This is a genomic window from Actinomycetota bacterium, from assembly GCA_019347575.1.
GTDB lineage: Bacteria > Actinomycetota > Nitriliruptoria > Nitriliruptorales > Nitriliruptoraceae > JAHWKY01.
The window spans coordinates 1-57,671 of sequence record JAHWKY010000029.1; the positions used below are offsets into that span (position 1 = coordinate 1).

Below are 57,671 nucleotides of genomic sequence, written 5' to 3' on the forward strand. Positions count from 1 at the left end.
GATCGGCTTCATCGCCCCGCCCACGCTCGGGTTCACCACCGCCGACGTCGGCACGAACGAGGCGATCGACTCCGATGCCGACCCCGCCACCGGCCTGACGGGCGTCGTCGCGCTCTCGGCAGGCGAGACCGACGACACGGTCGATGCCGGTGTGCTCGGCGACGGCTCGCTGGGTGACCTCGTGTGGAACGATCTCGACGCCGATGGGGTCCAGGGCGCGGGGGAGCCCGGCGCCGAGGCGATCACCGTCGAGCTGCGCGACACGGGCGGCGCGGTGCTCGCGACGACGGTGACGGACGCGCTCGGCAGCTACACGTTCGCCAACCTCCTCCCGGACACCTACGTCATCGCCGTCCTCGCGCCACCGGACGCCACCTTCAGCCCTCAGGACGCCGCCACCGCCACCGAGGCGACCGACAGCGACGTCGACGCCGCAGGCACGGTCACGGTGGCGCTCGCAGCCGGAGAGGTCAACCCCGACGTCGACGCCGGTCTCGTGTCTGGTGGAACCGTGGGCGACCACGTTTGGAACGACCTCGATGCGGACGGCGTCCAGGATCCGGCTGAGCCGGGGGTCGCCGGGATGACGGTGAGGCTGTTCAACTTCGCGGGCAACCAGCTCCTGGCCACCACGACCACCGACGCGGACGGGCGGTACGTGTTCAGCGGCCTGCTGCAACTTCGCTACCAGATCGAGTTCGTCCTCACCTCCGTCCCCGGAGCGACCTTCACCGTCATGGACGCCGGCAGCGACGACACGCTCGACAGCGACGCCCACACGACTACCGGTCGAGCGACGGCCGACCTGCGCACGGATGCCATCGACCTGAGCGTGGACGCCGGACTGATCGGCAGCTCGGCCCTCGGCGACCGGATCTGGAACGACCTCGACGGTGACGGTCTGCAGGACGCCAGCGAGCCAGGCGTGGGTGGGGTCATCGTCGAGCTGCGTGCCGCCGACGCCACCACGATCCTCGCCTCCACGACCACCGACACGGCCGGAAGCTACGGGTTCGACAACCTCGTCGCCGGTGATTACGCCGTCGCGGTCCAGATCCCGTCGGGCACCTCCGCGTCCCCAGCGGACGCCGCGCCGGACGACATCGACAGCGACATCGACCCCACGGGGGTGGCCACGCTCACCCTCGCCGTCGACGAGGCCGACGACACGATCGACGCCGGACTGGTCGGAGGTGCATCAGTCGGGGACCGTGTGTGGAACGACGTCGATGGCGATGGTGTGCAGTCGCCGGGCGAGACCGACGTAGCCGGCATGACCGTCAACCTCCGTGACGCCACCGACGACTCCGTGCTCGTGACCACGGCCACGACGGCCGACGGCACGTACACGTTCAGCGGGCTCGTCCCGCGCACGTACGTCGTGGAGTTCGTCGGCGCCAGCGTTCCCGGCTTCGCGGCGTTCACGACACCCGACGTCGGCAGCGACGACCTCGACTCGGACGTCGACGCTGCCGGGCGGGTCACGGTCGATCTCGGGGCGGTCGGCAACACCGTCGACGTCGACGCCGGGGTCCTCGGGGACTCGTCCATCGGCGACCTGGTCTGGAACGACCGCGACAGCGACGGCATCCAGGACCCGGGCGAACCTGGTCTCGATGGCGTCCTCGTGGAGCTGCGCTCCAGCGCCGGCAACACCGTGGCCTCTACCGTCACGGACCTCGATGGCGCTTACGAGTTCACGAACCTGCTGCCAGGTACCTACCGCATCGCGGTCACCGACCCCGACGGTCCTGGTGGCTTGCGGTTCACGCTCCAGGATCAGGGCAGTGATGACGCCGTCGACTCGGACGTCGACGCGAACGGCGTCAGTCTGCTCTTCGCTCTCCCCGCGAGCACGGCGCTCGACACGCTGGATGCGGGCATGTTCGTGCCACCCCTGGTCCAGGTGACGAAGACGTCGTCCGAGGGCGGGACGACCCGCCCCGGGACCCGCATCACGTACACGATCAGCGTGGCGAACAACGGCGACGCTTTGTCCGACGCCGCGGTGACAGGTGTGCTTGTCAACGATGACCCGCCGGTCGGCACGACCGACGACACCTCCTTCACCATCGACGGCGTGCTCCAGCCCGCAGGGACCACCTTCCCCATCGCACTCGGCGATATCCCGCCGGGTACGACCGTCACGATCACGTTCGCCCACACGCTCCCGACGCCCCTGCCCAACGGCACGACCGTGACCAACGAGACGTCGATCACGACGACCAGCCCCGAGCTCGACCCAGGCTCGGTGACCTCCGCTTCGGTGACCGACACGATCCGCTCGGCGCCGGCTGGTGCTCTGACCAAGACCGCGGACCCGCCGGGCGGGACCCTCGTGACGCCTGGGCAGGTCATCACGTACACGCTCACGCTCACCAACACGGCGGCGGGCGATGACATCTGGCGCGACGTGCTCGTGGTGGACGACGGCCCCGGCGACAGCGCCCCGTACGTCCCTGGCTCTGCCCGTCTCGCATCGGCGCCTCTCCCCGACGGGCCCGGTGCGACCAACCCGTTCACCAGCGACAACGGCGGAGTGATCGTCGGCGACCTGGCTCCGGCTGACAGCGTGGTGGCCAGCTTCCAGGTCCGCCTGCTCGACCCCCTGCCTCCGGGGACCATCCTGTCCAATCTCGCCATGGCCAGCGGGACCAACCAGGGGCCGCTCTTCAGCAGCGTCACGCACACCGTGAGCGTGCAACCCGGCGTCTCGCTCACCCCGGACGGTTCATCCTCGACCGAGCCCCCCGCGACCGTCGTCTACGTGCACACGCTGCGCAACAGCGGCAACGTGACCGATACCTACGACCTCTCGGCGGCCAGCGATCAGGGCTACGCGGTAACGCTCGTACACGACCTCGACGCCGACGGCGTACGGGATGCGCCAGAACCGACCATCGCGGTCTCCCCCGCGCTGGCTCCGACCGAGAGCATCCAGCTCCTGACGATCATCGAGGTGCCGCCGGGGGTGGTGTCGGGGACCATCGACACGACCACCGTGGTCGCGACCTCTCGCACCGACCCGAGCCGGACGGATGAGGCGTTCGACATCACGACCGTGCTCGCCGGCCAACTCGAGGTCACCAAGTCGGTCACGCCCGCGAGCAGCGCGGTCAACCCCGGACAGGAGCTCGAGTACACCATCGTCGTCCACAACCCCGGCGGCGCCCCCGCTCGGAACGTCGTCCTCGTGGACGAGACCCCCGGCGGGACGACGTACCGCCAGGGCACGACCCGAGTGGACGGCGTCCCCGAGCCAGATGGCTCCTCGGGTGACCGCAACCCGCTGTCCTCGGCTAACGGTGGCGTCGCGCTCGGCGACCTGGCGCCGGGGGCCAGCCGGACCGTCGGGTTCCGGGTCCTCGTCGGCTCCGAACTCCCCGACGGCACCTTCATCGTGAACACGGCGACGGCGACCGCCAACGGAGGGCTCAGCGCCTCGGGATCGGTCTCCCAGATCGTGTCGCTGAGTCCCGTGCTGGACATCCAGAAGACCGCGACGCCACCCGGAGGGTTGATCGAGGCGGGCGACGTCATCACGTACTCCATCCAGGTTCGCAACATCGGCAACGCGGACGCCACGCAGGTGCGCGTCACCGACGATCCGCCCGCGGCCACGACCACCTACGTCCCCAACTCGACCCGTCTCGACGGCACACCCATCGCCGACGCGGTCGGAGGCGACCCCAACCCGCTCGCCGCGGCGAACGGCGGCGTGTCCCTCGGCGTGCTTGCGCCCGGGTCGGCGGGGCACGTGGTCACCTTCCAGGTCCGCGTCGCCGACCCGCTGCCCGACGGCACGCTGATCACGAACACCGCAGGCGTCGCCAGCGCCGAGGGTGTCACCGCGACGAGTCTTCCCGTCACACACGAGGTCGACGTCGCCGTGGCGGTCACGCTCGAGCCGGACCGTTCGAGCGACGTCGAACTGCCGGGTCAGGCCGTCTACCCGCACACGTTGACCAACGACGGCACCGCTGCGGAGACGTTCGAACTCGCCACGGCCTCGTCTCTGGGCTGGACCGTCACCCTCTACCGGGACACCGATGCGGACGGCGTGTGGGATCCCGCGACGGAGACCACGGTCATCTCCTCCAGCGGGCCGGTCCCCGCGGGTGGGCGGTTCCACTTCATCGCCGTCATCGACGTGCCCGTCACCGCCATCCCTGGTGACCGTGACGCCACCACGATCACGGCGACATCGACCTCGGACCCGGCCGTCTCTGCGAGCGTCCGCGACCTGACCCGCGCGATCGCACCCCGCCTCTCCGTGGTCAAGGCGGCGACCCCGAGCGGCGACCAGGTCAACGCGGGCCAGACCATCAACTACGCCATCACGATCCGCAACCGCGGTGCCGCGACGGCTCGCGATGTCACGATCGTCGACGACACGCCGACCTCCACGACCTACGTCGCCGGCAGCGCCGCGGTCGATGCCACCAGCGTGCCCGACGGCAGCGGCGGTGACGGCAACCCGTTCTCGACCACCAACGGCGGTCACGTCATCGGCGATATCGCTCCCGGAGATTCGGTGGTCGTCACGCTCGACGTCCGGGTGTCACCGACGGCTCCGAGCGGCACCCTCATCTCGAACGAGGCGACGGTCAGCGCCACCGCAACCCCGCCGACCACCGTCTCCAAGCAGCACACCGTCGCTCCCGGTCCGGTCCTCGACGTCGTGAAGACGGCGGATCCGGACGAGGCGTCCTCGCTCACCGCGCGCGACCGCGTCCGGTACCGCGTCTCCGTGCGTAACCTCGGGGATGCGACGGCGAACGGGGTCCGCCTCGTCGACGACACCCCCATCAACACCCAGTACGTGTCGGGCAGCGCGACCCTCGACGGAGTGGCCGTACCGGACGCGTCGCCCGACCCCAACCCGTTCTCGTCGCTCTACGGTGGCATCCCCCTCGGCAACCTCGCCCCCGGCGCCCCCCCCGTGATCGTCGAGTTCCAGGTCGAGGTGCTCGACCCGGTCCGTGACGGGGACGAGGTCACCAACGTGGCGGTCACGACCTCGGTCGACGGGGCGAGCGGATCGTCGGCGCCGGTCGTTCACGACATCGACGTGACGCCCGCCGTGACGGTCGCCCCGAGCGCCTCCGCCATCGCGGTCTCGCCCTCGTCCCTGACCTACGCCGCCACCGTCTCGAACACCGGCGATGTCACCGATGTCTACGACCTCGATGCGGCGAGTTCGCGCGGCTGGACGGTGCGTGTGCACGCGGACCTCGATGGTGATGGCGTGCTCGACACGACCGACCCCGAGATCACCAACACTCCCGGTCTCGGTCCCGGCGACACTTACGACGTCGTCGTCGAGGTGGTCGTTCCCGACCAGGTGTCCGTGGGACTGACCGACGTCACCACGCTCACCGCGACGTCGACACTCGACGACACGGTCCTGGCGACCGCACGGTTCACCACCCAGGTCGTGGCGGCGCAGCTCGAACTGACCAAGACCGCTGCACCGTTGTCGCTCAGCCCCGGAGTCGTCTCCACGTACACGCTCACGGTGTCGAGTATCGGTGCCGCCACGGTCAACGGCGTGCGCTTGTTCGATCCCACCCCGGCCGGGACGACCTACGTAGCTGGATCGACACGGCTCGACGGGGTTCCGGTGCCCGATGGGGCCGGTGGGAGCAACCCGCTCACGAGCGGCGTCAACCTCGGTTCGCTGGCGCCGGGCCGTTCGCGCGTCGTGACCTTCGCGGTCGTGACCGGATCCGATCCGAGCCGGACCGTGGTGGTTAACAGCGCCGACGTCACCGCGACGGACGCTCCAACGGCGCGGGCGGGCACGGTACAGCCGGTGAGCTTCACCGCGGGGGTGGACGTGACGCCGACGGTCACGGCCACGGTCCCCGCCGGCAGTTCGGGAGCCCTCCCACACACGGTGACCAACACCGGCGACGTCCCCGACGAGATCGCCATCGACGCCACCAGTGGACTGGGGTTCGCGGTCGATCTCATCGAGGATCTGGATGGTGACGGGGTGGCCGACCCGGGCGAACCGCCGCTCAGTGGCCCCGTCGCGCTGGACGCCGGTGCGAGCATCGCGATCGTCGTGGTGGTCACGGTCCCGCTGGGCGCCTCCCCCGGCATCGTGGACGAGGTCACCGTCCGGGCGACGTCCATCAGCGATCCCGCGATCTCCGTCACCGTCGTCGACACGATAAGCGTCGTCGCCCCGGCGTTGACCGTCACCAAGACGTCCTTCCCGGAGGCCGTGGTCAGCGCCGGTGAAACCGTCCACTTCGAGGTCACCGTCACGAACGCGGGCTCCGCGGTCGCGGAGGACGTCGGCGTCCACGATCCGGTTCCCGCGGGCACCACGTTCGCCGGCAACCTCACGGTCGACGGCGCCCCGGTCGACACCACCTCCGGCAACCCCCTCGGGGAACTGCCGGGGCTGGCCGTGGGTGATCTCGCATCCGAGCAGACCGTGGTCGTCGGGTTCGATGTGCTCGTCGACCCCGCGCTCACCTCCGGAGCCATCGTGACCAACATCGCGGAAGCGATCTCGGCCGATGCCGGCTCGGCCACCTCGGCTCCGGTGTCACTGACCGTCACCGACCGCAGCCAGCTGACCATCACCAAGACGTCGGATCGAGCGCAAGAGGTCGCGGCCGGCGACGTGATCACGTGGTCCCTCACGATCGTCAACATCGGGACGGCCGAGGTCAGCCAGGCCATCGTCCGCGATCCCCTGCCCGCGGGCACCGCCTTCGTCACGGGCTCGTCGCGCCTCGACGGCGCTCCCGTCCCTGACGATGCGGTGATCGGCACCGGGCTCGACGTGGGCCCCCTCGCCGGCGGCCAGGCACGGCAGCTGACGTTCCAGACGACCGTGCTCGATCTCGCTCCGGGCACGGTCGTGCAGAACAACGCCATGGTCTCCGACGCCGCGACCGGGACGGAGTCGATCTCGAACATCATCGGTGTCCTGGTCGTGGCACAGCTGCCGGCAACGGGTCTGGATGCGTCCCGTACCCTCGCAGGGGCCACCGTGGTGGTAGCGCTGGGGTGGTTGCTGTTGTTCATCGCCCGCCCCGCTCGGAGGCCGGACCCCGTACCCGTCGACGGGCGGGAGCGAGAGGAGCCCCGCCGTGACCGCCGAAGGCGCCGCTGATCGAACGTCGACGCCGTTCATCGCCCCAGCTCCGTGGCGCGTGTACGTCGTCGAGGGAGCCGACCGGCTCGACTACCTCGATGACGTCCTGAGTCAGCAGCTCCGCGACGTCCCGAGCGGGCAGGCGCGGTCGGCCCTCTACCTCGACGCCCACGGCGCCCCGCAGGGGATGTTCGACGTCGTGGCGCTCGAGGACCGTGTCCTGCTCCTCGTACCGGATGCTGAGGACGCCCTCTCGGCAGTCGAACTGCTGGCGAACCGCACGTTCCTGGCCGACGCCACGTTCACGGCCACGGAGTTGCAGGTCCGGGCGCTCCGTGAGCTCGCGGTACCCGACCTCCCCCTGCCCCCGCAGGGCCGCGTGGAGCCGGTCCTGGACACGATCGCCGTGGGGCGTCACGACGGTGCCGATCTCATCGGCTCGATCGACGAGCTCGACGCAGCCGAGCGGCGGCTCGCCGCTCTCGGGGTGGAACGGTCCGACCGGGACCGCCTCGACTCCTGGCGCGTCTCGGCGGGAGAACCCGCGTGGGGGCGTGAGGTCGCCGCACCACACCTGCCCGAGGAGCTCGGTCTGCTGCCGACCCACGTCCACCTGGCGAAGGGCTGCTACCCCGGTCAGGAGGCGGTGGCGCGGATGTGGATGCTCGGGCAACCACGCAGACGCCTGGCGCGGGTCGCGGTCGAAGGACAGGTGCGACCAGGTTGGGAGACGGGTGAGGGCCGTGCGCGGGTCACCGTCACGAGCACCACGGCGGACGGCCGCCAGGCGCTCGCGTTCGTGCCCTCGGGAGCCGGCACCGGCGACACGTTCGCCGGTGACGACGCGACCGTGCGGGTGACCGGGTTCGTCGGCGAGGGCAGGGCCGTGCCCGGGCACGACCCAGCGGTGACCCGTCGCCGCGACCGACGCGTGGGATCGCGGCAGTAGCCTCGCCCGATGACCGCACACGGAACTGACGATCGCGCACGCGCTGCGGGGCGTACGTTCCTCGCCGCCTTCCTCCGAGGGGACGTCCTCGAGCGCGCGACGCGACAGTTGGACGAGCGCTTCGTGGGCCGCCCCGACGAGGTCGTCGAGGCGTTGCGGATCTCGCGCTCCTTGGTGCACGAGCACGCGAAGGTCACCGTGGGGGCGGAGCTCAGCGCGCTGCTCGTCGACCTGCGCCTCAGCACCGACGACATCGCCGATGTTCTCGATCTCGATCCGATGGGAGTTCGGCGCATCGCTCTCCGTGAGGGACTCGACGACCTCGACGCGGCACCATCGCAGGAGGTGGACCTCGAATCCAGGGCTCGCCGTCTGTCAGGCGCGACCTGGCGTCGGTGGGCGGTTCCGGTGGGGCTGGCGCTCGGGGCGCTCGCGCTGATCGTCGTGCTCGGGGGGAGCGGCGGTGGGTCGCTCCGGGTCGAGGAGGCGCGGATGACCGAGACCGTGGACCGGACCGGCGCTCCTGGTGAACCTCGGACGCGCTTCACGGTCGGCGACGACGTGCTGCTGTGGTTCTCCTACGAGGCCGAGGGTGACGCCGACCGGGTGTCAATCACCTGGTGGCGTCAGCGGCGAGACGGCCAGGCCACCCTCTACACCGACAGAAATATCCCTCTCGAGCCCGGCGAGGGCCGCACCGCCAACGTCGCCCTGTCCTCGCTCTACAGCGACGAGCCGGGGTCGTACCGGGTGCAGCTGACCCGTGGCGACGAGGTCCTGACGGACCTCGAGTTCACGATCGAACCCGGGTAGTCAGCCGGTGAGGTCCTCCAGCGCGGCCAGGACCTCCTCAGCGTGCTGCTTGGGCCGTGCCTTCGGCCACACCTTCCCGATCCGACCGTCCGGACGCACGAGGAAGGTCGAGCGGAGTACGCCCTCGTAGGTCCTGCCGTACATCTTCTTCTCGCCCCACGCGCCGTACCGGTCGATCACCTCGCGGTCGGGATCCGCGAGCAGGGTGTGCGGGAGATCGAACTTGTCGCGGAAGCGTGCGTGGGAGGCGACGTCATCAGGACTGATCCCGACGACGGTGGCCCCCGCGGCCTCGAACTCCGACCAGGCATCGCGGATCCCGCACGCCTGGGTGGTGCACCCGGGCGTGTCGTCCTTGGGGTAGAAGTAGATGACCACGGGACCGCCGAGCAGATCCCGCAGCGCGACCCGTTCGCCATCGGCGTCGGGGAGCGTGAACAGGGGCGCCTCGTCACCGGCTTCGAGCAAGGTCACTCCTCGCGTGGCACGTGAGTACCGTACCGTCGCCGAGAGCCGTGCTCGCACCGCGGGCGGAGAGGAGCAGCCGTCGTGACCGCCACGGTCGAGGTCTTCGTCGAGGTCCCCATGGGGTCGCGCAACAAGTACGAGTACGACAGCGCGTCGGGGCGCTTCCACCTCGATCGGATGCTGTTCACGGCGGTCCGCTACCCCGGTGACTACGGCTTCCTGCCTGGCACGCTGGCGCGCGACGGGGATGCGCTCGATGCCCTGGTCGTCCTCGGCGAGCCGACCTTCCCAGGCTGCACGATCACCGCACGGGTGCTCGGGGTCCTGGACATGGAGGACGAGAAGGGACCGGACGAGAAGCTGCTGTGCGTGCCCCAGGACGATCCGCGGTGGCAGCACCTCCAGGTGCTCGACGACGTGCCTGACCACCTGCGGCTCGAGATCGCGCACTTCTTCTCCATCTACAAGGACCTCGAACGCAAGCACGTCAAGGTGCACGGGTGGCGCGGCCGCGACGAAGCGCTCGAGGTGGTCGCCGACTCGCGACGACGCGCGACCGGCGTCGGTCGTTGACTTAGCTGCCCCACCCGAACAGGCGCCGCTTCTTACCCTGATCCTCGCTGGGTTCGGGCGGGGTCTTCGACACCCGCCGGCGCGGCGGTTCAGCCTCGTCGTCATCGTTCTCTTCGTCCTCGAGCGTCAGCCGGGACAGCTCACGGAGCAGCTCGGAGACCTGCGCCGCGCTACGCGGTGCAGACGGCTCGCTCGGTTCGGTCGGCGCCTCAGCCTCCGGCGCTTCCTCGGCTGGCTCCTCGGCGGGGGCTGGCTCCTCGGAGGCTGGCTCGTCGGCGGGTTCGGACGTCGCCGCTGCGCTCTCGGCGACGGTCGGCTCCGGCTCGGCGGCGGCGACGTCCTCGAGGTCGTCGAGCTGGTCGAAGTCGTCCTCGCCCACCTCGGCGAACAGATCCTCGAAGCCCTCGCTCAGCTCGACGTCGCTGGCCATGGCGGGCTGGGGCCCGGGTTCCTCGACTCGCTCGGGTGCGCCGACCTCTGGCGGTGCGGGCTCGGGCTCGACGGCCTGCTCGGGTTGGGCGATCTCGGGCAGATCGGTCGGCACCCACGGTTCCGGTTCCTCGGGCTCCGCAGCCGACGCCGCGGGCCGGTCGGGCTCGGGGCGGTATGGAGGCGGGGCGAGAGCTTCCTCGAGCGCGGCCCCGATGTCGAAGTCCTCCGGTGGCTCGACGTCCTCCGCGGACTCGAGCTCGACCTCGAGGTCGCCGGCGGAGGCCTCGACTGCCGCGCGCTGGAGCTCCTCCTGGGTGTCCACGTCGTCGTCGGGGAGGATCTCGACGGCGCCGAGGAGGGTGAGCCCGTAGACGATCCGTGCGGCCTCGAACTCGCTGTAGCCGAGGTCCGCCGCCAGCTCGCGGACGGAGCGGGTGCCGTCGATGCTCGCGAGCACGGCGAACTCGTCAGGTTCCAGACTGGTCGACATCCCGCCCCTCCCCGTCACGTGGTCGGGGACCGCGTCGAGGTCGGGGATGACGTGCTGGACCTGGTCCCACTCGCTCTGACGTCGCGCGACCGCGACCAGGAGCTGCGCCACGGGGATGTCGACAGGCAGGCTCTCGGCCACGGCGTCGCCAGCGTGGAACGAGTAGACCCCGCGCTCCCACCTGAGGATGTCGAGGAGGGCGTCGAGGATCTGCTCCTGGACGAACACCCGTATCACGTCCTGCGTGACCAGTCCCTCGTCGACCAGGAGCGCCCCGAGCTTGGTGCGCCGGTCGGTGCGGCGCTGACGCTCGAGCGTCTGTTCGAGCTGTTCAGCCGTGACGAAGTCCGCGTTGACCAGTCGGGATCCCAACTGTGCACGGGGCGCCGGCGACATCGCCCAGTAGACGAACCCGCTCCGGAAGAAGATGCGTGCGGTGCCGAGCTCGGACTCGATCTCGAGCGCTCCGGTGGCGTGTGCGTCCGATAGCCCCCGGCACAGGTCGGGGACGGAGCTGTCGGACAAGTGGCCACGCATGCCAGCCATCGTACTGGGAGGGGTCACCGGCTGTGGCTGGCCGGACAACCGCCAGGACGCACGGCGCTACCGTGATAGGTCCGCCGCCGGAGGAGAGACGTGGAGGCTCCAACGACCGTCGCAGGGAGGCCGCTGATCATCACGGTCGCCCCGACCGGTGCCGAGCTGGCGCCCGATGCCCACCCCGCTCTGCCGACGACACCGGAGGCGATCGTCGAGACCGCGGTGGAGTGCGAGGAGGCCGGTGCCCGCGTCGTGCACGTACACGCGCGCGATGGCGAGGGGCGGTCGACGATGGACGTCGGGGTGTTCCGTGAGGTGCTTGCGGGACTGCGGGACCGCACCGAACTGGTCGTGCAGTTCACCACGGGCGGAGCCGTCGGGGACCCCGACGACGCCCGGCTGTCCCCTCTCGATCTGCGTCCGGACATGGCGTCGCTGACGTGTGGGTCGGTCAACTTCGGCGACGAGGTCTTCCTGAACCCGTTCCCGCTGATGCGCCGGCTCTACGAGCGCATGGCTGAGCTCGGGGTCCTGCCCGAGCTCGAGCTGTTCGATGCCGGTCACCTCGTCAACGGCCGACGGCTCGTCGGTGACGAGCCGACCCACCACGTCCACTGCGACCTCGTTCTCGGTGTGCCCGGTGGGTTGACGGGTACCGTGACGGACGTCGTGGACCTCGTGGAACGGATCCCCTCAGGGTGGACGTTCAGTGCCACGGGGATCGGGCGCGCCCACCTCACGGTGACCGCGGCCGCTCTCGCCCTCGGCGGTCACGTCAGGACCGGTTTCGAGGACGTGGTCCACTACGGCCCGGGGCGGCACGCGCGCGACAACGCCGAACTGGTGCAGCGGGTCGTGCGTCTGGGCGACGAGCTCGGTCGTCCCCTGGCCACCGCCGCGGAGACGCGCTCGATCCTCGGGCTATCGTCGGTCGCGAACGCAGCGTGACCGGCTGACCGTTCCACGAAGTGGGGCTTGAGGAGACACCTTCCACTGCCGAAGAACCGAGAGGGGGAACGATGGACGAGGAGGACACCGACATGACCGCGGAGAACGTGAGCAGGCGTCGGCTCGACCGCGTGATGGATGAGGACTACCTCGTGGGGTTGTCCGAGCGTCGCACGGACGAGATCCGCCGGATGCGGGATGAGTGCGAGGAGGAGGAGAGCGGGATCTCCTACGCGCGCCGTCTCCTGCAGGGCAAGCTCGACATCCTGCGTGCGGAGCTCCTGCGGCGCCGCGATGCCGGGAGTGAACGGGCCGCGTCGGTGCTCGAGTCCCTCCCGAGCCTGCTCAGCGATGACGGACCCACCACCTCCCCCGTCCGGGCGCGGGTGCCCCGTTTCCTCGTCCCTCCCTCGGTCCAGCACCACCGGAGGGAGGTCGAGCGGGTCGCCGACGACGACGTGCTGGCGACCATGGGGAAGCGCGAGGATGACGAACTTGCCGAGATCGTCGAGTCCCTGTCGGCGAAGGAGCGCGAGCTGTCCGATCTACGGCGGGGGTTGCTGGACCGCATCGACCGTCTCCAGGACGAACTGGCCGGTCGCTACAAGCTCGGGACGGCGGACGTCGCCGAGCTGCTGGGAGGCTGATCCACCGACCGGAGGTGCTCAAGCAGGCCGGAGGCCGGTAGCACGACCCGGAGGTGCTCAAGCAGGCCGGAGGCCGGTAGCACGACCCGGAGGTGCTCAAGCAGGCCGGAGGCCGGTAGCACGACGGGCCAGTCGTACACTCACGAGCCGAAGGAGGGAGCGTTGTCGCACCGGGTCCTCGTCGCCGATGACGACAACGTGACCCTCGACGTGCTCAGGGCCATCCTCGACCTCGACGAGTTCGAGGTCGAGACCGCCGCCGACGGCACCGAGGCGCTGGAACGTGCGCGGACCGTTCGCTTCGATGTCGTCGTCCTCGACGTCATGATGCCCGGGCTCAACGGCTTCGAGGTCTGCCGCGCTCTCAAGGACGACCCCGCGACCGCCTCGGTACCGGTCGTGCTCCTCACCGCGCGAGACCGTGAGGAGGACCGCGCTGAGGGGATCGCGGCGGGCTGTGACGCCTACCTGACCAAGCCCTTCTCGCCCCTGCACCTCATCGAGGTCCTCTCCGAGCTCGGCCTGGACCGGAGCGGTACCTGATGGACCCGAGCCAGGTCGAGGACCTCGACCGGATGCAGCGCCAGCTCGTCGTGTTCGCCCAGGAGCTGAACGAGGTCTACTCACGCGAGCGGGCTCGGCGTGAGGAGGCCGAGGCGGCCCTAACCGAGCTGCGGCACTCGTACCTCTCGATGGTCAAGACACTCGCGCTGGTGTGTGAGATGAAGGACAACTACACCCGCCACCACCTCGATCGGACGTTCCAGTACGCGGTCGCGTTGACGCGGCGGACGGCCCCGGACTTCAGCAGCGAGGCCGCCGTGCAGTACGGGTTCCTGCTGCACGACATCGGCAAGGTCGGGATCCCGGACGCCATCCTCAACAAGCCCGGTCCACTCGACGACGACGAGTGGAAGGTCATGCGGACGCATCCGCTCATCGGCCTGCAACTCGTCGCCCCCATCAAGTTCCTCGGCGAGGCGGTGCAGATCATCAAGTCCCACCACGAGCGTTGGGACGGCAAGGGCTACCCCGAGGGACGCGCCGGCGAGGACATCTACCTCCCGGCGAGGGTGTTCTCGATAGTGGACACCTTCGATGCCATGACCTCCGATCGCCCGTACCGCAAGGGACTGCCCGTTCACGTCGCGATGGAGGAGATCGAGCGCAACGGTGGCACCCAGTTCGATCCCGACCTGGCGCGTGAGTTCCTCGTGCTGTGCGATGAGCTGCGGCTGACCGAGGGCGGACCGTCCGGGCTGACCCTCGTCAAGTGACCGCATCGGTCCTCGTCGAGACCACCCGCACCGACATCCACACGGCAGTCGAGTCCGTGGAGTCCCGGTTCCACGGGCACGTCGTCGTGACGGGCGGGGACGGGGGCACCATCGCGGCGCTCGGGGAAGCCGAGCGGCCCACGTTCATCCGCTCGGCTGCCAAGCCGTTCCAGGCGGCGGCGTGCCTGGACCTGCTTCGCGGTGTGGTCGCCGACCTCAGCTCCGAGCTCGTCGCCGTGGGATGGTCCTCTCACCGGGCGGAACCGGCGCACGTCGAGGCCGTGGCTCGACTGTGCGACCTCGCTCAGCTCGATCCTCGGGACCTCACCTGCCCTCCAGCCCGCCCCGCCGACGATCCCGCGGCTCCGCTCGCTCCGATCCACCACAACTGCTCCGGCAAGCACGCGTTGTTCGCGGTCACGGGTCGCCGCCTCGGGATCGGGCGCGACGAGCTCCTCGACCCAGCAGGGGCGCTGCAGACGCACGTGCTCGATCGGCTCCAACGTGACATCGGCCACGCGACCGCCGTCGCGGTCGACGGGTGTGGCGCACCGGCGGTGGAGGTCCCGCTGCGCGCCCTCGCGGCCGCGTACGGTCGGGTGAGCATGGCGTCGGGAACCCTGGGGGAGGTCGTCGCGGCGGGGCGCGCGCACCCCCATCTCGTCGGAGGTCGAGGACGCATCGAGACGGCCCTGTTGGCGCACGACGTCGTGGCGAAGGTCGGCGCCGAAGGGGTCTACGGCATCGGTCACGGGGGCGTCGGGATAGCGGTCAAGGTCGAGTCCGGCGTCGTGGAGGCCGCCGCAGTCACGGCGCACCACCTCGTCAGCAGCCTGGGCTGGTATCCCGCTGATGCGTGGTCACCGGACCCGATCATCGGCGGCGGACGTCCGACCGGTCGCTGGCGTGCTGCCCCAGACCTGATCGCGTTCGCCGAGACCCTCGCGTCCCGGGTGGGTTCGGTCCGCAAGGGCGGGTAGGTCAGCACCACGTTGGGTAGCCTCGCACGGCCGAGTCCGAGCGAGGAGCGACCGTGGCCGACGCCGCCGGGGACGACCGGACCTCCGAGTCCGGCGGTCCCTCGCGCCTGCGCGACCTCGGGTCGTACATCCGTGACCAGCGCAACCGCGCCCAACTGTCGCTGCGCAACCTCGCGAAGCTGGCCGGCGTGTCCAACCCCTACCTGTCGCAGATCGAACGCGGGCTGCGCAAGCCCTCGGCCGAGATCCTGCAGGCCATCGCCAAGGCCCTACGCATCTCGGCGGAGACGCTGTACGTCAAGGCAGGCATCCTCGAGGAGCGGGGCGACGAACTCGATGTCGAGGCGGCGCTGGCGCTCGACGGCCACCTCACCGACGCACAGAAGCAGGCGCTCATCGAGATGTACCGCTCGTTCCGCCAGCTCGTCGAGCTCCGCGGTGACGACGAGGAGGCGGGTGGGCTCCGAGGGCTCGTCGAGCGTCTCACGACGACCGGTGACGATCGCGAGGACGACGAGCCCGACACCGCTCCAGACGAGGCCTCCGAGGGCACCGCCTGAGGGAGCGTCAGCTGTCACGAGCAGGAGCCACAGTTGCTCGACATCCGCTCGGTCGACGGCGTTCCCGACGCACGTGAGCTGACCACGTGGAGCGAGCTCGTCGCTGTGGATCCGGACGCCACGATCTTCCACACCCCCCGCTTCCTGAGGGCGTGGTCGGCGGTCCTCGGTGATCGCGTGGAACCACGGCTCAAGTGGCTCTCGCGGGATGGCGCTGTCGTCGGAGTCGTGCCGGAGGAGCTGGAGGACGTCGGCTCATCCGATCGACCCGTCCGTGAGCTGCGGTTCCTCGGCGGTACCGAGGTCACCGACTACGTCGGCCCAGTGGCCGTGCCCGCCGACCGTGGGGCGGTCGCGCAGGCCTGGACCGCATCGCTGCTCGACGACCCCGCCTGGGACCGCGTCGTCGCAGCCGGCCTACCGGAGGACACGGGCTGGGCTTCCCTGATCGAGCAGCATGCCCGGTCGGTCGGCCTGTCGGTGCAGACCGAGACGGAGGACGTCTGTCCCCGCGTTGACATCGCGGACGGGCCCGACGCCTGGCTCGATTCCCTCGGCTCCAAGGAGCGGCACGAGCTGCAGCGCAAGGCGCGCAAGCTCGCCCGTGAGCTGGGTGGACTCGAGGTCGTGACCGCCCCGCCCGACGATGCGCTCGGGGCGCTCGGGTCGTTCCTCGATCTGGCCTCCCAGGCGAGCGGAGCCAAGGGTCGGTTCTTCGTGGACGACCGGATGCGCCGCTTCTTCGGGGCGCTCGTCGAGGAGTTCGCCCCGGACGGCACGCTGCGCATCGACCGGCTCGTCGTCGCCGGCCAGACCGCCGCTGCCACCGTGTCGCTGCTCCACCGTGGCGTGTTCAGCCTCTACAACTCGTCTTTCGACCAGGGATTGGGAACGTACGCCCCTGGCATGGTGTTGGTCACGGAGCTCGTCCAGGACGCTGCCCGCAGTGGCTGCGCCACGTTCGACCTCTTGCGCGGCGACGAGCCCTACAAGTACCGGTTCGGTGCGACCGAGCGTCGGCTCGTCCGCCTGACCCTGACGAGGAGTTGACGGCTTGGTGCGCCACGTCGGACTGATCACGGTCCACACGAGTCCGCTGGCCCAACCAGGGACGGGCGACGGTGGCGGCCTGAACGTCTACGTCCTCGAGGTCGCGCGTGATCTGGCGCAGCGCGGTATCGAGGTCGACGTGTTCACGCGCGCGGTCACCCCGTCGGCGCCACCGCGCGTCGAGGTCGAGACCGGGGTCCGCGTCCACCACGTCGTGGCGGGCCCGACGCGGCCCCTCCTCAAGGAGGAGTTGCACGCGTTCGTGCCCGAGTTCGCACGCGCGGTACTCCGACGTCCCGAGTCCGCCGAACTCGACATCATCCACAGCCACTACTGGCTGTCGGGCTGGGTGGGTCGCCACGTCGGGACGCACCTAGGCATCCCCCTCGTTCACACCTTCCACACGCTCGGGGTCGTGAAGAACGCGGCGCTCGCCGACTTCGACGTGCCCGAACCTCCGGCGCGTCTCGACTACGAACGTCGCCTCGCCGCCGAGGCCGACCACCTCGTGGCGTTGACGTGCGGCGAGGCGCGGCTGCTCCACCGCACCTTCGGGACGTCAGGCGCGCGCATCAGCGTCGTCCCTGCCGGCGTCGATCTCGACCTTTTCCAGCCCCAGGCCGAAGAGCGTGGCGATGACCCCGAGCCACGGCTGCTGTTCGTCGGACGACTCCAGCCGATCAAGGCTCCGGACGTGGCCGTGCGTACGCTCGCGGAGCTCCACCGGACCCACCCGCGCACACGCCTGCGCATCATCGGGGGGGTCTCGGGGACCGGAGCGGGACGCAGCGGACCGGACCAGCTGCTCGCCCTCGCGAAGCGCCTGGGCGTGAGCGAGCACGTCGAGGTGCACCCGGCGCGGCCACAGGCGCAACTCGCCGCGGTGTACCGCGAGGCGGACGTCGTCGTCGTCCCCAGTCGCAGCGAGAGCTTCAGTCTGGTGGCGCTCGAAGCCCAGGCATCGGGCACGCCCGTGGTCGCCGCTCACGTCGGCGGACTCGCGGATGTCGTTCGGGGCGGATCGCTCGTGAGCGGGCACGACCCGGTCGCTCACGCCGATGCCGTCCGCCGGTTCCTCGACGACGCGGAGCTGACGCGAGCTACCGGGCTCCGCGGCCGGGCCCACGCTCAGCGGTTCTCGTGGCAGGGCGTCGTCGACGGACTCCTCGAGGTCTACGCTCGTGCACGTCAGCCTGCTCTTCGCGCCGCCGGTTGAGGAACGCCACGGTGGACCCTGAACGCGCCCGCGAGGTCCTGCTCGGCGCACTCGACGATGCCGGACTCGAGACGGAGGATGTGGGCGACGACCGTTGGATGACGATGCTGTCGGGGCAGTGGAAGCGGACGATCCCGGTGATGCTGCACCTCGGCGAGCGCACGTTGCGTGTGACATCGCTGTTCTGCGCCGACCCTGATCAGGGGCACGAGGAGGTCTACCGCATCCTCCTGCGGCGCAACCAGCGCACGCACGGTGTGCACTTCGCGCTGGATGACGAGGGCGACGTGATCCTCACCGGGGGGATCGCGCTGGATGCCCTCGACGAGGAGGCCGTGGACCACCTGCTGGGAGCCGTCCTCGCGACCGCTGACGAGACCTACAACCAGGTTCTACGTGCCGGTTTCGCGGACTACATCGACCGCGAACAGAGGTGGCGCGCCGCCAACGAGCTCCCGGCCAACCCCGTGTCCGAGGCCCCTTGAGGGACTAGTCCGTTCGAGTCCCCGTTTCCCGCCCAACCGGGTGATGGCCGATGTGTCGGCCCGGCGGTTGCATAGAGCCACATCGTCGTCCCGTAGGTCGGACGACACCCTCCTAGTGGGAGATCAGGGGAATGCTCGCACGCAAGCTCACCGGCCTGGCGGCCGCTGCCCTCGCTCTCGGGCTCGTCGGGGTCACCACGACCGGCGACCGGGCGGTCGGTACGGCCCTGACCGACATGACCGCGGTGGAGTTCGAGGTACACGGCCTCGACGTCCCATCGGTCACCATCGCTGACATCGCCACCTACGCGTCGACCGATACGAACGCGGCCGAGAACGTGATCGGGAACGGCGCGCCGTTCGCGCTCGCGGACATCCTGCCGGTGGTGGTCGGCGACCAAGCGATCGGAGCCATCCAGGCCCGCTCGAACGGCGCCAACTCCAACTCTGGTTCCGCCCTCGCCCAGACGTTGGGCCTCCTCGACGTCGAGATCAACCCCGCGAAGGTCACGGCGGCCGCCACGGCCCAGGAAGCCACGGCGGTCGCCGAGCTCGCGACCGCGCAGATCGAGTCGGTGGCCGACGTCCTCGGCCTGGACTTCGAAGTCAACACCGCGGGTATCGCCAGCCGTGTGACGCAGGGCTCGGCGTCAGCGAGCCAAGGCCTCGAAGTCACCGGTGTCAACGTCACCCTCGGAGACCTGCTGCCCGCCGACCTCCTCGGCCAGCTCCCACTCGGCACCCTGATGGCCCTCCTCGAGGCGCTCCCGGTCGACGTGAGCGTCGACGTCGAAGCCATGGTCGACGCGATCACCGGTGCCGTGGACGCGGTGGCGACGGCCGTCGCCGGCCTCACTGAGGCGAGCGCTGCCCTCGCGGACGCCGTCGCTGCGGCCCTGGACACCCAGGCGCTCGTCGCGGAGCTCACCGCGGACGCAGCTCTCACGACGCCTGGAGACCTACTCGACCTGGTGACCAAGTACGCCACCGAGTGCCCTGACGCTGACGTCACCGACATCCTCGACTGCGTGGGGGGTCTGCTGGCCGACGCGGAGGCACGGCTCCTGCTCGACCTCGACGCGGTCACGCAGGCGGTGGGCGTCGTCGTCACGTTGATCGGCGACCTCGGGGACGCGCTGAACGACCTCGTCGACGCGCTGACCTCGGTCGACGGGACCGACCTCGACGCGGTGCTCGACGCACTCGCCGGGGGTGAGCTGCTCGACATCGGCGCGATCCAGGTCGGCGTCATCGCCACCGCCACGGATGCCGCCGAAACCACGAACGCGACGGTCGGCTGCAACGAGGTTCCGGTCCGTGCGCTCGGCATCGACATCGTCACGCCGAGCTGCCGTGAGCCGCTCGAGACGACCTCCGCAGTCGCGGCTCAGGTCACCGGAGCCGTCGAGGGCGTCATCGGGATCCTCCCGCTCGTCGCGGACATCGTCCCGGACGTCCGCTTCGGGATGTTCACCGACCTCGTCGAGTCGACGAGCACCGACGGCACGTACAACCGTGCGAACGCCGGTGTGACCGCGTTGGAGCTCGGGATCGACCCCGTGACCCTGTGCGCCGACTGCATCGTCGACGGACTGCTCGAGGACGTGCTCGGCCTCGCCGGGGACGTGGTCGGCAACGTCGCGTTGCCGGAGGGCACCGTGCTGGACGGGCTCGGACTGACCGATCTCGTGGACGACATCGACGGTGCGGCCGCGGCGCTGCCGGACCTCGACACGCTGACAGCAACCCTGCAGGGCCTGCTCGACGCGCTACCGCTGGATGGGCTCGTCGAGGACGTGACCGTGCCTGGGTTCGACCTCGTGGTCGATCCCGTGAGCACGGCCAGTTTCGCGGTCGTCCCTGCGGCGGCGCCCCCGGCCGCGCCGAACCCGCCCGCCAGCCCGACGACGCCTGGCGCCCCGTCGCTGCCCACGACGGGCGGCGGGTTCGCGCTCCTCGGCGGACTGCTCGCCGCAGGTGCGCTCGCGTTCCGTCGACGCGGCTGATCCCTTCAGGCACCGACGTACCTGAGTTGTGCTACCGCCCTCCGGGCTACTTGAGCACCTGAGTTGTGCTACCGCCCTCCGGGCTACTTGAGCACGTCGATGGCCCCGCTCCGGCGGGGCCATCCGCGTGCGTGGCACCGTTACGCTGCCCGCGGTTCGGACCACCGCCGATCGGGAGAACGGATGCTGCTGCGCCGGCTCCTCATCGCCGCGTCAGAGAGCCAGGGGCTGCGACGGCTCGCCACCGATGTGCCCGTCACCCGAAACGTCGCGTTGCGGTTCGTCGCGGGAGAGACGCTCGCTGAAGCTCTCGAGGTCACGGGGGACCTGAACCGGCGGGGCATGCGGGTGAGCCTGGACTACCTCGGCGAATCCGTCCACGACGCCGAGGTCGCGCGCCAGGCCGCGAGCGTCTACCTGGACGCGCTCGACCAGCTCGAGCGGGTCGGCCTCGACTGCTCGATCTCGGTCAAGCTCACGCAGGTCGGACTCGACGTCTCCGAGGACGTCTGCCGCGACCTGGTGAGCTCCATCTGTCGGCGCGCTGCGGCTGGCGGCCGGCACGTCACCATCGACATGGAGAGCAGCGTCTACACCCAGCGCACCGTGGATCTGGTCACCGATCTGCGGAAGGCCGGTCACGACAACGTCGGATGTGCCGTGCAGTCCTACCTGCGCCGGACCGCCGCGGACGTGTCGGCACTGACCGACCTGCAGGCATCGCTGCGGCTGTGCAAGGGGGCGTACGCCGAGCCGGCGGCCGTCGCGTTCCAGAGCGACGACGAGGTCGACGCCAGCTACGCCCGACTCGCGGAGCAGCTCCTGCGCAGCGACACCTACCCCCGGTTCGCCACCCACGATCACCGCTTGATCCACCGCATCCGCAACGTCGCTGCACGTCTGCAGCGGCCTCCAGACAGCTACGAGTTCCAGATGCTCTACGGGGTGCGGGAGCCGTTGCAGGGACGCATCGTCGGACTGGGTCATCCTCTGCGGGTCTACGTTCCCTTCGGCGGCGAGTGGTACCCCTACCTCGTGCGACGGCTCGCCGAGCGCCCCGCCAACCTCACCTTCTTCGTGCGAGCGCTGCTCGGTCGACGCGCGAACTGACCAGGAGGTCGACGTGGACGGAACGCTCGCCATCATCGGGGCGGGCCGCATGGGCGAGGCGCTGCTCAGCGGGCTGCTGCGGTCCGCGTGGGTCGAACCGGCGCAGGTGGTCTGCACCGCTCGGCGCACGGAGCGTTGCGACGAGTTGCACGAGACCTACGGCGTCTCCGCGACGACCGACAACGTCGCCGCTATCGAGGCCGCGGACGTCGTCGTCCTCGCCGTCAAGCCCCAGACCATCCACCAGCTGCTCGAGCAGGTGGGCAGCGCGTTCCACGCGGGCCAGACGGTGATCAGCGTGATCGCCGGGGTCCCCACGTCCGCGCTCGAGCGCTACCTACCCGACGAGATCCCCGTGGTCCGGGTCATGAGTAACGTCCCCGTCCAGGTCGACGAGGCGATGTCCGTCGTGACGGCGGGGAGCCACGCCACCGAGGCGGATCTCGACGTCGCAACTGAGATCCTCAGCCACGTCGGTCGCGTCCTGCGGCTGGCCGAAGAGCACCTCGACGCCGTCACCGCGCTGTCGGGCTCGGGTCCGGCCTACTTCTTCCTACTCGCCGAGGCGATGATCGACGCCGGGATCCTGCTCGGACTGCCCCGTGATGTCTCGACGGACCTGATCGTGCAGACCATGGTCGGCTCGGCCAAGATGCTCCGGGACACCGGCCGCCACCCGGTCGAGCTGCGCGAGATGGTCACCTCGCCGGGCGGGACGACCATCGCCGCCGTGCGTGAGCTCGAGCAGGCGCGGGTCCGCGCCGCTTTCCTCAACGCCATCGAGGCCGCGAAGCGGCGCAGCGAGGAGCTCGCCGGCCCCCACTAGACGCGGCCGACTAGGAGGTCGCGGTCCACCACGGCCACCAGCCCGCATCCCCGGGTGCGCGCGGCGACCGCGGTCGCGTCGCCGGCGAGGACCGTGGCGGTGACGGTCGTCCACGGGTTCACCCGCACCACGCCGGCGGCGGTCGCGACGTGGAGGTAGCCGTCGGCGACCGTCATGGCCCTCACGCTGGCGCCCACGTCGACGCGCCAGACGACCTCGGGGACGGACGGGTCGATCGTGAAGACGATTCCACCGTCCGTCACGCCCACGGGGTGTCCGTCCACGACCTCGAGGCCGACGATCGCCGTGGCCCCCGGCACCGGCACGAGGTCCCACTCCGGCGTCGCGCTCAGATCGCGGTAGGCCCCGACCACGGCCTCGCGCGCGAGGGGCTCGGCGCCGATCCCTCCCCAGATCTCGCTCCCTAGCAGCAGCACCCCGCCGTCGCTGGTGAGTGCTCGTACTCCCTGCCAGGGGATGACGTCCTTGAGCACGACGGGACCGCGGCCGGGATCGATGACGGCCAGAGCGCCCCCGAGACGACCGTAGTCGGGCTGGGTGGCGATCACGATACGGCCCGTGCCAGGGACGACCTCGATGTCGCGCGGCCGGATCTGGGCGTCGCCGACGCGGAGGGTGAGCTGCTGCGGGCTGCCCGTGCCATCGAGCCGCCACAGCTCACCGTCGGGGTACAGCGCGGCGAGGACAGCGTCGCTGGCCGCGGCGAGCACCTTCGGCTCGCCAGGTGCCCGGTGCTGGTGGCGTTGGCCGCTCTCGAGGTCGAGCACGTCGAGCTGCCAGTGACCGCCGACGTGGACCTTGGTGCCGCGGACCAGCAGGCTCTGGGCGGGCTCCGGGCCCGGCTCGAGCCCGATCTCGGCCAGTCCTCGGACCTCCGTCGCACCGCTCGCGCGGTCGTAGGTCCAGATCACACCCGAGCCTCCGACACCGGTGATGGTGTCGAGCTCGACGAACAGCGCTCGTGTCTCCTCGGCGTCGAGCGGATGGGCCAGCTGACGCAGCTCCTCGGTGTCGAGGTCGTAGCGCCAGAGGCGACCGGATCGCGTGGTGAAGAACACCTCGCGGCCCGCGAGCGTGATGGTGCTGATCGCCGCTCTTGCGCCCGTCTCCGCACGGACCACCTCGACGTCATCGGGGTTCTCGGTGTCGAGGGTCACGAGCAACCCCGATGGCCACGTGCCGGCGACCACGGTGCTGGCCTCCACGGCCAGGTCGTAGACGAACGCCTCGCCCCTCAGCTGCTCCTCCGCGAGGTGCACCTGCTCGTTCGTGACCCGATCGATGCGGACGAGGGCTGCCTCCGGGCCGATCCCGGCGAACACGTGCTGCCTCGTCGCGGCGATGCTGCGGACGTACTCCTGGCCCGCCACGACTTGCGGCCACGACCGGGTGGTGGCCTGGAGGGGGTCGTACTCGAACACCGCGCCTCCGGGGAACGTCCCTCCGTAGATGCGGCCGTCGGGTGACGTCGTGAGGTCCCAGAACTGGCGTTCCCCCGCTACCCGGGCCACGCGACGGGCTACCCCCCTTGCCCGATCGATGCGGTACAGATCGGGGTGGTCGGTGCCACCGACGTAGACCGCGCCCGCGTGCGCAGTCGCCGCCCAGGCGCCGCGGATGGTCGGCATCTGCACGACCTGCGAGACCCGTCCGGTCAGCGTGTCGACGTGCGCGGCGACCGCCGGCTCGCGGTGACGGGTGACGACCCACGGTCCCGCTGGGGTCGCGACGGCCGCGGTGACGGCGACGCCGACGGTGGCCGGCCCCCGGTTCGTGTGCGCGGCCGTACGACAGAGCCTGACGTCGCGCGTCCGCTCGGCGGTCGCGGTGCAGACCGCTTCCTCGCCCCCCAGCACGACGATGCGATCCGGATCGAGTCGGCCGATCTCACGTGCGACGGCTGCAGGCAACGATCCGCACGAGGGCACGAGCAGGATCGGTCCCCCGGTGAGGATCCCCGCCGCGACGGCATCAGCGAGTCCGTCGGCGCGTGCCAGGTACACGGCGGTGGCACCGGCTGGGAACTCGTGCTCCGAGATGGCAACGGCGGTCGTCGTCCGGGTGGGGCCGGCCAGCCGCGCGCGTGTCCTGCCCCGAGCCGCCTGGACCAGGGTCCGTTCGCACACCGCGGCCTCACCTCCCAGGGCGAACACCCGGGAGGGATCCAGTCGGTCGATCTCGGCGCTCACGATCGCGGGCACGCCGGCGCACGACGGTACGAGCAGCACGGGTCCGTCCGTCAGCGCGCCCGCCGCGACGGCGTCTGCGAGTTCGTCCGCGCGGGCCAGGTAGACGCTGTCCGCCCGCATCGGGAACGATCGCCGTGCGATCGTCGCCGCCGTCTCGATCCGGGACGCCCCCGCGAGACGATCGGTGGGCCGCTCGGATCCGGCGACCGCCTCCAGCGTCTCGTCACATAGCGCCGAGGTGCCACCGAGCGCCGTCACGCGGTCGGGGTCGATCCTCGCGATGGTCCGGTGCACCACCGAGGGAACCCCATCGCACGACGGGATCAAGAGGACGGGACCATCACGCAGGGACCCGGCCGCCACCGCATCGGCGAGGACGTCGGCACGCGCGAGGTACACCCGTGGTGCCCCGTCGGGGAACGCCCTCGTGGCGATGGCGGCTGCGGTGTCGATCCGTGTGTCTCCCGCGAGGCGCTCGACGACGCGCTCACCGGACGCTCCTGACACCGGAGTCGCGACGAGCAGGCACGCCAGCACGACGAGCCACCACGCACGCTGCATTCGGACTCTCCCCGCATCGGACCGCGAGGAGGATAGGCGCCCGACCCGGTCGTAGCCGGGCGCCCGGTTGCGGGCGTGGTTACCCTCGGACGTACCGAGGGAGTGACTGTGACCGGACCGGCTGGGGTGGCGCTGGTGTGGGACCCTGCCCTGGCCCGGTACGACTTCGGACCTCAGCATCCACTCGCGCCGGTCCGGGTCGAGTTGACCGTCGCGCTCATCGAGGCGCTCGGGCTGAGCACCGGACCGTCGGTGCGGGTGGTGGCGCCGGGGTCGTACGACGAGGACGAGCTACTGCGCCTGCACCGGCCCGACTTCGTCGAGGCGGTGCAGCGGGTCAGCGCCGATCCGAGCATCCGCGCCGATCTGGTCCACGGTCTGGGTCCCGGAGACAACCCGATCTTCCCCGACATGCACGCAGCCTCGATGGCGGTCTGCGCCGCGTCGAAGCAGGCTGCACGGGTCATGTGGGAGGGCCAAGCCGCGCACGCCTTCAACCCGGCGGGTGGGCTGCACCACGCCATGCCCGACCGGGCAGCCGGGTTCTGCATCTACAACGATCCGGCCGTCGCGATCGACTGGTTGCTGGAGCATGGTGCGGGACGTGTCTGCTACCTCGACGTCGATGTGCACCACGGTGACGGGGTGCAGGAGATGTTCATCGACGATCCGCGCGTGCTGACCATCTCCCTGCACGAGTCCGGGCGGTTCCTGTTCCCTGGCACCGGCTTCCCGGACGAGATCGGAGGACCCGGTGCCGAGGGGTCGTCGGCCAACGTTCCCTTCCATCCCGGCACCACCGGCCCGATCTGGTTCGAGGCGTTCGACCAGGTCGTCGTCCCGCTCGTCACCGCGTTCGCCCCGGACGTGCTCGTGACCCAGCTCGGCTGCGACACGCACGCGACCGATCCGCTCGCGCACCTGGCGCTGCGGATGGATGACTACCGCGCCTTGGCTGCGCGCATCCACGAGCTCGCGCATCACGCGGCCGGTGGGCGCTGGGTGGCGACGGGCGGCGGCGGCTACCAGATCGTCCAGGTCGTGCCGCGAGCCTGGGCCACGATGTTCGCGGCGATGGTCGGCGCTGACGCCCCGACCCGGGTGCCCGAGCGGTGGCAGCAGCTCGCACGCGAGCGCACCGGGCGCGATGCACCGGTGGACTTCGACGATCCCGGGCTGGTCCAGGAGGGCGTCGAGCGGCAGGCGCGTCGCGCCGCCGACGAGGCGGTCGCGGCCGTGCGCCGCCTCATCCTGCCGCGGCACGGGATCCCGGCGTGGGCCGCCGGGCGGCGGCGGTAGGCGTGGCAGTACACTGGCCAACATGAGGCGCGAACTGCTCACTGCTGCCGAGGTAGCTGACCAGCTACGGGTCTCGACCATGACCGTCTACCGGCTGATCCGCAGCGGCGAGCTGCCCGCGGTCCGGGTCGGACGCAACTACCGCGTGGCTGCCGAGGCTCTGGACGAGTACCTGCAGGCGCAGCTCGTCAACGTCGACGAGGCCGCGAACCCGGACTGATCGTGGCGACCTACGACGTCGTCACGTTCCTCAGCGACTTCGGTCGTCGCGACATCTTCGTGGGGGTCTGCCACGGCGTCCTGGCGCGTGGAGCGCCCCATGCCCGCGTGATCGACCTGACGCACGAGGTCCCAGCGCACGATGTCCTGACCGGTGCGCTGCTGCTGGCCCGGGCCGTTGCTCACCTCCCGTCCGCCGTGCACCTCGCCGTCGTGGATCCGGGCGTCGGGACCGACCGCCGGGGTATCGCGCTCGCCGTGGCCCGTGGTGATGTCCTGGTCGGCCCCGACAACGGGCTGCTCCTCCCCGCCACCGACGAGCTGGGTGGCGTGATCGAGGCCTACGGTCTCCCGGCGAACCGGACCGCCTCGGCCACCTTCGACGGCCGCGACGTGTTCGCTCCTGCCGCGGCGCGGATCGCCTCCGGGAAGCAGCTTGCGGAGCTGGGTCCACCGATCACCGATCTGAAGACGGTCACGGTTCCCGTCGCCGAGGTGGAGGAGGCGTCCGTGCACTGTCGTGTGCTCCTCGTCGACCGGTTCGGCAACTGCCAGCTCTCGGCCACCCCGGCTGACGCGGCGGCAGCAGGTCTGCCAGACGTGATGTCGGTGACGACCCCGAGGGCGGAGCACCGTGCCCATCGGGTCCGTGCCTTCGGGGACCTCGAACCACACCATCTCGGGCTCATCGAGGACAGCGACGGCCAGCTCGCTCTGGTCCTGCCGCGCGCTGCGGCCGCTGCGGAGCTGGGGATCGAGCCGGGCGACCGCATCGTCTTGCGCCCTTGATCGACCGGTCGTACACGGCGGGGGAGCTCGTGGCCGTATCTGCTTGACTTGGCGGTTCCCGATCCCCGAGTCCCGTAGGAGGTCCCACACCGTGGTCGACGCTCGCCGCGTCCTGGTGACCGGCATCTCCGGCACGCTCGCCGGGCTGCTGGCTCGACGTCTCGAGGAGCGCGACGACATCGCCTACCTCGTCGGGGTCGACGTGCGCGAGCCTCGACACGACCTGAGCCGCACCGAGTTCGTCCGTGCGGACATCCGCAACCCCCTCGTCGCCCGCATCATCACGGCCACCGAGGTCGACACGATCGTGCACCTCGGGACGCTCACGGCGCCGGGTCGCGCAGGTGGACGCACCCGCATGAAGGAGCAGAACGTCATCGGTGGGATGCAGCTGCTGGCGGCCGCCCAGAAGTCGCAGACCGTCGAGCGGTTCGTGCTCAAGTCGACCACCGCGGTCTACGGCAGCGACTACAGCGACCCGGCGCTGTTCCGCGAGGACAACACGCCCCGGGTGCCCCCCAAGAGCGGGTACGCGAAGGACGCGACCGAGGTCGAGGGCTACGCACGGGCTTACGGACGTCGCCGCAAGGACGCGACCCTGACGATCCTCCGCTTCGCGAACTTCCTCGGTCCGCGGGTCGAGTCGGCGATGGGTGCGTACTTCTCGCTGCCGGTCATCCCGTCCGTGCTCGGGTTCGATCCGCGTCTGCAGTTCTGCCACGAGGACGATGCGGTCGAGGTGCTGTTCCGGTCGGTGACCGAGGACCACCCAGGGATCTACAACGTCGCGGGTGAGGGGACGCTGTTCCTATCCCAGTGCGTCCGCATCGCTGGTCGTGTGCCGGCGCCGGTGCCGTTGCCGCTGGTCAGCGCGGTCGCGTCGTTGGTGCGCCGCACGGGGCGGGTCGACTTCTCGCCGGAGCAGCTGCGGTTCCTGCAGTTCGGTCGGGTGGGAGACACCGCTCGGCTCCGCGAGCAGTTCGGCTACGAACCGGAGTACACCACCCGCGAGACCTTCGAGGACTTCGTCCGCACCCGTCGGATCCGTGGCCTGGTCCACCGCGACGACGTCGTGCGGTGGGAGCGTGAGCTGTACGACTTCATCCAGCGGCATGGTCAGGAACGCTTCGCCGGCTCCCGGAGAGGAGGCTGAGGGTGGCGGACACCGACGCGGAAGCACAGGTCATCTCGATGGCCGAGCAGCGCGCCGCCCGGCACGGCCGGGCGCGTTGCGCCGCGTTGACCAACGAGGGTCGACCGTGCCGCAACTACGCCGTCGAGGCGGGCTTCTGCCGCGTACATGCGCCCAGCGACGACGACGCCCCGCCCGCATCCGCCGACGTCCCCGAGCCGGAGCCGGCACGTCCCGAGGGCGGCATCGAGCTGCTGGCGGGGTTGCAGGCGGTACTCGGCGACGGCTGGACCGATCACGTGCGCGACGTCGCCGGCTTCCTCCGACGTCGTATCACCGGCGACTACGACGTCGACCCCTTCGGTCTCGACACCGACTTCCTCGACCACGTCTTCCTGCCACTGGTGCGGCCGCTGCACCGTTACTACTGGCGCATCCGCAGCATCGGCGCCGAGCGCATCCCCGAGGGCGGCGCGCTGGTCGTCGCCAACCACGCGGGGACGCTTCCCATCGACGGGCTCATGACCAAGCTGGACCTGTACGAGCAGACCGGCCGTCACGCCCGTGAGCTCGGGGCGGACCTGGTGTTCCGGCTGCCCTTCAGCGGCCACATGGGGCGCAAGACCGGCGCCACGCTGGCGTCGAACGAGGACGCCGAGCGGCTCCTCACCAGCGGTGAACTCGTGGCCGTATGGCCCGAGGGGTTCAAGGGCGTCGGCAAGCCGTGGAGCGAGCGCTACAAGCTGCAGCGGTTCGGTCGCGGGGGCTTCGTGTCGGTCGCTCTGCGCACCCAGACCCCGATCATCCCCACCGCGATCGTCGGGTCGGAGGAGATCTACCCGCTGCTGTACAACCTCAAGACGATCGCGCGCCTGTTCGGGCTGCCCTACTTCCCCATCGTCGCGCAGATGCTGGCGCTGCCGGTGCTGGGGCCGCTCGCCCTGCTGCCCCTTCCGAGCAAATGGGTGATCGAGTACGGCGAACCGATCGACACCAGCGAGTACGGCCCCGACGCGGCCGACGACCCGATGGCCGTGTTCGAGCTCACCGACCGGGTCCGGGACACGATCCAGCAGATGCTCTACCGCAACCTCATGGGACGGCGGGGCGTGTTCGTCTAGTCGGGCAACACAGCTCGGACGTGCGTCAGCCGCTCGCGCGGAGCCTTCCGCGTGCGTGTGCCGCTCGGATCAGTCGGTTCCGCCCGTGGCCTCGGCGAGGTCGTCGGGCCCGCCGATCAGCGTGTCGGCGTCAGGTCCGGTGGGGGCAGCTCCTCGACGGGCGGGCCGTCCAGCGGTGGGGGCGTGCCCGTGCGGTCGAGCACCCCGCCGATGACCCCGTCGACGGTCTCACCGATCGGATCCAGCGGGCCTGGGAGCCGTGGCACCACGACCCGATCAGGCTCGTCTGGCGGCGTCGGGCGGTCGTCGTCACGCGGTGGCTCCTCACGCGGCGGCTCCCTCGGGGCTGGGTCGTCCGACGGCGGCGGCTGGACCGGGTCGTCCGGCGGCGTTGACGACGGCTCGCGTGGCGGCCGTGGTTCTCGCGCCGGGACGCACTCGCACGTGGTCACCGCGTCGTTCGACAGCGGGTCGGAGACCGCCCCGTCGATCGTCGACGCGCGGGGTGCCGGGAGGGGGCCGGCGCCATCGGGATCACAGCCGCAGGCGGCGGCCTCGACCCGGTTCTCGATCGCGGCGAGGACCTCCAGCGACCGCTGCGCGAACGGCTGCACGTCCATCGGCAGAAGCTCCACGACCTGCCCCAGTCCGCTGCGCTGCTGCTCGAGGAACCCCGAGATGACGTCGAGGGCCTCAACCTGGCCCTCCAGGGCGAACACCGTGAGGAGGTCGTCGCTGCCGCGTCGGCTCGACTCGTCCATGTCCGCGAGGGCGTCGACGAGCAGGTCGCTGCGGAGGGACGTGGCGCCGTCGGTGACCTCCTCGAGCCGCTCCTCCGCGAAGCGGAGGTGGAGCCGGCCGACCGCTTCGAGATCACCGGCCAGGGCCATGCGGACGGTCTCGGTCGCCTGCTTGACCGGGTACAGCAGCTCCCCCGGAAGTGCGTACTGCGCCACAGCGGCGACGCCGGCGGTCCCGACCATCGAGGCGGCCATGGCAGAGGCGGTCGCGACGCGCAGCGAGTAGCGCCAGCGGGCGGTCCGCTCCCAGATGCCATCGCGGACGCGCTGCAGCACACCCGGGACGGGGACGGATAGCTCGAGGCGCTGGCGCAGGTCGGCACGGAAGACGGGGTCAGGCGGGGCGAGCGGCACCGCGCGTAGCGGCTGTACGAGGAGGGCGAGCGCGGCGAGTTCGGGGCCGACGTCGTCATCGGAGAGAACGCCGTCGAGGAGCAGCGCGTACTGCTCCTCGGGTGGCGGCAGGCCCCGCCTCATCACGATGCGATCCTCGGGTCGACCTTCAGGTGACGGTGGTCGCGGGATCCCTCCTCGCGCGTACTTGACATGGGTGTCAACGAGCGAGCGCCCCGTCGGTTACGCGGACCCGAGCGCCTCATGGGCGGACCAACGTGCGCGTCAGCAGCAGGACGGTCCCCAGACCGAGCGCGGCCAGGTCGGACAACGACGGTTCGTCACGGATCACATCGGCGAGGGCTCGGCTGGCGCGGTACTGCAGCGCCTTGACCGCGCCCGGCGTGCGCTGCATGACCTCGGCGGTCTCGGCGACGTTCAGGCCGTGGACGAACCTCAGCTCGATGACCTCGCGGTGGTCGTCGGAGAGCTGGTCGAGTGCGTGAGCCAGGCTCCGGGCCATGTCCCGCGCGATCGCCACCCGCTCAGGGCTGTCGGGGCGGTCATCGCCGGTCACGTCGGGCTCGGCGACCTCGTCGGTCGTCGACTCGAGTCGGAACCGCGCCGACTTGAAGTGATCGTTGACGCGGTTGCGAGCGATCGTCATCAGCCACGCCCCGATGTCCACGCCCTGCCACGTGAACTTGCCCAAGCGCCGGTAGGCGCGGAAGAACACGTCGCTGGTGAGGTCCTCCGCTGTCGGGCGGTCCTGCACGCGGCGGTACACGTACCCGAACACGCGGTCGACGTAGAGGTCGTAGAGACTCGAGAAAGCGGCGCTGTCGCCGGCCTGGGCGCGTGCGACCAGATCGATGACCTGCGGGTCGATCGTCTCGGTCTCCACTACGTGTCCCGTTCCTGCGTGGCCTACCGCCCCGCAGCGATGAGCTGGACGACGGCGGCCCCGACGATGATCGCGAGCAGGAGGACGATCGCGATCGCGGTGCCGGTGCGCACGCCGGACCTCAGCTCTGCACCGCCCCGGCTGGGGCGCTGTCGTTCCGATCGTAGGTCGGCCAGACAGGCACGTCAGGCCCCCGTCTGGGTGGTCTTCTTCTCCTCCGGGGTGCCCACCTCCTGCCCCGACCCCGTGGCCCGTTCGGGCCGGTCCGGTCGGCCGAGGACCTCCTCCGCCGGGGCACCGTCGAGCAGCGCCACGCACTTCTCGCGCTCCTGGCGCAGGAAACCGACCAGCGCGGAGCGGTCATCGAGGTACCGGCGGCAGTCGAGCTCGAGGGTGATCGACCCGGAGAAGCCGGGTGTCGCCGTCACGTCGTGGAGGAAGGACGCGAGCGGCAGCACGCCGTGGCCCAGCGGGGCGTGGCTGTCACGACCCTGACCACGGTTGTCCGACACGTGGATGTGGGCGGTGGATGCGTGCAGCTCGCGCCACGCCTCGACGATGTCCACCTCGGTGACGCCGAAGTGGCTCGTGTCGAACACGATGTCGCGGAAGGGTTCGAGGTGGGCCGGCTCGGTGTACTTGTGCAGTCGCACCGACCGCCCCGCGAGCGGCACCGGGTAGAGGTTCTCGACCCCGACCCTCGTGCCGAGCTCCGCCGCGATCGCGTCACCCTCGTCGATCAGCCACTGGTGGAAGTTGCGCTGCCAGCGGAAGGGTGGGTGTACGACCATCAGGTCGGAGCCGACCTCGGCGGCGAGGTCGAGCGAGGTGCGGGCCTTCTGGACGAGGTCGGATCCGAAGACGCGGCGCGTGAGGAGCAGGAAGGGCCCGTGCAGCACCGGTACCGCCACCCCCTCCTTCCGGGAGGCGGCGGTGATCCGTTCCGCATCCTGACTGGCCGGGTCCTGGGTCACCATCAGCTCGACGCCGTCGAAGCCCGCTTCCGCGATGACCCCGAAGGCCCAGTCGAGGGGGCGGGCGAAGAAGGCGCCGGTGGAGGCGAGGAGGCGTAGAGGTCCCATCGCGAACGAGCCTACCCCCCGCCCCTCCCCGCCTCTCTCTGCGCCACCGTCCGTGCTCACGTAGCGAAGCGGTAGCACGGTCTGAGTGCTCAAGTAGCGGAGCGGTAGCACGATCTGTCCAGGTGGGAGGCGACCGTTACGCTCGCGTCGTTCTGTTCCCGTGGGGGAGTCCGACCGGTGCCCGAGCCCGACCTCGCCGCCCGCCTGGCCGCGACGGCGCGCCGATCGCCGGGTTCGGTCGCGCTTCGGTGGCAGGACCGCGCGGTCACCTACGCCGAGCTCGACCACCAGGTCGACGCGGCGGCGGGCGCCTTGCAGCACCTCGGGGTCGGCCCCGGCGATCGCGTGGCCCTCCTGTTGGGCAACACGCCGGCCTTCGTCGAGGCCCACTTCGGCTCGCTGCGTGCGGGTGCTGCCGTCGTCCCCCTGAACCCCGGACTGCAGGCCCCCGAGCTCGAACACATCCTGGGTGACTCGGGGGCCCACGTCGTCATCGCGATGGGGGCCCTGACGGACACGCTCGTCGATCTCCGGCAACGGCTCGACACGCTGACGCACGTCGTCACCGTGGGAAGCGGCTCAGGGGATGCCTCGTGGACCGAGCTCGTGCAGGCCGGCCACCCGTACGAGCCGGTGGACCGACGTCCCCAGGACCTCGCGGCTCTCGTCTACACCTCGGGCACGACCGGCCTTCCCCGTGGGGCCATGCTGTCGCGCGTGAACCTCGCGGCGGCTCAGGACCAGTCGCTGGCGGGTCGCCTCCGGATCGAGCCGTCCGACACGGTCCTGCTGGTCCTGCCGCTGTTCCACATCTACGCGTTGAACGTGGGGCTGGGCGCGTCCGTCCGGGTCGGTGCGACGATGGTCCTCGTCGAGCGCTTCGACCCGGTCGGCTCCCTGACGGAGGTCGAGCGGCACGGCGTGACGGTGATCCTCGGCGCCCCGCCGATGTACGTGGCGTGGCTGAACACCGCCGAGGCACGGCAGGTCGATCTCTCCAGCGTCCGTGTGGCTGTCTCCGGCGCCGCTCCGCTCCCTGCCCACGTCTTGCGGCGCACCCGCGAGGAGCTCGGGCTCACCGTGTGGGAGGGCTACGGGCTCACCGAGGCGGCTCCGAGCGTCACCAGCAACGCCATGGGCGACGAGGCGCGACCGGGGTCCGTCGGCCTACCGCTTCCGGGCGTCGAGATCCGCGTGGTCGACGACGAGGGCCGTGATGTCGAGCGGGGCGACCCCGGTGAGGTGTGGGTCCGGGGCGACAACGTCTTCGATGGCTACTGGAACGATCCAGATGCCACGCGCGAGGTGCTGACCGAGGACGGTTGGCTCCTGACCGGCGACATCGGGACCCGCGACAACGACGGCTACCTCTACCTCGTCGACCGCAAGCGCGACCTGATCCTGGTGAGCGGCTTCAACGTCTACCCCCGCGAGGTCGAACGCGTTCTCGAACGTCACCCTGCCGTGGACGAGTGCGCGGTGGTCGGTGTCCCCCACCCCTACACCGGCGAGACCGTCAAGGCCTACGTCGTGGTGCGACCGGGTGCGGAGGTCACCGAGGACGACCTGGCGCTGTTCACCCGCAGCGAGCTCGCCCGCTACAAGTGCCCGGAGACGGTCGAGTTCGTGTCCGAGCTGCCTCACACCGCCACGGGCAAGGTCCGTCGGGGCGCGCTGCGCGACCGAGGCTGAGGTGGCTGGGGCAGCCAGCGTCCTGGCCACGGCGGTCAGCGGAGCGTTCGCCGTCGCGCTGGTACGGCGGTGGGTCGCGGGGGGACGTCGGACTCTCTCGCTGCTCACGTGGGCGATCTCGCTCGGCATGTTCTGCATCGCGTCCGCGGCGCTCGCCTTCGGCACGTTGTCGGGCTGGAGCGAACCGACCTTCCGCACCTTCTACCTCTTCGGGGCGATCCTGAACGTGCCCTGGTTGGCGCTCGGCACGGTCCAGATCAACGCGCGACGCACACCCGTGACCCGCGCAGCGGGTGCAGGATCGCTGCTGATCGCCGGTGCGAGCGGGCTGCTGGCGACCGCCGCCAGCGACACGCCGGAAGCCGTCTTCCTGATCGGGGCCGTCATCGCGGGGTTGTGGGGTACCGCGCTGCTGCTCGCGGACGAGGGCGCGGTGGCTCTCTCCGCCGTGGTGGTCGTGGCCCTGACCGGTCTGGCGAGCGCCGTGGTCGCCGCAGCGGGGCTCAACGGTGCCGTCGTCGACGTCGGCCTGCCCGAGGGACGCGAGCTGTTCGGGGCGCTGCCGCGAGGGCTGGCGTTCGGGGCGAACACGGCCGGAGCCACGATCGTGATCGTGGCCGCCGTCGCGTCCGCGCTGCACGTCGCCTGGCCGACCGCAGCGGAGCGTGAGCACGACCGCGTGCGACGGCAGCGAACCGGCTCGCTGGTCGGTCACTTCGCCGCTGCGGTCGAGGCCCTCCTACTGGCGTGGCGTGCCCGTGACCGCGAGGGGGGCGACCTCGTCGCCGGCAACCTCCTCATCGCGTTCGGGGTCGCGGTCGCCGGGGCGGGTGGGGCGTTGTCGTTCCTCGGTGAGACCACGGGCAACGCGCTGGGGCTCGCCATCGGTGTCACCATCATGTACGCCGGGTTCCGCCGGACCGGCCGGTCGACTGCGGCGTGATGGCGCCGGGACGGTACGGTCGGGTCGAGAACGGGGCAGGAGCCGACGAGTGTCGCTGACCGTGGGGAGCGGCCGCCGCCGCCACCGTGTCGTGGTGGAGGTGTTCACGCGCGACGAGTGCCCGCTCTGCGAGGAGGCGGAGGTGCTCGTGGCGAAGGAGGCCCGACACGCCCGCGTCCGGCGGATCGACGTGGACACCGACGACGGGTTGCGCCAGCGGTACGGCGAACGTGTGCCGGTGGTCGTCGTGGACGGCCGCGAGATCAGCGAGGGTCCGCTCCAGCCCGGCCTCGTCGCCCGCACGGTCCGTCGTGCCCGAGAGGGTCGCTGGGCCGACTGGCGCCGCGCGTGAGCACGACCTCCGACCGCCGGTTGCCGGCGGCCACCGTCGACCGGTTGCCGCTCTACCTCGAGGTGCTGGCCGACCTCGTCGACTCCGGGGTGGAGACCATCGCCAGCGGTCCGCTCGCTGAGGCTGCCGGCGTCAACTCCGCCATCGTGCGCAAGGATCTGTCTTACCTCGGGACCTTCGGGACACGCGGGGTCGGCTATCCCGCACGCGATCTCGCCGACGCGATCATCGACGTGCTCGGACTCGCCGAGGAGCGGCGTGTGGTCATCGTCGGGGTCGGCAACCTCGGGAGGGCACTGGCGAGCTACGACGGGTTCGGCAAGCGTGGCTTCCACGTCGCGGCGCTGGTCGACGCCGACCCCGAGAAGGTGGGCACGATCGTCGGTGGGTGCGTCGTGCAGGCCCTGTCCGATCTCCGGCGGGTGGTGCGCCGCGAGGGGATCTCGATCGGGATCCTGGCGACGCCAGCCATCGCCGCCCAGGCCGTCGCCGACGACCTCGTCGAGTCGGGCGTCACCGCGATCCTCAACTTCGCCCCGACGCGGGTGGAGGTTCCCGCCGGAACCTCGATCCGCCGAGTGGATCTGTCGACCGAGCTGCAGATCCTGTCCTTCTACGAGCAGGTCCACGCCGTCACGGATCGGCGGAGGGCCTGACCCGACCGAGCGACGGTTCCCACGGGACGGCGTTGGGGAGGCTCAGGGACGGGCGGTACCCTGGCCGTCACGCGGGGACCACGCACCGCGATCACACGTGACGACCCCCGCGCTTGACCAGCGCAACGCACCCGACCAGACCGGGCGACCCGAACCGACCGAACGGCACCACCCGGATGTCCGTCCTCGTCATCGGCCTCAACCACCGCAGTGCGGACCTCGATCTGCTCGAGCGTCTCGCGGTGCCGTCCGAAGAGCTCCCCAAAGCCCTGCGGGCCGTCACCGCCCTCGAGCACGTCATCGAGGGGGTCGTGCTGTCGACCTGCAACCGCGTCGAGGTCTACGCCCACGTGAGCCGCTTCCACCCCGGGCTGCAGGAGCTGGTCGCGTGGCTCTCCGAGCGTGCCGGGATGGACATCGCCGAGTTCGAGGCCGCGCACTACGCCCACTACGACGAGCGCGCCGCGGAGCACCTCTTCACGGTCGCCTCCGGCCTCGATTCCCTCGTCGTCGGCGAACCCCAGATCGGTCTGCAGGTCAAGCAGGCGGCCGAGGTCGCGCGCGACGAGGGCGCGAGCCGGCGCGTGCTCCAGAAGCTGTTCCGCGAGGCCGTACGTGTCTCGCGTCGCGCCCGGTCCGAGACCGCGATCGAGGCCGGCGCCCGCTCCATGGTCGATGTCGGGCTCGACACCGTCGTCGAACACGTCGGTCCCCTCGTCGACAAGACGGTCCTGGTGGTCGGCGCGGGCAAGGTGGGCGCGTTGACGGCCGAGAAACTCAGTGAGGTCGCGGCGCAGCGGGTGCTCGTCTGGAACCGCACCCCCGACAAGGCGCGGCGCATCGCGGCGCGCGCGGACGGCGAGGTCATCGCCGAACCGGACCTCCACGGTGCGGTAGCGGACGCCGATGTCGTCGTGTGCACGACCGGGGCGTCCCACCCGATCCTCCACGCCGAGCTCGTCGAGGCCGCCATCGCGACCCGCCCCGACCGCCCCGTCGTGCTGCTGGACCTCGCGGTCCCCCGCAACGTCGATCCCGCTTGTGCCCACATCCCCGGCGTCGAGATCGTCGACATCGACGTCGTGCGCGAGGCGATCCACGAGCCCGCGATCGCCGGCGATGTCGTTGCCGAGGTCCGCGCGATCGTCGAGGAGGAAGCCCTGCGCTTCGGTGCCTGGACGCGCGCGGTGAAGATCGAGCCGACCATCCGTGCCCTGCGCGAGCGCGCCGACGCCATCCGCAGGGCGGAGCTCGAGCGCGTGCGGATCGCCGGTCTCGACGAACGCCAGCGTGAGGCGGTCGAGGCGCTCGCTCGCGGCATCATCAACACGCTCCTGCACGAGCCATCGGTGCGGTTGAAGAGCCTGGCTGACCGGGGCGGGGCGGAGCACTACGCCAACGCGCTGCGCGAGCTGTTCGACCTCGACGAGTGACTGCCCAGGTTGTCCTACCGCCCTCCGGGCTGCTTGAGGACGCCCTCCGCGAGCGCGACGAGTGACCGACGCTCCCTGGCGCATCGCGACCCGACGCAGCGTCCTGGCGCGGACGCAGGCGGGGCACATCGCGGAGGCGCTCGAGGTCGCAACCGGCCGCACCGCCGAGCTCGTCCCGCTCTCGACGACCGGTGACGAGCACCCCGAGCGGGCTCTGGAGGCGTTCGACACGAAGGGTATGTTCGTCGACGGTGTCCGACGCGCGGTGCTCGATGGCGATTGCCACCTCGCGGTCCACTCCTTCAAGGACCTCCCGACGGACGCGGCCGAGGGCTTGGTGGTCGGGGCCATCCCGGCACGGGCGGATCCCCGTGACCTGCTCGTGACGCGCGACGGGGCGCGACTGGCGACGCTGGCGCGCGATGCGACCGTTGGCACGTCCAGCGCTCGACGCAGAGCACAGCTGCAGAAGGCGCGACGCGATCTGCTCGTCCAGCCGCTGCGCGGCAACCTCGACACGCGTCTGCGCCGCGTCGCCGACGGCGACCTCGACGCGGTCGTCGTCGCGATGGCCGGCGTGCTGCGTCTCGGATCCGACCTCGACGTGGCGGTGAAGGCGGTGCCGCTCGAGCACGGGGAGTGCCTCCACGCACCAGCGCAGGGCGCGCTCGCGGTGGAGTGTCGTGTCGACGACGACGAGGTGCTCGTGGCGCTCCGGACGATCGACGACGAGAACACTCGCCGCTGCGCCACGACCGAGCGCGCTCTCCTCGCCGAGCTCGAGGGCGGGTGCACCGCCCCCATCGGGGCGCACGCCGAGACCCGGGGCGACCGGCTCGAGCTCCTGGGCATGCTGTCCGACCCCTCCGGGACGCGACTCCTGCGCGCATCCGCCCAGGCGGCCCTCAGCGAAGGTGACCGACTCGCCGCGGCGCTCGCGCGGACGCTCCGCGAGCAGGGCGGGGACGGGATCCTCGAACGCCTCCGGACGCGGTCGACTCCGTGAACCGGTCCTACGGGGACTGGGCCGAGATCCTGCGGCCCTACCGCGGTCTCGGTGGCGGGCCCGCGGAACCGGGCACGGTCTACCTCGTCGGCGGAGGTCCGGGGGATCCGGGACTGCTGACCCTGCGGGCCGCCGTGCTCATCTCGACGTGCGACCTGCTGCTGCACGACCGGCTGTCCCCGGAGGAGGCCTTGATGCTCGCTCCCACGGGAGCCGACGTCATCGCGGTCGGGAAGCGGTACGGGGAGCAGGGACTGACCCGCGGCGAGGTCGACGCCCTCATGGCCGGCGGCGCCCGCGACGGCAAGGCGGTCGTCCGTCTGAAGGGAGGGGACCCGTTCGTGTTCGGACGGGGCGGCGAGGAGGCGGAGGCGTTGCGGCTCGCCGGTATCCCGTTCGAGATCGTCAGTGGCGTGACCTCCGCCGTCGCGGTCCCCGCGGCGGCCGGCGTTCCGCTCACCCACCGAGGCATCGCCGCAGGCTTCGCCGTCGTCACCGGCCACGAGGATCCCGCCAAGGGTGGCGGGCACATCGACTTCGAGACCCTCGCGCGCTTCCCCGGGACGCTGTTGTTCCTCATGGGAGTGACCCACATCGGCCAGGTCGCCGAGCGGCTCGTTGCGCACGGCAAGTCGCCCGACCTCCCCGTCGCAGTGATCCGGTGGGGCACGACGCCCCGGCAGCAGACGCTGACGGCCACCCTGGGCACCGTCGCCGCAGAGGTCGAGCGCGTGGGCTTGCGTCCCCCCGCGGTCACCGTGGTCGGTGATGTCGCCGCCTTGACCCCCGCACTGCGCTGGCGGGAGGACCTGCCGCTCCACGGCGTACGCGTCCTGGTGCCGCGCACCCGCGACCAGGCATCCGTGCTGTCGGCGCGCATCCGCACGCTCGGTGGCCAACCCATCGAAGCTCCGACGATCGAGATCCACCCTGCTGACCGCGAGCTGCTGACGGCTGCGCTCCGCGCGGTCGGCAACGGGGAGTTCGAGGCGGTCGCCTTCACTTCGCCCAACGGGGTCCGTTCGGTCGCCGAGGCCCTCGATGAGGCTGGGCTCGACGCTCGCTCGCTCGCGGGAGCTGATCTCGTCGCGGCCGTGGGCCCCGGCACCGCGAGCGCGCTGTGGCGCCGCCTCCGGGTGCGCGCCGACCTCGTGCCCGACACCTCGACGACCGAAGCGCTGGCGGCGGCGTTCCCCACGGGCTCGGGGCAGGTGCTGCTGCCTCGCGCCGACATCGCCACGCACGTCCTCGAGGACGCGCTGCGTGACAAGGGCTACGACCCCGTCCGCGTCGATGCCTACCGCACGATGCGCCCCGAGGACCTGCCGCCGGGGGTCGCCGACGACCTGGCGGCTGGCGAGATCGACGTGCTCGCCTTCCCCGCCTCCTCCACCGTCCGCAACTTCGTCGACATCATGGGTGGCCGGCCCTGGCGGGCGACGGTCGTCTCCATCGGTCCCGTGACGAGCGCCATGTGTCGCGAGCTGGGGCTGGAGGTGTCGGCCGAGGCCCTTCCCCACGACCTCGACGGGCTGGTGGCGGCCATCGTGGCAGTGGCCTCGCGCTGACCCGCCGGCCGTGTCCGGTCGAGGTGGTCCGACCGGGTGCTCTCTAGCCTGAGCCGCGGAGGTGCCGCCGTGGCCATCAAGGACCGCCTGGGGCAGGTGCCGCTCGTCGGGACCGCGCTGCGGGTGCAGGAGCGCTACGAGGGCGACGCCGCCAACCAGCTCGCCGCAGCCATCGCGTTCTTCGGGTTCCTGTCGGTGTTCCCCCTGCTGCTGGTCGGGTTGGCCGTGGCCGGGTTCGTGCTCGCCGGTGACCCCGCGGCACAGCGCGAGGTCGTCGAGGCCATCACCGGGGCCATCCCCGGCTTCCAGGGAGCGCTCGGGGAGAGCCAGATCGGCGCCGCGGTCGAGACCCTGATCGACAACCGCGGTGGCGTCGGGATCGTCGGCCTCGTGACGCTGCTGCTCTCGGGACTGCGCGTGGTCGACGCCTCGAGCGTCGCCACCGGACGGGTGTTCCGGGTTGAGGCGGCTCAGAACGCGGTCCAGACCCGCCTGCGTGAGCTCGGGGTGCTCGCGGTCCTCGGCACGCTCGTGCTCGTCGGCGCGGGGATGGCCTCGTTGACCGGTGCCACCGGATCGCTGGCCACGCTGCTCGGCCTCCTCGCCGCCCTCGCGATCGACGGGCTGATGTTCCTGTTCGCCTACCGCTACCTCAACCCCGGCCCTCCCCCCATCGGGCGGCTGTGGCCGGGAGCCGTCCTGGCGGCGACGGGATGGGTCGTGCTCAAGACGTTCGGGGCGACGTTCGTCAGCGACAAGGTCGCGGAGGCGAACGCGCTGTACGGGACCCTCGGTGGGGTCTTCGCTCTGCTGTTCCTGCTCTTCCTCGGGGCGCGCCTCTACCTCTACGGTGCGGAACTCAACGCGGTGCTGGCGGAGGACGACGGATCGATGGACGCGGACGCAGTAGACGAGGTGCCGAGCGACGCCCGGACCGATCCACCCGATCTCGACGCCCCGACGCCCTGGCCCGGCGACGAGCACATCGAGGATCACCGACCGCCGCTCGCCCCGGCCCCTGCTGCCAACGAACGCTCGGATGCGGTGAGCACCGCGACCGTGGCACGCCTAGAGGAAGCCGACGATCGCACGCGCGAGCTGCGCGACCCGCATCCGGTGCAACGCGCGATCGCGTTCGTGCTGGGCCTGGGGATCGTGGCCGGCCTGATCAAGGCCATCGGGCTCCCCGGCCGGAACGACTGAGACGCCGGTACGATCGGGGCGATGAGCACCTTCCCCGAGCTGCGTCTGCGCCGTCTCCGGCGGACCCCTGCCCTGCGGCGTGCGTTCGCCGAGACGCGCCCCGACCCCGCCGCGCTCGTCGCGCCTCTGTTCGTCAAGGAGGGCGCGATCGAACCCGTCCCCGTCGGTTCGATGCCGGGCATCTCGCAGCACTCGATCGCGTCGGTCCGCGCGGAGGCCAAGCGTCTGCACGGGCTCGGGATCAGCAGCTTCATCCTCTTCGGCATCCCCGAGCGCAAGGACGCAACTGGCTCGTCGGGATGGGATCCCGACGGCCCCGTCCCCGTGGCCGCCCGCGCGCTCCGTGACGACCTCGGCGACGACGTGGGGCTGTGGGCCGACGTGTGCTCGTGCGAGTACACCGACCACGGCCACTGCGGCCCCCTCACCGACGCCGGCGAGGTCGACAACGATCGCGCGGTCGAGGGCTACGTCCGCGAGGCCTTGGTCTACGTCGACGCCGGCTGCGACGTCGTCGCCCCCAGCGGCATGATGGATGGCCAGGTCGGCGCGATCCGCGGTGTCCTCGACGGCAACGGTCACGCCGACACCATCGTCGTCGCCTACGCGGCGAAGTACGCGTCCTCGTTCTACGGGCCGTTCCGCGAGGCCGCCGAGTCCGCGCCTTCGTTCGGTGACCGGCGGACCTACCAGATGGATCCGCCCAACCGACGCGAGGCGCTGCGCGAGGTGGCGCTCGACGTCATCGAGGGGGCGGACGTCGTGATGGTGAAGCCGGCGTTGCCCTACCTCGACGTGATCGCCGATGTGAGTGCCAGCTTCGATCTTCCGGTTGCCGCCTACCACGTATCCGGTGAGTACGCCATGGTGAAGGCAGCGGCGGAGCGCGGTTGGATCGACGGCGAGCGTGTGATGCTCGAGTCCATCACGTCGGTGCTGCGCGCGGGCGCCGACCTCGTCCTCACCTACGCCGCCGGCGAGGTGGCCGAGTCGCTGCGACGCACCTGATCGACGCGGTGACGTAGAGTCCGCGACACGCCGGTTGGAGGTACACCTTGGAGCGGATCGTCGTGGGTGTGGACGGCACCGAGACGGCCGAACACGCCGCACGTGAGGCCGCGCGCTACGCGAGCGCGTCGGGCGGCGAACTGCGGTTCGTGACCGCCTACGACCGTTCAGACCCGGCGACCGTTCGGGGCGGCGGCTCCGACGTCTGGCGCATCGATTCGCTCCAGACCGCGGAGAACCTCGTCGAGGGGCTGGCTGGCCGCATCGGCTACACCGGCCCGTGGACAACCTCCGCCCGGAACGGCGCCGTCGCTGACACGATCGTGGAGGAGGCGCGTGAGAGCGGCGCCACCCTCATCGTCGTCGGCAACCGTCGCGTGCAGGGAGCGGCTCGGGTGCTCGGCTCGGTCGCCTCCTCGGTGCTCCGCCAGGCGCCCTGTTCGGTGCTCGTCGTCAAGACCACCTGAGCGGTTGGACTGGCTGGTCCGGACGCCGTTCGCTCACCGAGGGCTGCACGGCGCCGGAGTGCCGGAGAACTCCCTGGCTGCGGTCGCTGCCGCCGCCGACGCGGGGTACGCCATCGAACTCGACGTCCACCCTTCGGCGGATCGCGAGGCGGTCGTGTTCCACGACGACGATCTCGAGCGCGTGACCGGAGCGCCGGGTCGGATCCAGGCGCTGCGTGTCGAAGAGCTACGTCGCCGGAGGTTGCTGGACAGCGACGAACACGTCCCCGTGCTCGGCGAGGTGTTCGAGGTCGTGGCGGGGCGGGTCCCCATCATGATCGAGATCAAGAACCGCCGCGGTCGAGCGGGGGCGGTCGAGCCGCGGGTCGCCGCTCTCGTCGAGGGCTACCGCGGGCCGGTGACGGTCACCTCGTTCAACCCCCAGACGGTGGCGTGGTTCGCGGCGCGTGCCCCGGGCATCCTCCGTGGCCAGACCGCGATGAGGTTCGACGATGATGTCGCCGACGTCCCCCGCTGGCTGCGCGCCCCCCTGCGCCAGCTGCGGTTCAACCCGCGCACCCGGCCGCACTACGTCAGCTACGCGCTCGACGGCCTGCCCAACCCGTGGACCGACGCGTGGCGTGCGCGAGGGCGCCCCTTGATCGCCTGGACCGTCCGGACCGAAGCCGAGCTCACCCGCGCCCGCGACCTCGCCGACAACCTGATCTTCGAGGGCGTGCGGCCGCCAACGGGCGACGGGTGACCGACGTCGGCGGGGCGGATGCCGGCGGCGTGTTCGTTCGTCGTCGGGACACGCGCCCCGTCGGCGTCGGTCGGTCGCTGTGCAGTTCTCAAGGATCGGGACGGCCCTGGCTCCAGCCGCCTTCGATCAGGTCGTCAGTGGGTGTGCTTCGCCTGCCCTCGCCGCTGGGCGGGGGCGTCGGGTCTAGGGGGTGGTCGTTCCAGGACTGGCCTTGGGGGGAGGTGAAGGTGACGGAGTTGTCGTCGTGGAGTTGGAGGGTCCAGTGGCCGGTGTGGATGTCGTCGTGGCAGGCCCAGCACAGCAGCAGCAGGTTGCGTTCCTCGGTCGGCCCACCGTCGAGGACGTGGAGGATGTGGTGGACCTCGCACTGGGCGAGGGGGGCGCCGCAGCGGCGGCAGCGGAGGTCGCGGGCTTGGACCGCGCGGCGCAGGTGGGCGGGGATGACGCGGGTGTAGGCGCTGCCCCAGATGGGGGTTCCGGCAGCGTCCAGGATGATGCTGGCGGCGACGGGGTCGCAGGTCAGGGCGCGGGCGATGGCGGAGGGGATGGGTTCGCCGTTGTCCAGGGTGGGGGTGGGGGCGTTGGGGTCGCCGCGGAGGGCGTCGAGGTGGGCGAGCAGCAGTACGTGGGCGGGTCGGGTGCCGCGCCCGTTGGGGTCGGTCAGGGTGGGTCCGACCTGGTCGGCGAGGGCGATCAGGGCGTCGTGGCGGCGTTGGGGTTCGGTGCGGCGCAGCTGCTCGGGCAGGTTTTTGGGGTCGGGGCGCATCAGGGGCGGAGGCCGGCGTCGAGCTTGGCGCGGCCGCGGGCGGTGGTGATGGCCTCCAACTTGTGCATGCCGCCGGGCAGGGCGGTCCAGGTGGCGCGGCGGCGCTGGTGCTGGCGGTTGGCGATGTCGTCGGCGCTGGGCGGGTCGAGCTTGTGCTTCATCGCCGTAGCGGTCTGGCGGACCACCGAGGGCAGTTGGGTGCGGGCGGTGGCGACCAGCTCGGCTTCGAAGTCGGCGTCGCCTTCGACGCGGGGGTCGCGCATCTGGGTCGCGATGGTTTCGGCCGCGGCTGTGGTGATGTTGCCGGCGCGCCAGGCGTCGCGGGTGGCGGGTAGGTCGTTGGCGATCTGGGTGGCGAGGCGGCGTTGTTTGCCGGCCACGATGGGGTCGGTGCGCAGGTGGGTCTTGATCCAGTCGACCAGGCGCGCCGATCCGGCGGCCTTGTAGGCCTGGCGTAGCTGGGCCTGGTCGAGCAGCAGCGCTTCGGTGGCGGCCAGTCGCTGCTGTGCCCCTGCCAGCGCCTCGACGGCGGGGAGCAGGTCGGGGTCGGGGAGGGCTTCGAGGTCCCAGGTGCTGATGTCGTCGACGAGCTGTTCGAGGGCGGCGAGGTCACCGGCCAGGTCTACCGCCGCCACCGCCGCGTCGACCGCCGCGGGGGTGTGGCCCGCGGTGGCGTGGGTGTCGGTGGTGCGTTTCACGTCCTGTCTCCCTCAGGTCGTGGCTGGTGTGGAGCTCCTCGCTCTGTCGTACTGGTGATGGGAACAAGTGTATGATTTGGCTGGGACATGTCAAGCACCTCGGGCGAAGAAAGTTGGGATCTGTGGAGGACCGCCGGGCCGTGACGAAGGTCAGCCGACCGCGGCGGTGGGAGCCACGGCGCCTAGCGCGGGAAGAGGCGTTTCCGCTGCCGGTGTCTCGGCAGCTTGGTCGCCGCGAGGCGCTCCGCCAGGTGTTCGCGCAGGGCGGACTCGTAGGCGAGACGGTCGACGTTCCAGGAGCGCACGTGCCCGGCACCGGGGACGCGCAGGTAGGTGATGAGGTCGGGGCGGGCAGCCGCCAGCCGGTCGGCGAGCTCGACGGGCACGGTCTCGTCGGCGTCGCCGTGGATCAACAGCGTCGGATGGACAAGATCGCCAGCGCGGTCGATGTGCTTCATGGCGCGCCAGTCGATGCCGGATCCGTAGCGAGCCAGGGCCATCGTCGCGGGCAGCAGCACGGGCAGCACCGCGTCCGGCAAGCCCCTTCGGCGTGCGGCCTGCCGGAGCACGGGTACCCAGTCGAGCACGGGGGCCTCGAGGACCAGGCCCCGGACACGGGCTGCGTGGGTCGAGGCAGCCATGAACGCGGCGATGCACGACCCGCCCATCGAGTAGCCGACGAGCACGACGTCGTCGGCGCCCTGCGACAAGGCGTAGATCACCGCTCCCTCGACGTCCTCCCACTCCGTGGCACCTAGGTGGCAACGGTCATCCGGGCTGCGCGGCGCGTCGGCGTCGTTGCGGTAGCTGATCGTCAGGCACGGCATGTCGAGGTCGAGGAAGGTGGGGATGGCCCGGAACGCCTCATGCCGTCGACCGGTTCGGCCGTGCACGAACACGCCCCAGGTCCGACCCACAGCGGGGTACTCCCAGGCGGGGAGGTCGCCGATCGGCGAGTGGTAGGTGACCTGCTTCCACGGACGGCCGAGTGCCGCGCCGTCGTGGGGGTAGGCGTCCGCGTCGAGCACCGCCTCCACGCCGCTGGTGGGTTCGCCCTCGAACACCCGCAGCCCCCGGCGGACGCCCTCGCCGTCCACGGCCTCGACATCGCTGACCTGTGCGTAGCCGTTGGACCAGGCCAGACCCCAGGTCCCTGGGCGTTGCGCGCCCCGACCCGACAGCCACACGGAGTCGTCCGTACGTTGCTCGATGCGGACGTGGTCCTCCGGCGCGGGCGGGTCGGGGGGGACGTCGGCCGCCGGCTCGACGATGCGGCGGGCGTAGTACCAGCTCGCCCCACCGGCTGCGGCTGCGACCAGTGCCGCGGTACCACCGATACCGGCGGCAGCGACCGATCGCTTCCTCTTCGCGCCCATGCCGCCGAGGCTACTCAAGCCTGAGCGCTTCCCTTGGCGACGCCGCATCCGCGTCGTCGATCGGGGCGTAGTGGCGCCTCCGCGACCGAGAGCGCGGTCTCGGTCGCTCGGGGCCGCACAGAGCCGTACCGCTAGCCTTGTCTTTCCTGGGCGACGCCGCATCCGCACGTCGGCACCACGCCGTGCGCACGGAACCCGACCGGAGCATCGTGGATCCCGTCCGCTCTTCGGAGTTGCACGACCGCGCCCGGAAGGTGATCCCGGGCGGGGTCAACTCGCCGGTCCGCGCGTTCGGGTCGGTCGGTGGGACGCCTCGCTTCATCGTCGCTGGTGAAGGCGCCTGGATCACCGACGAGGACGGCAACCGCTACGTCGACCTGGTCCAGTCCTGGGGACCTCTGCCGCTCGGTCACGCTCGCCCCGAGGTCGCCGCAGCCGCACGGGCTGCGGTCCAGCGCGGATCGACGTTCGGGGCGCCGACCCGAGGTGAGGTCACGCTCGCCGAGGTGCTCATCGAGGCCGTCCCCTCCCTCGAGCAGGTCCGGCTGGTCAGCTCGGGGACCGAGGCAGCGATGAGCGCGCTCCGGCTGGCCCGTGGCGCGACCGGACGCGACCGCGTGTTGAAGTTCGCCGGCCACTACCACGGCCACGTGGATGCGCTCCTCGTCGAGGCGGGATCCGGGGTGGCCACGCTGGGCATCCCCGGGTCTCCAGGCGTCACCCCCGGCGCGGTGGCGGACACCATCGTGGTCCCGTGGAACGACGTGGCGGCGGTCGAGGCGGCGGTCGACGCTCACGGCGACGAGCTCGCCGCGATCCTGTGTGAGCCGCTCCCCGCGAACATGAACCTCGTCCCCCCGGTCGAGGGGTTCCTGGCACGCCTGCGTCAGGTCGCGGACCGCTGCGGCGCGGTGCTCGTGTTCGACGAGGTCATCACCGGCTTCCGACTCGGGCGAGGCGGGGCGCAGGCGCACTACGGCGTTACGCCCGATCTGACGCTCCTCGGCAAGGTGATCGGGGGAGGTTTCCCGCTCGCGGCGTTCGGAGGAAGCGCCGACCTCATGGGGTACCTCGCACCGGAGGGACCCGTCTACCAGGCGGGCACCCTGAGCGGGAACCCCGTCGCCGTCGCCGCTGCTCTCGCGCAGCTGGGGCTGCTCAACGACGGCGTCTACGACTGGCTCGAGAGCGTCACCCGGGTCGTCGTCGACCTGTTCAGCGATGCGTTCGAGCACGCCGGCGTCGAGGCCGTGGTGTCGTACGAGGGCACCCTGGCTGGCATCGTGTTCGACGCGGCGGCGCCCCGCGACTACGAGGACGTGCGCGGGGCGGACCACGACCGCTACGCCGCCTTCTTCCACGAGATGCTCACCCACGGGGTGTACGTGGCACCGTCGGGGTACGAGGTGCTGTTCACGTGCACGGCGCTGGACAACGAGGCGCTGGAACGTGTCCGGCTCGCCGCAGCCGCCGCCGCTCGCGCCCTGGCGTGACGGAACCGATCTGGAGTGGCTGTCGTTGACCGCCCCGAGACCAAGACCGAGAGCAGCGGGGTGATGGTGAGGCGGAGCGCGCTGGCGGTCGCGGCGGTCGGGATGCTCGCGCTGGCCGCCTGCGGTGGCGGTGGTGGCGAACCGACCGCGTCCGAGGGCTGCGACGGTGCGGGCGAACTCGGCGCTGGAGACCGCACGACGGTGCAGCCCCTGGCACCGCTCACGGGTGGCGATCCGTTGCCGCAGGCCGCGTTGCCGGAGCTCGACGGAGACGGCTGCCTCACCACCGACGACCTGCGAGGCCAGCCTGCGATCATCAACTTCTGGGCCACGTGGTGCCCCTTCTGTGTCGAGGAGATGCCCGATCTCGAGCAGGTCCATCAGGAGGTGGGGAGCCAGGTCCGTTTCGTCGGCGTCGATCGCGAGGACGCCGCCGACAAGGCACGGGACCTGGCGGCGGCGACGGGGGTCACCTACGAGCTCGTCGAGGACCGGGACGGCAGTTTCTTTCGGGCGGTCCAGGGCCGCGGCATGCCGACGACGCTGTTCGTGGACGCCGAGGGCACCATCGTCCACCGCCACGCGGGACCCGTCACCGCCGAGGAGCTGCGGGCCCTGATCCAGGAGCATCTCGACGTCTGAACGATGCGCTCCTCGGAGCCGTTCCCGTCTCGTGCCGTTTTTGTTGGGTCTTCGGGGCCGTTGGTACGCTCCGGCCCCAGGCGGCAGGCGGTACTCGAGTAGCGAAGCGGTAGTACGACAGGCGGTACTCGAGTAGCGAAGAAGCGGTAGTACAACAGGTGGGAGGATCCCCCCTTGCGGTGGAGCTGGTTCGGCGACTTCTTCGGCGCGATCCCTGATGCGCTGCGGGCGCTGTACCTGTTCGGAGACCCCAGCTCGCGGGGCGACGGTTGGTGGGGGTTCGTCATCCTGGCCATCTGGGGTGCGGGGCTGATCGGCGCCCCGCTGTTCCTGGCCAAGCGGTGGTACGGCAAGCACGAGTGGGCGTCCGCGGCCATGGGCGTGATGGCGGGGACGGCCGTGCTGTGGTGGGTGTTCGGGGTGCTGCCCTCGTCGTGGATCTACTTCCTGGACGCCAACAAGGAGATCCTGGCTGACCGCATCATCCCGACGTCGTTCACGCTCACGATCGGCGGGACCAAGCTGGACATCGCGTCGAACGTCTACAACGTCATCCGCGACACCGTGGTCGTCGTCGAGCACCTGGTCGCGTTCGGGCTGACGTTCTGGGCGGCCATCAAGATCCAACAGCGCTACCCCCGTACCCTCGTGGCGGGCGAGGTCAAGCCCGAAGCCGGCGGTTACAAGTAGCCCCCGGCGAGACAGGTGCTCAAGCAGCGACAGCGGTAGCACGGCTTAGGTGCTCAAGCAGCGAGAGCGGTAGCACAACTGCCGGAACAGGAGAACGACGTGGGCAAGACCGACCGGGGCGAACACCCCCTGATGTTCGACGACTACACGGTGCAGCAGGTCGACCCGAACTGGTTGCAGGAGCGGGTCAAGCCCAAGCGCCACATCGGGCTGACAGCCGAGCTGTGCATCCTGTGCCGCGCCTGCGAGGACGTCTGCCCGTGGGAGTGCATCTTCATGATGTCCCCCGACATCATCCAGAACGCCGACAACCCCAGCATCCAGACGCTCGCCTCGCAGTCCAGCGCGGTGTTCATCATCGACGACAACGAGTGCACGCGCTGCGCGATCTGCGTCGAGCGCTGCCCGACCGACGCCCTGTGGCTCGGTCGGGTCGAGGGCAACTGACAGGAGAAGCCGCGTGTCGAGGCTGAGCGAGCTGCGGGAGAAGGCCAAGGAGCGCCGTGAGGCGCTCAAGGAGGCCCGTCCCAAGGACCTGGACGACGCCAAGAAGCGGGTCCAGGACAACGTGATCTGGAAGTCGATCTTCCGACCCGGGTCGATCTACCGCAAGGGCTACCGCGACACCTCGCGGGACCGTGCGCTTGCCGCCATGAACAACGTGCTCTACCACCTCCATCCGGTGAAGGTGAAGCGCCACGGGCTCAAGCTGACCTACACCTACTGCCTGGGCGGCATCAGCTTCTTCCTGTTCGTGGTGCTGACGATCACGGGCATCTTCCTGATGTTCTTCTACCGACCGACGGCCGGTGCCAACACCGAGCTCGCGTACCTCGACATGCGCAACATCATCGCGGGGGTGACGTTCGGCAACCTGGTCAGGAACATGCACCGGTGGGGCGCCCACCTCATGGTGTTCACGGTCTTCCTGCACATGGCCCGGGTCTTCTACCACGGTGCCTACAAACCGCCCCGCGAGTTCAACTGGGTGGTCGGCGTCATCCTGCTGACCCTCACGCTGCTGTTGTCCTTCACCGGCTACCTGCTGCCCTGGGACCAGCTCGCCATCTGGGCGGTCACCGTCGGCACCGAGATGATGGGCTTCACACCGGTCTTCGGGAAACAGGTGCAGTTCGTGCTCTTAGGCGGGGTCGAGGTCGGTCCCGAGACGCTGCTGCGCTTCTACGTGATGCACGTGTTGCTGTTGCCGTTCGTGCTGGTGGTCTTCCTCGCGGTGCACTTCTGGAGGATCCGCAAGGACGGCGGCATCTCCGGACCGCTGTGAACCGCGAGGAGGTGAGCCGATGAGCGACGAGGTCGAGATCGATCAGGAGGTCTACGACCGGCTGATCTCCGAGGGCAAGAGCGAGCGCATCGCGCGCGCGAAGGCCAAGGCGGCTGCCGTCCGCAAGCAGAAGCAGGAGGCGGGCGAGAAGGTCGGGCCTAAGTCCAAAGAGGAGATCGCCGCGGCTCAGGCTGCGCGTGCCGAGGGCGCAGACGCGGGCGAGGCCGCCGGGGCCACGCAGGCCGCCGCCGTCGCGACCGCCGAGACACCCAGTGGCCGGTTGACCCCCGAGCAACGCGCCGCGCGCGTCCAGGAGTCCCTCAAGTCCAAGGGTGGCAACGGAGCGGCGCAGTCCATCGGCGTCCCCGGGACGTCGGAGCACACCCACCGCCTGCTGGCCCTCGTGCCCCCCGCGGGTATCCAGCAGGTCCACAGCAAGCAAGCGGACAAGGTCTACACGTGGCCGCACCTGCTGCTGGTCGAGTTCGTCTCGCTGCTCGCGGTCGGGGTGCTGCTGCTCATCGTCAGCTACTTCCTCGACCCCATCTTCCGCACGCTCGCCAACCCCAACCTCACCCCCAACCCCTCGAAGGCACCGTGGTACTTCCTCGGGCTGCAGGAGCTGCTGCGCTACTTCCACCCGATGGTCGCCGGCGTGACCATCCCCGGTGTGGGGCTGATCATCCTCGGGGCGGCCGGCTACATCGACAAGAACCCGTCGGCCAAGCCCGACAACCGCAAGTTCGCCAACCTCGCGTTCACGATGTTCCTCGTCCTGTGGACGGTCCTGGTCTTCGCCGGGTCGTTCTTCCGCGGCCCCGGCTTCAACTGGGTCTGGCCGTGGCAGGACGGCCTCTTCTTCGAGCTGTAGGCAGGTGGTCTGACATGGCCAAGGCCAACGACGGTGTCTCCCGGCGGGACTTCTTCCGCCTCGGGCTGATCGGCGGGACCGCGCTGGGCCTCGGCGGTTTCAGCCTCGCCGCACTGGGGCAGCTGTGGCCCCAAGTAGGGGGCGGCTTCGGGGGGGACATCGAGATCACCGACATGAGCGCCGACGGACTCCTCGAGGAGGTCCGTGCCAACAAGGCGCCCTTCGCGTTCCCGGCGGGGAAGATGTACATCATCGCGTGGGAGCCCAGCCTCTCGGGTGCCCGCGAAGAGTACGGTGAGGGTGAGCCGCACGTCATCATCGACGACGACAACGGCCTGATGGCGGTGTACCAGAAGTGCGTGCACCTGGGATGTCGGGTCCCGTGGTGCCAGACGTCGCAGTGGTTCGAGTGCCCCTGCCACGGGTCGAAGTACAACCGCTGGGGCGAGTGGATGGGCGGACCGGCGCCCCGTGGGCTCGACCGCTTCCCCGCGACGATCAACGAGGCGGGCAACCTCGTCGTGAGCACCGGAACCATCCTGACCGGACCGTCCCGGACCGCCCGTGTGCTGCAGCAGGAGCCCGAGGGCCCGCACTGCGTGGACGTCTGATCCCTCCCACGCCGATCCCCAGCCACCGACCAGGAACGAGAGCCCCGGCATGAGCCCACGGACCATCGCGATCACGATCCTGCTCGTCGCGCTGGCGCTGTTCGCGATCGCCTACTTCATCGTCGGGCCCGGCAAGCGCCGCAAGGGCCCGGAGCGCCGGGGCGATATCCCCCTCGCGATGCGTCCGTACCACTCGGACGACGAGCTCGAGACGACCGGGATGGAACGGGCGATGGCCTGGGGTGTCGCGCTGACGCTGTTCGCGTCGGTCTTCCTCCCCGTGTACTGGCTGATCGAACCGGAGCGCATCGGGGACAAGGTCGACGACTACTACACGGAGGACGTGATCCGCGGCCGCTTCCTGTTCGCCGAGGCATGCGCGACGTGTCACGGCCCTGAGGCCGGTGGCGGGTCCGCCCCGAACCCCGATCCCGACATCAGCGCCCCCTGGCCGGCTCCGGCGCTCAACAACATCGTCGCCCGGTACGCCGACAACCCCAACGTGACCGACATCCGCGAGTTCATGCTCCAGACCATCAAGCAGGGCCGCCCCGGCACCCCGATGCCGGCGTGGGGTGCCTTCTACGGCGGGCCCTACATCGACATGCAGGTCGAGAACATCGTCGAGTACCTCCTGTCGATCCAGACCGGCGAGGACCCCGAGGCGGTGGCGGTCGCGGGTGCCAGCGGCGACGAGCTGTTCCAGGACAACTGCGCCCGGTGCCACGGTGCCCAAGGCCAGGGGTGGCAGAACGAGCCGGGGCTCGTGGGCCCGTCCCTGCAGGACGTGTTCGCGCGCTACGGCGCCACCGGCGAGGGTGGCGAGGCCGACGAGCAAGCGCGCGCGGCGATCGTCCAGGCCATCGTGCAGGGCCGCATCGTGCCGACCGGGGCGAGCATGCCCGCCTGGGGCGACGTGCTCCCGATGGACGCGATCGAGCGCATCGTCGAGTACCTCAGGACGATCCAGGAGGGAGCGAGCGGATGAGGAACCTGATCCTGGCCACCGAGGGTCCGCTCCTCGAGCACGTCCCGGCGGACCACATCGCTGCGAAGCTGGCCATCCCGCTCGCGATCCTGTTCTTCTGCGGCAGCGTGTACGTCCTGCTCTGGGCCATCTACGGGGCGAAGAAGGGCGCGCTGGTCTACCTCACCGCGTTCTTCGGGTTCACCTTCCTGCTCGGTGTGTACTGGTGGTTCGGGGCGCCGGGTACGCCGGTCGCCACCGGACTGGTGAACTTCCCGGGTCAGCCCGGCGACAACTACCAGGGTCAGTGGTTCCCCTTCGAGCCCGGTTCGGAACGGGCCGAGTTCTTCCCCATCTCCAACGAGGGGCTCGACAGCTTCCAGACCGTCGCCGAGTACGTCGGCCAGGGAGGCACACCCATCGGGGAGCTGGAAGGCGATCCCAACTTCTCGTTCATCTCGGGCGACCTGTCGCAGGGCCTCAACACGATGCTCGCCCAGTTCCTGCCGACCGATGAGCAGGGCACCGCGCTGATCGGGCCCGAACGCCGCGCCCGGATCGAGGAGGCCTTCGCCGAGCAGGCCGGCGAGCTGCCCGACGACCGCGAGCGCGCGAGCCCGTTCCTCACCGCGCAGGTCGCCACCGATGACGACGGCCGCGCTCTCGTCCGGCTCACCGATAGCAACGGCCACCGCGTCGCGGCGGCTCGTTTGCAGCTGCTCGCGAACACGGTGAACGCGGATGAGAACGTGGCGCCCGAGCGTGAGACGTTCGTGGTCGAGGAGCGCACGTGGTACGCGTTCAAGGACCCCGGCGCCCTCTGGTTCCCGTCCGCCGTGTGGACCGTGGTCTCGCTGGTGCTGTTCGCACTGTCGCTGTTCGGCCTCGACCGGATGGAGCAGCGCGAGAAGGCCGTGGCTGCGGCCGCCGCCGAGGCTGAACAGCCCGGCGAGGCGCGCGAGCCGGTCAACGCGTGAGCCGCACCCCTCGGGGAACCTCGGCGGGAACCTCAGGGCCGCGGTCACGTTGACGTGCCCGCCATGAGACCCGCCCTCGTCACCTTCCTCCTGCTCGCGACCCTGCTGTCCGCGTGCTCGGGCGCTGGTGGCATCGAGATCCCAGGTCTGCGACCGGGAGCGGTCATCGCCCACCCCGAGGATCGCGTCGCTGCCCCGACCGATGCGTTCCCGCTGCTCGACGAGGACGGCGAGCTGTCCCTGGCTGACCTCGCTGGCGACGTCGTGGTGGTCAACTTCTGGGCCTCGTGGTGCGGACCGTGCCGTGCCGAGCAACCCGAACTCAACGACGCCCACAATGAACTGGCGGCTGACGACGTGTCGTTCGTGGGTGTGAACGTCCTCGATCCGGAGGCGAACGCCAGCGCGTACCGCAGGGAGTTCGACGTGCCGTACCCTTCGATCTTCGATCGCGCAGGCGAGTTCGCGGCGAAGTTCCGGGGCGTCAGCCCGCAGGCCCTGCCGACCACCATCGTGCTCGACCGCGACGGGCGCGTCGCCGTGCGGCTCTTCGGCGTCACCAGTGCCCCCGAGCTGCGAGCCGTCGTCGGGTACCTGACGGAGGAAGCGTGATCGCCCCGGACGACCGCCGCCGCACCTGGGCGCTACGACTCGGCGTCGTCGTCGTGCTCGGCCTGGGCCTGTGGCTGCTCGTCGACCGCCTCGCCGCGGCCGACGTGCGCGGGCTGATCGTCGACGCCAACGTCGTCGCCGCCGCGGGTGTCGCGTTCATCGCGGGGATCGTGTCGTTCGCGAGTCCGTGCGTGGTTCCGCTCGTGCCGGGGTACCTGTCCTTCATGACGGGCCTGTCGGGGGAGGACATCGTCGAGGGCGGGGCGGTGGCGAAGGGCAAGGTCCTGATCGGGTCGATGCTGTTCGTGGCGGGCTTCGCGATTCCGTTCACGATGATCGGCATCGCCATCGGGGCGCTGACGTTCCTGCAGACGAGCACCGTGGCACAGGTCGTCATGGGCCTGCTCGTCATCGCGTTCGGCGTCCTCATGGCGAGCGGTCGGCTGATGCGCGAGCTGCGTGTACTCGATCAGGCCCCTGGCGGCGGACTCGCAGGTGCCCCCGTCCTCGGTTTCGTGTTCGGTGTCGCGTGGACGCCGTGCGTGGGGCCCGCGCTCGGCGCCATCCTCACGATCGCCGCGGGCGGCGGCACGCTCCGCGGCGGAGCGCTCGCCTTCATCTTCGCGCTCGGGCTCGGGTTGCCGTTCGTGCTGGTGGGCGTGCTGTTCCGGCGCCTCAGCGGTGCGCTCGACCTGCTGAAACGCAACGCGAGGGCCCTGCAGCTCGCCGGTGGAGGTGTACTCGCCGTCGTCGGCATCGCGATCGTGCTCGGTTGGTGGGACCGGTTCATCATCTGGCTCCGCCCCATGATCACGGGCTTCGAGCCCCCGATCTGAGGGCCACTCGCACGGGTCATGCTGGCGCAGGGCGTCCCGAGGACGCCCCTGGCGTCGTTGCCGATCCTCAGCGATGCTCAGCATCGCTTCCGGTCGGCGCCTCGCCAGATGACGCCCTCGGATCGCCCTGCATCCAGCGGACCCATCCGGGCCGACCCTCAGATCGGGCCGTGACCCCGGTACCTTCCTCGCGTGTCGCGCCCCGACTCCGCCCCGCCTCCCCAGGCCAACCCGCCGGTCCGTCACGGTCCCCGCGTTCCGGGGCCCGTCGAGACCGTCGTGTTCGCGTGGCGCTGGCTGCGCCGCATGCGTACCGCGCTGTACCTGCTCGGCGTCCTCGGGCTGCTGTCCATCGTCGCCACGCTCGTCCCCCAGCGACCCAACGTCCCCGGTACCGTCGCCGCGTGGCGCGCCGGCACCGAGGGACCGGGCAGGTTCGTCTCCGGCCTGATCGATGCCATCGGGGGCTACGACGTCTACGGCTCGCGGCTGTTCCTCATCGTCTTGGTGCTGCTGTTCACCAGCCTCACCGCTTGCCTCATCCCGCGCTACCGCGCGCTGTGGCGCCTGCGTCGGGCGGTGCCGCCGCGCTCGCGTGACCTGTCCGTCCACCCCGAGCAGGCGAGCATCGAGACGGCCGCCCCGCCGGAGGAGGCGCTCGCGGTGGCACAGGGCGTGCTCACCGAGGACCGTTGGAAGCTCCGCCCCGACGACGCCGATGCTCCGTCCCAGGTCGCGGCAGAACGAGGCCTGCTGCTACGCGAGGGCGGCAGCCTGCTCTTCCACACCTCGTTCTACGTCCTGCTGGTCGCCATCGTCGCGGGCCAGCTAATCGGCTTCAGCGGCCAGGTCGCGATCGTCGAGGGTGAACAGTGGGCGGACGCCCCGGTGGGGTACTGGACCTACCGCCCGGGGCGGCTGTGGTCCGAGGCCGATCACCGCGGGTTCGTGCTCGGTCTCGAGCGGTTCGAGGTCGAGTGGACCGACGACGCGCAGCCGATCCTGTTCCGCTCGACCGTCGAGGTCACCGAGGCCGACGGGACGACATCGACCGAGACCGTCGGCTCCAACGACCCGCTGCTCGTCGATGGCATGAAGGTGCTGCAGCTCGACTGGGGGTACGCCGCCCGCGTCGTCGTCGCCGCCGACGGCGAGATCGTGCACGACGCGTTCGTGCCGATGACCGCGACCGAGACCGCCGGGCTGTGGCACGGTGCCGTGAAAGCTCCCGCGCTCGATCCCGACCTCGGCCTCGACCTGCTGTTCCTCGCCAGCGCCCCGGAGGGCCTCAACGGTCCCGAGCCCACAGGCGCCCCGTGGCTGGAGGAGCCGGCCCTGCTCTTCGACGTCTACCGGGGCGACCTGCGCTTCGACCGGGTGCAGAACGTCAACGCCCTCGACACGACCGCGATGGAGCTCGTCGCGCAGACCTACCTGCGCGAGAACCAGGCGCTCGAACTCGACGGGAGCGTCCGCGTCGCGTTCCCCGAGATCCGCCGCTGGGTCGCCTTCCAGATCAGCGACCGCCCGACCGCGCCCGTCCTGCTCGTCGCGGCTGGCCTCATCCTGCTGGGCCTGCTGCCCGCGCTGTACGCTTACCGCCGCCGGGTGTGGGTCGCCGTGACCACGGATCTCGAGCTCGGACGAACCGTCGTGAGCCTCGCGGGGCGTTCGTTCCAGCGGCCCGAAGCCTTCAGCGGCGAGTTCGCCGAGATCGTCGAGACGCTCCGCCAGCGCCTGGGGACACCGTCGACCGGCGGCGAGGGCGAGCCGCGTCCCGCACGCGAGACCGAGGTGGTGCCCCGATGACGGCAGCGGAGCTGAGCGAGACCCTGTTCTC

The 57,671-nt window shown here is 70.8% G+C and carries 54 protein-coding genes (1 of these 54 running past the window's edge); 45 read left to right on the plus strand and 9 right to left on the minus strand.

The window, feature by feature from the left end:
- The 3 genes from KY469_16970 to KY469_16980 form a co-directional block, all read left to right on the plus strand.
- The coding region (locus tag KY469_16970) for a DUF11 domain-containing protein (GenBank protein ID MBW3664793.1) at positions 1-7,135 on the plus strand (7,135 nt) is incomplete at its 5' end.
- The gene (locus tag KY469_16975) at positions 7,113-8,066 is read left to right on the plus strand and encodes a hypothetical protein (protein MBW3664794.1); all 954 of its coding nucleotides are present in this window, start codon (positions 7,113-7,115) and stop codon (positions 8,064-8,066) included. The genes KY469_16970 and KY469_16975, both read left to right, overlap by 23 nt.
- A gap of 9 nt (positions 8,067-8,075) precedes the next feature.
- A complete protein-coding gene (locus tag KY469_16980; GenBank protein MBW3664795.1) occupies positions 8,076-8,879 on the plus strand; it encodes a hypothetical protein in 804 nt (267 codons plus the stop codon).
- Here the strand turns inward: KY469_16980 and bcp are convergent, their stop codons facing one another.
- The gene (gene bcp / locus KY469_16985; GenBank protein MBW3664796.1) at positions 8,880-9,347 is read right to left on the minus strand and encodes a thioredoxin-dependent thiol peroxidase; all 468 of its coding nucleotides are present in this window, start codon (positions 9,345-9,347) and stop codon (positions 8,880-8,882) included. It abuts the gene before it with no gap.
- Positions 9,348-9,464: 117 nt separating this feature from the next.
- On the opposite strand from bcp, the gene KY469_16990 reads away from it, so the two are divergent.
- Positions 9,465-9,920, plus strand: coding sequence for an inorganic diphosphatase (locus KY469_16990; GenBank protein ID MBW3664797.1), 456 nt, complete (start codon positions 9,465-9,467; stop codon positions 9,918-9,920).
- 1 nt (position 9,921) lies between these two features.
- On the opposite strand, the gene KY469_16995 is transcribed toward KY469_16990, so the two are convergent.
- Complete coding sequence (locus KY469_16995; protein MBW3664798.1) at positions 9,922-11,379, minus strand: DUF4388 domain-containing protein; 1,458 nt, start codon at positions 11,377-11,379, stop codon at positions 9,922-9,924.
- A 135-nt stretch (positions 11,380-11,514) separates the two neighbouring features.
- On the opposite strand from KY469_16995, the gene KY469_17000 reads away from it, so the two are divergent.
- The 12 genes from KY469_17000 (at position 11,515) to proC (ending at position 22,487) form a co-directional block, all read left to right on the plus strand.
- Positions 11,515-12,330, plus strand: a complete 816-nt coding sequence (locus KY469_17000) for a 3-keto-5-aminohexanoate cleavage protein (GenBank protein ID MBW3664799.1) — start codon at positions 11,515-11,517, stop codon at positions 12,328-12,330.
- 71 nt (positions 12,331-12,401) lie between these two features.
- Positions 12,402-12,977, plus strand: a complete 576-nt coding sequence (locus tag KY469_17005; protein ID MBW3664800.1) for an aerial mycelium formation protein — start codon at positions 12,402-12,404, stop codon at positions 12,975-12,977.
- Between the two features lie 162 nt (positions 12,978-13,139).
- On the plus strand, positions 13,140-13,520 hold the full coding sequence (locus KY469_17010; protein MBW3664801.1) for a response regulator: 381 nt from the start codon (positions 13,140-13,142) through the stop codon (positions 13,518-13,520).
- Positions 13,520-14,254, plus strand: a complete 735-nt coding sequence (locus KY469_17015; GenBank protein MBW3664802.1) for an HD-GYP domain-containing protein — start codon at positions 13,520-13,522, stop codon at positions 14,252-14,254. Before KY469_17010 ends, KY469_17015 begins: the two co-directional genes overlap by 1 nt.
- Positions 14,251-15,234 carry an asparaginase gene (locus tag KY469_17020; GenBank protein MBW3664803.1) on the plus strand — a complete coding sequence of 328 codons (984 nt, stop codon included), beginning with the start codon at positions 14,251-14,253 and terminating at the stop codon, positions 15,232-15,234. The genes KY469_17015 and KY469_17020 overlap by 4 nt, the downstream gene beginning before the upstream one ends.
- A 107-nt stretch (positions 15,235-15,341) precedes the next feature.
- Positions 15,342-15,794, plus strand: coding sequence for a helix-turn-helix domain-containing protein (locus tag KY469_17025; GenBank protein ID MBW3664804.1), 453 nt, complete (start codon positions 15,342-15,344; stop codon positions 15,792-15,794).
- 33 nt (positions 15,795-15,827) lie between these two features.
- Positions 15,828-16,844 (plus strand): GNAT family N-acetyltransferase, encoded by a 1,017-nt coding sequence (locus KY469_17030; protein ID MBW3664805.1) that lies wholly within the window; start codon positions 15,828-15,830, stop codon positions 16,842-16,844.
- A gap of 4 nt (positions 16,845-16,848) precedes the next feature.
- Positions 16,849-18,060, plus strand: a complete 1,212-nt coding sequence (locus KY469_17035; protein ID MBW3664806.1) for a glycosyltransferase — start codon at positions 16,849-16,851, stop codon at positions 18,058-18,060.
- Between the two features lie 11 nt (positions 18,061-18,071).
- Entirely contained in the window at positions 18,072-18,545 is a 474-nt protein-coding gene (locus KY469_17040) for a YbjN domain-containing protein (GenBank protein ID MBW3664807.1), read from the plus strand.
- 131 nt (positions 18,546-18,676) lie between these two features.
- Positions 18,677-20,551: a hypothetical protein gene (locus tag KY469_17045; GenBank protein ID MBW3664808.1), complete on the plus strand. Its 1,875-nt coding sequence runs from the start codon at positions 18,677-18,679 to the stop codon at positions 20,549-20,551.
- A gap of 183 nt (positions 20,552-20,734) precedes the next feature.
- A complete protein-coding gene (locus tag KY469_17050; GenBank protein MBW3664809.1) occupies positions 20,735-21,661 on the plus strand; it encodes a proline dehydrogenase family protein in 927 nt (308 codons plus the stop codon).
- Between the two features lie 13 nt (positions 21,662-21,674).
- Positions 21,675-22,487, plus strand: a complete 813-nt coding sequence (gene proC / locus KY469_17055) for a pyrroline-5-carboxylate reductase (protein MBW3664810.1) — start codon at positions 21,675-21,677, stop codon at positions 22,485-22,487.
- Here the strand turns inward: proC and KY469_17060 are convergent.
- The gene (locus KY469_17060; GenBank protein ID MBW3664811.1) at positions 22,484-25,258 is read right to left on the minus strand and encodes a cell wall-binding repeat-containing protein; all 2,775 of its coding nucleotides are present in this window, start codon (positions 25,256-25,258) and stop codon (positions 22,484-22,486) included. The genes proC and KY469_17060 overlap by 4 nt on opposite strands.
- A 132-nt stretch (positions 25,259-25,390) precedes the next feature.
- Between KY469_17060 and KY469_17065 the strand changes: the two genes are divergently transcribed.
- The 5 genes from KY469_17065 (at position 25,391) to KY469_17085 (ending at position 29,818) form a co-directional block, all read left to right on the plus strand.
- Positions 25,391-26,557 carry an acetoin utilization protein AcuC gene (locus KY469_17065; GenBank protein ID MBW3664812.1) on the plus strand — a complete coding sequence of 389 codons (1,167 nt, stop codon included), beginning with the start codon at positions 25,391-25,393 and terminating at the stop codon, positions 26,555-26,557.
- Positions 26,558-26,579: 22 nt separating this feature from the next.
- Positions 26,580-26,777: a helix-turn-helix domain-containing protein gene (locus tag KY469_17070; GenBank protein MBW3664813.1), complete on the plus strand. Its 198-nt coding sequence runs from the start codon at positions 26,580-26,582 to the stop codon at positions 26,775-26,777.
- Between the two features lie 2 nt (positions 26,778-26,779).
- The gene (locus tag KY469_17075) at positions 26,780-27,565 is read left to right on the plus strand and encodes an SAM-dependent chlorinase/fluorinase (protein ID MBW3664814.1); all 786 of its coding nucleotides are present in this window, start codon (positions 26,780-26,782) and stop codon (positions 27,563-27,565) included.
- Between the two features lie 91 nt (positions 27,566-27,656).
- A complete protein-coding gene (locus tag KY469_17080; GenBank protein MBW3664815.1) occupies positions 27,657-28,718 on the plus strand; it encodes an NAD-dependent epimerase/dehydratase family protein in 1,062 nt (353 codons plus the stop codon).
- Between the two features lie 38 nt (positions 28,719-28,756).
- Positions 28,757-29,818, plus strand: coding sequence for an acyltransferase family protein (locus KY469_17085; GenBank protein ID MBW3664816.1), 1,062 nt, complete (start codon positions 28,757-28,759; stop codon positions 29,816-29,818).
- Between the two features lie 116 nt (positions 29,819-29,934).
- Here KY469_17085 and KY469_17090 read toward each other — a convergent pair whose 3' ends face one another.
- The 3 genes from KY469_17090 to KY469_17100 form a co-directional block, all read right to left on the minus strand.
- Positions 29,935-31,095, minus strand: coding sequence for a hypothetical protein (locus KY469_17090; GenBank protein ID MBW3664817.1), 1,161 nt, complete (start codon positions 31,093-31,095; stop codon positions 29,935-29,937).
- Positions 31,096-31,213: 118 nt separating this feature from the next.
- The gene (locus tag KY469_17095) at positions 31,214-31,855 is read right to left on the minus strand and encodes a sigma-70 family RNA polymerase sigma factor (GenBank protein ID MBW3664818.1); all 642 of its coding nucleotides are present in this window, start codon (positions 31,853-31,855) and stop codon (positions 31,214-31,216) included.
- 185 nt (positions 31,856-32,040) lie between these two features.
- Positions 32,041-32,937, minus strand: a complete 897-nt coding sequence (locus KY469_17100; GenBank protein ID MBW3664819.1) for a sugar phosphate isomerase/epimerase — start codon at positions 32,935-32,937, stop codon at positions 32,041-32,043.
- Positions 32,938-33,114: 177 nt separating this feature from the next.
- Here KY469_17100 and KY469_17105 point away from each other — a divergent pair, with 177 nt between their 5' ends.
- From KY469_17105 to KY469_17155, 11 genes are all read left to right on the plus strand, one after another.
- A complete protein-coding gene (locus tag KY469_17105) occupies positions 33,115-34,629 on the plus strand; it encodes a long-chain fatty acid--CoA ligase (protein MBW3664820.1) in 1,515 nt (504 codons plus the stop codon).
- A 1-nt stretch (position 34,630) separates the two neighbouring features.
- Complete coding sequence (locus KY469_17110; GenBank protein MBW3664821.1) at positions 34,631-35,572, plus strand: hypothetical protein; 942 nt, start codon at positions 34,631-34,633, stop codon at positions 35,570-35,572.
- Between the two features lie 49 nt (positions 35,573-35,621).
- Positions 35,622-35,924 (plus strand): glutaredoxin family protein, encoded by a 303-nt coding sequence (locus KY469_17115; protein ID MBW3664822.1) that lies wholly within the window; start codon positions 35,622-35,624, stop codon positions 35,922-35,924.
- On the plus strand, positions 35,900-36,580 hold the full coding sequence (locus KY469_17120; protein ID MBW3664823.1) for a redox-sensing transcriptional repressor Rex: 681 nt from the start codon (positions 35,900-35,902) through the stop codon (positions 36,578-36,580). Before KY469_17115 ends, KY469_17120 begins: the two co-directional genes overlap by 25 nt.
- A gap of 176 nt (positions 36,581-36,756) precedes the next feature.
- On the plus strand, positions 36,757-38,013 hold the full coding sequence (locus KY469_17125; protein ID MBW3664824.1) for a glutamyl-tRNA reductase: 1,257 nt from the start codon (positions 36,757-36,759) through the stop codon (positions 38,011-38,013).
- A 61-nt stretch (positions 38,014-38,074) separates the two neighbouring features.
- Positions 38,075-39,019, plus strand: coding sequence for a hydroxymethylbilane synthase (gene hemC, locus KY469_17130; GenBank protein ID MBW3664825.1), 945 nt, complete (start codon positions 38,075-38,077; stop codon positions 39,017-39,019).
- A gap of 29 nt (positions 39,020-39,048) precedes the next feature.
- On the plus strand, positions 39,049-40,587 hold the full coding sequence (gene cobA / locus KY469_17135) for a uroporphyrinogen-III C-methyltransferase (GenBank protein ID MBW3664826.1): 1,539 nt from the start codon (positions 39,049-39,051) through the stop codon (positions 40,585-40,587).
- 69 nt (positions 40,588-40,656) lie between these two features.
- Positions 40,657-41,790, plus strand: coding sequence for a YihY/virulence factor BrkB family protein (locus KY469_17140; GenBank protein ID MBW3664827.1), 1,134 nt, complete (start codon positions 40,657-40,659; stop codon positions 41,788-41,790).
- A gap of 21 nt (positions 41,791-41,811) precedes the next feature.
- The gene (hemB, locus tag KY469_17145) at positions 41,812-42,798 is read left to right on the plus strand and encodes a porphobilinogen synthase (protein MBW3664828.1); all 987 of its coding nucleotides are present in this window, start codon (positions 41,812-41,814) and stop codon (positions 42,796-42,798) included.
- Between the two features lie 47 nt (positions 42,799-42,845).
- Positions 42,846-43,265: a universal stress protein gene (locus tag KY469_17150; protein ID MBW3664829.1), complete on the plus strand. Its 420-nt coding sequence runs from the start codon at positions 42,846-42,848 to the stop codon at positions 43,263-43,265.
- Between the two features lie 58 nt (positions 43,266-43,323).
- The gene (locus KY469_17155) at positions 43,324-44,007 is read left to right on the plus strand and encodes a glycerophosphodiester phosphodiesterase (protein ID MBW3664830.1); all 684 of its coding nucleotides are present in this window, start codon (positions 43,324-43,326) and stop codon (positions 44,005-44,007) included.
- An 88-nt stretch (positions 44,008-44,095) separates the two neighbouring features.
- Here KY469_17155 and KY469_17160 read toward each other — a convergent pair whose 3' ends face one another.
- From KY469_17160 to KY469_17170, 3 genes are all read right to left on the minus strand, one after another.
- Positions 44,096-44,773: an HNH endonuclease gene (locus KY469_17160; GenBank protein ID MBW3664831.1), complete on the minus strand. Its 678-nt coding sequence runs from the start codon at positions 44,771-44,773 to the stop codon at positions 44,096-44,098.
- Positions 44,773-45,471 carry a DUF222 domain-containing protein gene (locus tag KY469_17165; protein ID MBW3664832.1) on the minus strand — a complete coding sequence of 233 codons (699 nt, stop codon included), beginning with the start codon at positions 45,469-45,471 and terminating at the stop codon, positions 44,773-44,775. The genes KY469_17160 and KY469_17165 overlap by 1 nt, the downstream gene beginning before the upstream one ends.
- Positions 45,472-45,653: 182 nt before the next feature.
- Positions 45,654-46,847 (minus strand): alpha/beta hydrolase, encoded by a 1,194-nt coding sequence (locus KY469_17170; protein MBW3664833.1) that lies wholly within the window; start codon positions 46,845-46,847, stop codon positions 45,654-45,656.
- Positions 46,848-47,053: 206 nt separating this feature from the next.
- Here KY469_17170 and KY469_17175 point away from each other — a divergent pair, with 206 nt between their 5' ends.
- The 13 genes from KY469_17175 to ccsB form a co-directional block, all read left to right on the plus strand.
- Positions 47,054-48,340 carry a glutamate-1-semialdehyde 2,1-aminomutase gene (locus KY469_17175; GenBank protein ID MBW3664834.1) on the plus strand — a complete coding sequence of 429 codons (1,287 nt, stop codon included), beginning with the start codon at positions 47,054-47,056 and terminating at the stop codon, positions 48,338-48,340.
- Positions 48,341-48,355: 15 nt separating this feature from the next.
- Positions 48,356-48,982 carry a TlpA family protein disulfide reductase gene (locus KY469_17180; protein MBW3664835.1) on the plus strand — a complete coding sequence of 209 codons (627 nt, stop codon included), beginning with the start codon at positions 48,356-48,358 and terminating at the stop codon, positions 48,980-48,982.
- Between the two features lie 174 nt (positions 48,983-49,156).
- Complete coding sequence (locus tag KY469_17185) at positions 49,157-49,672, plus strand: hypothetical protein (GenBank protein ID MBW3664836.1); 516 nt, start codon at positions 49,157-49,159, stop codon at positions 49,670-49,672.
- Between the two features lie 99 nt (positions 49,673-49,771).
- Positions 49,772-50,119 (plus strand): 4Fe-4S binding protein, encoded by a 348-nt coding sequence (locus KY469_17190; GenBank protein ID MBW3664837.1) that lies wholly within the window; start codon positions 49,772-49,774, stop codon positions 50,117-50,119.
- An 88-nt stretch (positions 50,120-50,207) separates the two neighbouring features.
- On the plus strand, positions 50,208-50,957 hold the full coding sequence (locus KY469_17195) for a cytochrome b N-terminal domain-containing protein (protein MBW3664838.1): 750 nt from the start codon (positions 50,208-50,210) through the stop codon (positions 50,955-50,957).
- Positions 50,958-51,132: 175 nt separating this feature from the next.
- Positions 51,133-51,828 carry a menaquinol-cytochrome c reductase cytochrome b subunit gene (locus KY469_17200; GenBank protein MBW3664839.1) on the plus strand — a complete coding sequence of 232 codons (696 nt, stop codon included), beginning with the start codon at positions 51,133-51,135 and terminating at the stop codon, positions 51,826-51,828.
- Positions 51,829-51,842: 14 nt separating this feature from the next.
- The gene (locus KY469_17205) at positions 51,843-52,439 is read left to right on the plus strand and encodes a ubiquinol-cytochrome c reductase iron-sulfur subunit (protein ID MBW3664840.1); all 597 of its coding nucleotides are present in this window, start codon (positions 51,843-51,845) and stop codon (positions 52,437-52,439) included.
- Positions 52,440-52,488: 49 nt separating this feature from the next.
- Complete coding sequence (locus tag KY469_17210) at positions 52,489-53,427, plus strand: c-type cytochrome (protein ID MBW3664841.1); 939 nt, start codon at positions 52,489-52,491, stop codon at positions 53,425-53,427.
- Positions 53,424-54,383: a hypothetical protein gene (locus tag KY469_17215; GenBank protein MBW3664842.1), complete on the plus strand. Its 960-nt coding sequence runs from the start codon at positions 53,424-53,426 to the stop codon at positions 54,381-54,383. The genes KY469_17210 and KY469_17215 overlap by 4 nt, the downstream gene beginning before the upstream one ends.
- 63 nt (positions 54,384-54,446) lie before the next feature.
- Positions 54,447-54,995, plus strand: a complete 549-nt coding sequence (locus KY469_17220) for a TlpA family protein disulfide reductase (GenBank protein ID MBW3664843.1) — start codon at positions 54,447-54,449, stop codon at positions 54,993-54,995.
- A 104-nt stretch (positions 54,996-55,099) separates the two neighbouring features.
- Positions 55,100-55,831 (plus strand): cytochrome c biogenesis protein CcdA, encoded by a 732-nt coding sequence (locus tag KY469_17225; protein ID MBW3664844.1) that lies wholly within the window; start codon positions 55,100-55,102, stop codon positions 55,829-55,831.
- Between the two features lie 192 nt (positions 55,832-56,023).
- A complete protein-coding gene (locus KY469_17230; protein MBW3664845.1) occupies positions 56,024-57,640 on the plus strand; it encodes a cytochrome c biogenesis protein ResB in 1,617 nt (538 codons plus the stop codon).
- Positions 57,637-57,671, plus strand: the start of a protein-coding gene (gene ccsB, locus KY469_17235; protein MBW3664846.1) for a c-type cytochrome biogenesis protein CcsB. 1,147 nt of this gene lie beyond the right edge of the window; 35 of the gene's 1,182 nt are visible here — the first part of the coding sequence; the start codon lies at positions 57,637-57,639; the stop codon falls past the right edge of the window. Before KY469_17230 ends, ccsB begins: the two co-directional genes overlap by 4 nt.

Coding starts and splice junctions, on each gene's coding strand:
- KY469_17220 (MBW3664843.1), top strand. CDS start 54,447: ATGAGACCCGCCCTCGTCACCTTCCTCCTGCTCGCGACCCTGCTGTCC.
- KY469_16990 (MBW3664797.1), top strand. CDS start 9,465: ATGGGGTCGCGCAACAAGTACGAGTACGACAGCGCGTCGGGGCGCTTC.
- KY469_17125 (MBW3664824.1), top strand. CDS start 36,757: ATGTCCGTCCTCGTCATCGGCCTCAACCACCGCAGTGCGGACCTCGAT.
- KY469_17090 (MBW3664817.1), bottom strand. CDS start 31,095: ATGAGGCGGGGCCTGCCGCCACCCGAGGAGCAGTACGCGCTGCTCCTC.
- hemB (MBW3664828.1), top strand. CDS start 41,812: ATGAGCACCTTCCCCGAGCTGCGTCTGCGCCGTCTCCGGCGGACCCCT.
- KY469_17015 (MBW3664802.1), top strand. CDS start 13,520: ATGGACCCGAGCCAGGTCGAGGACCTCGACCGGATGCAGCGCCAGCTC.
- KY469_16995 (MBW3664798.1), bottom strand. CDS start 11,379: ATGCGTGGCCACTTGTCCGACAGCTCCGTCCCCGACCTGTGCCGGGGG.
- KY469_17215 (MBW3664842.1), top strand. CDS start 53,424: ATGAGGAACCTGATCCTGGCCACCGAGGGTCCGCTCCTCGAGCACGTC.
- KY469_17045 (MBW3664808.1), top strand. CDS start 18,677: ATGCTCGCACGCAAGCTCACCGGCCTGGCGGCCGCTGCCCTCGCTCTC.
- KY469_17005 (MBW3664800.1), top strand. CDS start 12,402: ATGGACGAGGAGGACACCGACATGACCGCGGAGAACGTGAGCAGGCGT.
- KY469_17100 (MBW3664819.1), bottom strand. CDS start 32,937: ATGGGACCTCTACGCCTCCTCGCCTCCACCGGCGCCTTCTTCGCCCGC.
- KY469_17160 (MBW3664831.1), bottom strand. CDS start 44,773: ATGCGCCCCGACCCCAAAAACCTGCCCGAGCAGCTGCGCCGCACCGAA.
- KY469_17205 (MBW3664840.1), top strand. CDS start 51,843: ATGGCCAAGGCCAACGACGGTGTCTCCCGGCGGGACTTCTTCCGCCTC.
- KY469_17085 (MBW3664816.1), top strand. CDS start 28,757: ATGGCCGAGCAGCGCGCCGCCCGGCACGGCCGGGCGCGTTGCGCCGCG.
- KY469_17050 (MBW3664809.1), top strand. CDS start 20,735: ATGCTGCTGCGCCGGCTCCTCATCGCCGCGTCAGAGAGCCAGGGGCTG.
- KY469_17170 (MBW3664833.1), bottom strand. CDS start 46,847: ATGGGCGCGAAGAGGAAGCGATCGGTCGCTGCCGCCGGTATCGGTGGT.
- KY469_17210 (MBW3664841.1), top strand. CDS start 52,489: ATGAGCCCACGGACCATCGCGATCACGATCCTGCTCGTCGCGCTGGCG.
- KY469_17070 (MBW3664813.1), top strand. CDS start 26,580: ATGAGGCGCGAACTGCTCACTGCTGCCGAGGTAGCTGACCAGCTACGG.
- KY469_17060 (MBW3664811.1), bottom strand. CDS start 25,258: ATGCAGCGTGCGTGGTGGCTCGTCGTGCTGGCGTGCCTGCTCGTCGCG.
- KY469_16980 (MBW3664795.1), top strand. CDS start 8,076: ATGACCGCACACGGAACTGACGATCGCGCACGCGCTGCGGGGCGTACG.